The sequence below is a fragment of the Terriglobia bacterium genome (assembly GCA_020072565.1).
Taxonomy (GTDB): Bacteria; Acidobacteriota; UBA6911; order UBA6911; family UBA6911; genus JAFNAG01.
Window position 1 is genome coordinate 57,672 of the sequence record JAIQGI010000015.1, and the last position, 57,671, is coordinate 115,342.

The following is a 57,671-nucleotide window of genomic DNA, read 5'->3' on the forward strand; positions in this document are numbered from 1 at the left end:
TCGTAGCCTTCGCGCCGCATCATCTCGATCAGGATTGCAAGTTGAAGTTCGCCGCGTCCGGAAACCTTGAAACTGTCCATTACCCCCATGTCCTCCACGCGGATCGCCACGTTGCCGAGCATCTCCTTGTTGAGGCGCCCTCTGAGGTGGCGGGAGGTCACATATTTCCCGTCGCGGCCGGCAAATGGGGCGGTATTCACCTGGAAAACCATCGATATGGTGGGCTCATCGACCTGGATTGCCGGCAGCGGCGCCGGATTTTCCGCGTCCGTAACCGTCTCACCGATGAAGATCCCTTCAATGCCGGCGAGAGCGATGATCTCGCCGGCGCGCGCTTCTTCAGCCGGCTGGTGTTTCAGACCATCGAAGGTGTAAAGCATGGTAATGCGCGTCCTTTCGATGGTGCCGTCGAGCTTGCAGACGGAAACGTTGTCTCCGACTGCGACCCGGCCCGAAAAGATCCTTCCGATCGCGATCCTGCCCACGTAGTCGCTGTAGTCTAGCATCGTCACCAGGATTTGCAGCCTGTCGGCAAGCAGTGGGCGGGGAGCTGGTATAGTCTCCAGAATCTGCTCGAAGAGCGGAAGCAGATCCTGCGAGCCGTCGTTCAACTCGCGCCTCGCAATCCCATCTCTGCTTATGGCATAGAGTATGGGGAAGGTGATCTGTTCCTCATTGGCATCCAGATCGATGAAGAGGTCATAGATCTCGTTGACGACCTCCTCGGGCCTGGCGTCGGCACGGTCGATCTTGTTGACCACCACGATGGCGGGGAGTTTCTGTTCCAGCGCTTTGCGCAGCACGAAGCGCGTTTGCGGCAGCGGGCCTTCCGACGCGTCGACCAGCAGCATGACGCCGTCGACCATCTTCAGGACCCGCTCCACTTCTCCCCCGAAGTCGGCATGGCCGGGGGTGTCGACGATGTTGATCTTGACCCCGCAGAAGTGGATGGCCGTGTTCTTGGCCATGATGGTGATGCCGCGCTCGCGTTCGAGGTCGAGGCTGTCCATCACGCGCTCGACTATGCGCTCGTTTGCGCGAAACGTGCCGCTCTGCTTGAGCATCGCATCCACCAGCGTGGTCTTGCCGTGGTCGACATGGGCGATGATGGCGATGTTCCGGATGTCTTCTCTGGCTTGTGCTATTGACAAACTCATCTCCTGGCACGGTCACGCTCTTGAGAGGCGGAATCCGGGCACGCGAAAACGACGAAAGGTACTCGACCTGGAAGGCCCTGTCAAGAAGGACCGCATCCCTTTGGGATCGGACCGAGGCAGATCTTATTTATTCAGGTGGTTAGCGCGAAAGCAGCAGCGTAGACAGCGCTCAAATTCGGAGCTCATTTTTTTCGTTTCTGCTGCCTGAGTTGATCTTGCGCGAGTCCGACCCCTACCCCTCTCTTAACGCATTCTTTACAAACATTTTGTGGTACATTCGGCTCCGGTGCGCGTACGTGAGGATAGGGCACAGACGCCGCCGCGTGTCTCTGCCGGACGACTGGCCTACCGTGACTCGTGCTTGTGAAGGAGAGGAGGCATACTTATATGAAACGAATCCTGATTGTCACCGGCCTGGTGCTGGCGTTGGCCTTTGCAGCTTTCAGCCAGCGGGGCCCAAGGGGCGGCTTCCGCGGCGGATATTCGACCGACAGCCTGCCTCAGGCCAACTCAGAGCTTGAGAAGAAGGTGCTGGCGGTATTGGAGGAGGCGCAGAAGATCGGAGCCATGTATCAAAATGTTCCGGTCACCGACGGTAGAATGCTCCGGTTGCTCACCGAGGCGGCGGGCGCAAAGAACGTGGTCGAGATCGGCACATCCACGGGACTCTCCGGCCTGTGGTTATGCCTCGCCCTTCAGAAGACGGGCGGCAGGCTAACCACGTTTGAGTATGATGCGGGCCGAGCAGCCACCGCGCGCCGACACTTCAAGGAAGCCGGCGTCGATCAAATCGTGACCATTGTCGAGGGCGATGCGCACCAGACGATCGCCCGCCTCAAGGAACCGATCGATGTTCTGTTCATTGATGCCGACAAGGAGGGCTACGTCGATTATTTAAACAAACTGCTCCCCCTTCTGCGGCCGGGCGGCCTGATTCTGGCTCACAATGTGGGCATGGCTAACGACTACGACAAGCTGGTTACTGCCAACCGGGCGCTGGAAACATTGTTCTACATGGAAGGCGAGGGGCTGGCCATCACCCTGAAGAAACGCTGAACTTTCTCCGATCGGAGTGCTTCCGACGCTCACGGGGAGATCGAAGCCCTGATCTCGCTCTGCTTGAGCATCGCGTCCACCAGCGCAGTCTTTCCGTGGTCGACACGCGCAGTGATGGCGTTGTTTCTGATGTCTGCTTTAGATGGTAAGTCGGACAAACGAAACTCTCCCGGCTCGATACCGATCGCCAGCGGCGAAATCCTAGCGCATAAATGCGACGAAAGTTATCTTGAAGCAGACAACGATGTCGAGGTACGGTCGCGCCTCAGGTGCTCTGAAGTGCGGAAGCACACAGCGGAAGCACAACGCCGCTTGTGGGATCCGTTAAGGGTGTGCTATGCCTCCGCGCTCCAAAGTGGTCGTGGGCCGGATGGACCACGCCTAGAAGTACATTCTGGTAAACGCAGAACTTACAGCCAGTGAATGAATTTCCGCCGCGCTCCATTTCCTTCACTAGCGCCGCAAAATAACAAACCCTAAAGCCATCAGCCTGTTCCGACGATGAAAACGTTGTGGTGGCCGGAAATAGTGAGTGAGCCGGACAGTCGATACATTCATTGAGTAAGGTCTTTGCGAACCAAGAAGCCTCGATGCTTCTGCCTGCCCGCGCTGGGACTGTACCAACTGAAAATCTTGAAGCAGATTGCCTCGGATCCGGAAATCACGCAGATGGAACTGGCGCCGCGCTGCGTGCTGTCAGTCGCGATGGTGAACATTTATATGAAAAGACTTTGCAGCACAGGTCTTCTCGAATATCGGCAGATGAGCTCAAAGTGCGTTTCCCACCATCTGACGGCGATTCCAAAGCGGCAACCCCTTCTGGAGGCGCAGAAGCAACCTAAGGGCGGTAGGCGTTAAGCAACGCGGCCGAACTTCCCAAGGAGCGACCAGTGCACTTAGACTCGGTCATGATCAGTATCAGCTGGTTCTGCGATTTTCACGCCAACGCAGCGACCTCATGTCCATATTGCTGGGTCACCATGGCAGAGTCGAATCGATCCCGGAGCCTCGACCGGCCTGCCGAGTCCTGGCTCGAGGCCATACGGCAGCATGTTCCGGCCACAGCAGTGCTGGACTTTGTCGGTGGCGAACCGACCATATTTCCACGATTTCACTGGTTTCTCGAGCAGCTTTCCACCGTGTACCGTTGGGCGGTAACCTCAAACATGGGCGGACAACGGTGGCGCCTGTACAAGGAACAGCCGATCAGTAATTGTGTGTCCTGGACCGCCTCCTATCATCACACGAGCCACGATTCCATCGGTGAATTTGCCGGCAAATGCCTTGAGCTGGCTCCTCATTACCCGATTTCCGTCAATGTCGTGGAACATCCTTCGCACGATGCTCAGGCTGCTGTGACCCATCTGCGGGGACATGGATTGAAGGTGTATCTATCCCCCTTCGAGGATGTGCGCGATCTCAACGTTCCCGGACCTCTGCCCCTCTCCTGTAACGGCGGTCATGCTCACATCACAATCGACCCCCAGGGATTTGCGTACAAATGCCTGACCCAACAACGCCGGGCGGATCGAGAGCGGTGGCGTTTGGGAAACATCTTTGATGGTGGCATCGTCTGGCCTGAGAAACGCAGCATCTGCTTTCTTCCCTGCGACCAGTTCTACACTCTCGATCGGAAGCACGCTACGCACGACATGTGGGGATTAGATGTCCGGGAGATCGAGGTTCCCGATGCGCTTGATCTCGCGCCCTATCGCGCGAAATTCGACGCTCCTTCTTCACCCAGGAAGGATTTTATCCAACTCTCCCAATGGGCTGGACCTTTGAAGGCACCGGCGCAAGGGAGTCTGACTTCGGAACCCGGAGGCGTTCGGGATTTGAGCTCTGCGGCAGACGAGATCATGGGGGAAGCTAATGAGGCGCGCCTATGAAGATCCTTTACTTTAACTCTTTTTCGGTGGTGCACGGCGGCGCGGAGCGTCTCCTGTTCGATACCTGCACAGAAATGCTGGAACGAGGTCACCAGATCGCAATCATCATCGCGAACGACGATCGACGCTTGAGGAACCCCGAGTTCTGGCCCGCCCGAATTAATCGATACTATGTTCCGGAGTTGATTCTTCCCCTCTGCGACCGGCGCGCTTATGACAGGCACCGGCGCACGGAGAGCTATCAGGACACGCTTCGCTACCTGCAGGACATTATCAGCATCGAATCTCCGGACCTGATCCACGTTCACAATTTTCCGTCAGTGGAGATCTTCAAGGAGTTGGATGCGGACGTCCCCTTGATCAAGACCGTTCACAGCTTTGAGAACCTCTGCGAAACGCGCCTGAAGCTCCTGCCGGATGGAGCGATCTGCAGCTACCCGATGGGGAAGGTATGCAAAGCAATCTGCGGGTTCGAAGACAGCTTCCGGGCAGTGCGCGTGCGCTGCGAGAATCATTTCTCGAAGTTTCGTTTTGCACGTTTTCTGGCGATTTCGGACTACATCCGAGAAGTCCTGCTAGCCAACGGATTTCCGGAGCGGAAAATACGCATCCTGCCGAATTTCACCCGCCTGACACAGAAGTGCGTGGATGTGGCTGAAGAGAACCGAGTCTTGTATGTAGGCCGCCTGACCCCGGAAAAAGGGCTCTTGGAGCTGATCCGGGCTATCAGGCGGATGCAGAGACAACCGACACTGCATATTGTGGGCAAGGATGGAGTTCTAGGTCAGAGCAGCTTCCAGGATGCAATTCTGCGTGAGGCCGTAACTCTTGGCGTGGATTTGGATTTGCAGGGTTGGGTGATCGGCGACGAGTTGAGTCGGGCTTATGCGCGTGCCCGGCTGGTCGCGTTCAGTTCGGTGTGGCCGGAGCCGTTCGGCCTAGTAGGCATCGAGGCCATGCTGCAGGGCAAGCCGGTTGTGGCTTTCGATACCGGAGGAGTACGCGACTGGTTGAGGCACAAGGAGACGGGGTTCCTGGTTCCGCACGGGGATCTTGACCAGTATGCCGCGCGAATCGATCAGCTGCTTGCTGATGACAGCCTGCGCCGAAGAATGGGAGATACCGCTCGCCGGTATGCCTTGGAACGTTTCACTGCACGGCGCTATATGACGGACTTACTGGACATCTACATGGAGGTCATCAATGAAGGTGCTGCTGATCGATCCGGCGGGCACCCAGAGGTGCGTGACGCACAATGCTGGCCTAGCGTTCCTGTCTAGTGCTCTTCTGCAACGCGGCTATGATGTGCGGGTGCTGGACCTGAACAATTACGAATACTCCGATGAGGAGGCAGGCCGATACGCGCGCGGATATGAGCCTGACTGGATCGGAGTATCCGTCAAGACGGCCCTGGTCAGTTCGGCTGAGAAAACCATGCGCGCGATCCGGGCGGATTGGCCCGGGGCACGTACCATCATTGGAGGGCCTCACATCGGCGTGCTCGGGATGCCCTACCTGGCTCAACAGGACCTGTACGAGTTTGGTCTGGTCGGTGAGGGAGAGCGCGCCCTGCCTGATCTCATCGAAGGGAAGGCTCCACATTCCATTCCGGGCCTGATCTTCCATGAAAACGGAAGCTGGCATGCCAACCCGAGCGACTTCATTCTCGATCTGGACAATCTCCCTTATCCCACCTACCGCGCCTGGGATCGCATCGATCGATCCCTGTTTCCGTACCTGATGGTTCACAGTCGCGGTTGTCCCTATCGCTGTGCCTTTTGCAGCGTGCCTCGAATCAACGGCCGCCGGTTCCGGAAACGATCGCCAGAAGGGGTGGTTGAGGAGTTGCGTCATGCGCGAAAGGAATATGTCTTCAGGGATTTTGAATTCATCGACGATAACCTGACACTGGACATTGAGCACGCCAAGAAAGTGTGTGATGCACTCATCCAGGCGGATCTGGGTGTGGGCTGGTACGCAAACAATGGGATCCGTGCCGACCGCCTCGACCGGGAGTTGGCCGGACTTATGAAGAGATCCGGCTGCAAAGGGGTGGCCATCGGCGTTGAGTCGGCAGATGACGAGATCCTGAAGGCCATCAAGAAAGCTGAAACCATCGAGGAGATGGCTCGCGGCATTCGCCTGCTGAAAGAAGCTGGCATTGTTGTCGGCGGACATTTTATCATTGGGCTCCCCGGCGACACACTCGACAAGGTGCAGAAAAGCCTCCGGTTCAAGGACGAAGTCGGCCTCGACTACGCTTACTTCAATCAGCTGGTTCCCTATCCCGGCACCGAGGTGAGCGAGTGGGCCTTCAAGCACGGAACAATCCTGGTCAACGACATCTCCGATGCCAGCCATTTCGGCCGGAAAAATGAGGTCCTGATGGAGACGCCCGAGTTTCCAAAGGCCGACCGGGAGCGCGTTTTTCTCATGCTTGCCGTGGATGGCAACAATGGTCTGGTCAGCTGCCAGGATTTCAAAACTCTATATGCCGACATGCCGGGTTGCAGGGCACTGGTAATTCGCTCCGGGCGCATGGACCCATACAGCCACATCCGCTCGCTCCTGCCGGAGAACTCGGTGCAGGACGTGTTGGTTTCGCGAGGCGTGCGGGTCGATAATCCGGACGTTAACCGTACTTTCGAATACTCACGCCCCGGCCTCATGAGATTCAACGGATTCAGTCGTGAGTTGAAACAGCAGTTGGTGAGGGCCTACGACATCGTGATCTATGTGAACACACTTCAGACCGGACTCAGTTTCGACAACATTGTTACCATCGCCAGAAATTGCGGAAAAAGGATCTACGAGTACCAGGCCGGGCAACAGCTGCGCGAGGTCAAGGCCGACGGCTACTCGACTGCGAAGATTTATTCCCGTGCCTCTTGATGCGGGCAGGCCTCAACAAAGGGCTTCTGCCGGTTCGGCGCGATATGTCCCAAGGCCCTATGCACATGTTCGAAGATATCAGGATCAGCCGGTTACTGGCTCTTTTCGCCGCGGGCTGGATGCCTGGACGTTCAGGAAGCTGTCGTAGTCTGGTTGTCAAGATGCTGGATTGCCAATGAATCGAAGAATTCTGCACGTGATCCCATTTCTCTGGAGTGGTGCTGGTGGCGTCGTGACGCGCCTCTGCCTGTCACAGTCCCTCCGGGCGACTGTGGCAATTGTTACCAGCGGATATTCCAGGGGATTTTCGGACTGGCCTGCCTACCGCCGTCGGCTTTCCATGGCAGGTATTCGTCACTTCTCAATCGATCTGTTCGATCGGGATCCCGCAGTTTTCTGGCACAGTGTTGACGCGCTTACAGCTGCAGTTCGAAAGTTCAAGCCGCACATAGTTCATTGTCATGCCGGAGTCCCCGCCTGCGTGGCAGCCATCTCAAGGCACACCGCAGGCAGGAGGTTCTCTCTTCTCAGCCAGTTCCACAGCTGGGGGATTGCGCGGCCGGATTGGATGAACGCCATGGATCTCTGGGGTTTCGGGCAGTCAGATCACATGGTCTGTGCAGCACGTTCCTACAGGAAGATCCTGATCAACGGCGGCATCCGCCGGGAGCGCATCGATTACATACCGTGGGGGCTCCCCCTGGAAGAGATCCGGCAGGTGGGGAGGCGTCCCAGGGGCCGCGGCGCTCGCGGTCCGCGCCTGGGATTTGTGGGAAGAATCGAACCTCGCAAGGGTCAGGCCGATTTGATCCAGGCGTTTGCATGCTACCACCGGCGCAAGCCCGACTCTATGCTGGCACTGGTCGGTCCGGTTGGGGATGAGGGTTACGCACAGATAGTCAGATCGCTGATCCGCGATTTCGGTATTGAGGATAGCGTCCTGATGACGGGAAACGTTGCCAATGTCTTCCGACACATTCGAGGATGGGATTTATTTGTCTCGATGTCGCAGGACGAGGGACAGGGTATGGCCATACTCGAAGCAATGGCTCTGGGAGTGCCGGTTCTCGCCCGCAGTGTCCCTGGGGTCCAGGATTACCTGAGGCACGGGCACAACGGCCTGGCACTGGAGTCGGGTGCGCCTGCCGAGGCGGCGAAGATGATCGCCTGGGCCCTGGAGCATCCCGATCGGCTCGAGAGCATGGCATCGCGTGCTCAGCTTATGGTCGAGCGGAAATATCGCTGGGAGGATACGCTGCGCCGTTTTGACGCGCTCTATGACAGCTTGCGAGCGCTCGCACATCGGCACGGCCCATCCGGTGCCGGCGGCGGATGCGGCGATACTGTTGTCCAGGCGCCAGGCATGAAAAACCTGCGGATGTGCAGAAAATGGATGGACGTCGCTGCAGCAAGATCAGGCCGCATAGTCGGTGAATGACATCGGATAGGAAACCCGGGATATTGGATCAAATGGAGGATAAATGAAGGCAGCATACGATGCCCGCTGGGCGCCCCGATCATTCGAAGAAGCCGTGTTCCAAGTCATTGGCTCACAAAATATGGACGTCTTCCTCGGCATGGCCGCCGCGGAAGCGGATCCTTTCGCTGATTACGTGCGCGGAAAACACGTCTTGGAATATGGTTGCGGCGCAGGGCGGCTGACGAAAAAACTCGCGACCCTTGCGCACTCTTACACTGCTGTTGATGTCTCTCGCGAAATGATTGCCTTTGCCCGGGAATATGTATCTGATGTGCCGGGGCTGGAACTCAGAGTCTGTGACGGCGTCGGGAGCAATATCGGCGGTAAGTATGACTTCATCTTCTCCTGCCTTGTGCTGCAGCACATCTTTCCTGACGACGTCGCCAGCATCGTCCGAAACCTTTACAAGCTGCTGGCAAGAAATGGCACCATGATGCTCGATTTCCCCAAGTTTGGCTGCTCAATATACGGCGAGTTCAAGGAAAACCGCTATGGACCGGACACCTCACCATGGTGTTTTGCCAAGCCCACGGTTTGGTCGGGCGATCCGATGACCAGCACGCACGACGCGCACGGTGTCGTGGTTTATACGGAAGACGACGTCAGGGACATCGCACGACGAGCCCGAGTCAGGAAATTTGAGGTTATCGAGCTTCCACAGGACGGGTCTCATTATTATCTGCGAGGAGGCAAGTAATGCCTGGGATTTATTACTACATCTGGAACCAATACACCCTGGATGACGCCGATGAAATCAATCGCGACCTTGAGGACATCCGGGAACTTGGATTTGACTTCATCCTTGTGGACCTGCACGAGTCATTCCTGCGCGAAGGAGATGAAAGGCACAGAAGATATCGCATCGGTGTTCGCAGGCTCCTCCGCGAGAGTGGCAGACTCGGCCTGCGCGTGCTGCCAATCTGCAACTTCGGTGCCGGCTTGTTCACCAAGAAATGGTGGAATCAAAATCTGCAATCGGCGATGCGCACACAGGACGGTTCTGTCTTTATCAACCCGGATCATGGCATTCCTGTGACCAATTACGATGAGAGCTCGGCCGAGAAGCTTGTGGCGCATCAGCGGTACATCGTCGGCCTTGTGGGAGACGTTTTGTACGAGCACAGTGGGGTAGGCGTCGTCGAGGTTCTCGAGGACGCAGGATTTCACTACACAGAGCAAAACCTTACTTTTCCTGGGGACAGCATTACGGAACGCAAGACGAGACTGACGCTGTGCCTCCGCGCCATGAGGCAGGAGGCTACTGACCGAGGATACAAGACACTGGTGAAAACGTTTCGCTGTGCACAGCCCTTTCATGCTGACAGGGACAGGATGGGGATTGATTACGACGCCATCGTGCGCGAAGCCGATGGCATCGTCGATGGGATCGTCCATCATCCCGACGCCCCGGGAACCACTTGGAATGAGCAGATCCGTAATGGCTTTGAGTTGGTATCGTCTTGCGAATTGCTGTTCCCGGTGGTTCTCTGCGAACGCAGCCACTTCAGTCCCGGGGAGCAGGTTGAAGCAATACTGGAACATACCAATCCGGCAGATGTGATCTTCTATCAGTATAACGAAAGAATCAGCAGCGACGTGGGATTGCGCGAACATGAGCCCCACCGGCAGGTTGTTCGAGAATGGGTTCGCGAGTTGGCCGCTCGAAACGCGCAGGTTGCGGCGCTCGAGGTGCGCACCAGGATGGCTGAAGCCTAATAGGAAACTGGTGGCCGATTCAGATTCTGCGCTGCGTCGGCCGCAGGCCCAGCCCCATTTTGGAAGGAGTCGATCGGGCACATATGGACACAGATAAGACGGCCGGCGGCAGAAACCCACACGGAAATTGGAGCCCGAGGCTTGAAAGCAAATCATCAGGTGGTTACTGAATTTCCACTGCCGTGCGCCGGAGAGAGTACTCCCGGGGCGCTGTGCACGGTTGTGTGCGACGGAAATGCCAACCTATATTTTTCAGATGAATTCAATCATCAGATCGTTTCCCTGAACCCGGACGGAAAGCTTCGGTGGCGCATAGGCGGGAAGGGATCGCACCCCGGATGCTTCTGGTATCCGCGCGGACTTTCGCTCGGATGCATTGAGCATAAAGGCAGGGACCGCCGCTGCATTGCCGTCGGTGATTCGTGGAACCGGCGCGTGCAGTTCCTCGACCTCGAAGGAACACCCATATGTAGTTGGGAGGGAGAGGGCCGCTTCAACGAAGTCAACGACGTCCGCTACCTCCCTTGCTCTGCCAAGCCGGCAGGAAATCGCGGCAGTTGGTTGGTTCTGGATCGCGGCAACCACAGATTGTGCGTGTTCGACAGAACCGGCAGGTTGCTCTTTATCATCGGGAGAGCTATCAGTCCAAACCTTGAAAGCCGCTGGCGAATGCAGGACGTCCACCCAGTCGACGACTCCGCGTCTGCGCAGTCAATCTTTGCCCAGGGCGGTTTTGATCCGCTTTTTTATCCTGCACGCATCCTTGGAGAATGTGAAGGAGGTCTTTATATCTGGGAACCCTTTTCGCGCCGGCTCAAGCAAGTTCTACTGGGCAATCTCTTTCCCCTCCCGCTCGACCTTCCGCAGGGAGGTGAATGGATCTCCGCCGATTGTCACGGATTCGTCAGCTGGAGTGGCAGCAGCAGGCGCCTGTATCTTCACGACACGACAGGTGCGGTCTGGTGTCAAACTCGCCTCGAGGGAACACCGATCGCGTCCAATCTTCCTTCCAATGAAGTCTGGGTCCAATCGATCGGCTGTTTAATCCGCAAGCGCTGGCAGAAGAACCTGGCAACACCGCAAGCGGGGAAGCCCTTTGCGCTCTTGCAGCGGTTGCTGGAGCCGCAAACCATCGACTTGGGGGTTGAGCCCCATGTGCTTGTCCTTCACGAGTTGTCAGACCTTCTGGCTGCTGTCGAGAGCCTGAGCGATAATTTGATAATGTCACCGGCGGATGAAGCGCCGAATGCGGCTCTTCCAGATAAGCTAGAAGCCCGAATGGAGGAATTGAATCGGGATCTTCGGGCGATATCCTTTAAACTCCGCGAATTCATGCGCCCCTCTTTTGCTGAGGCCGCGATGATCGGCGCCTATGCGCTCGTCAGCGGGGAGATGCCGCCGCAGGCGCAACATGTCAGCCGCATCTGGAGAGAATTGGCCGATCGGCTTTCCAGTGAACTGGTGGAATTGCAGCAGCGACTGGATAACCTCATCATGGCGAGAACCAGTCAGCCGGAGGTGCCCCATGGGTTGGCCGATCCTCTGGCATCATGGAAGCTTGCGATTGCTCGACAAGAGGCTCATCTGATCGGGATTATGAAAGAGCTTCTGCCGTGTGCTGGTATATCGCTCACGGACCAGGTCTCTCGGCGAGGCGATCTGCATCCCTGGGCTGAAACTGAAACGTTGTCTGAGCATCCCGAAGGCTGCCTGCTAAAAGTGCCCACGCGTAGGCGTGGGGTAAAGCCCTCGACGTGTCTACAGGAGATTGACCGCATATCCCTGCCGGTCGGGAACAATTCCCGTCCGGCAAGGCCCTATGGATTGGCGGCGATGCAGGATGGCCACATCTTTGCCACCCTGTTCAATTTGAATGCCGTGGCGCACCTCGACGATGGCTGGCAGGTGGTTGAGGTACTGGATGAGGCGCCTGATAATGGCCTGCAGCTGCAGAGTCCGGTCGGCATCGCCACGGATGCGCATGACCGTCTCTGGATCATTGAACTGGCGGCGAACCGGGCCCGTATCTGGAACCCAAAGAGGCGTTCATTCGAAAGCATGCATAATAAGAGTCGCACCCCGCTTTCACTCAACGGGCCTCACGGAATCAGCCGTGCACCCGACGGTGCGATGCTGATTGCCGACACTGGCAACAATCGGATTGTACGCATTCCGGCGGAAGGTGACTGGGAAGCCACAGGCGCGCGCTCCGGCACAATGCCGGGTGAGTGGCGGCATCCGTTCGGTTTCTGCCTTGACGAAGCGTCCGGCTGTGTTTGGGTTGTCGATCATCGGAATCACAGGCTTCATAGGCTAGATGCCGGCGGTGAAGGCGCCACCATCATCGGCGGCTGCGGATTCGGGCGGGGAAAACTGCTCTGGCCTGAAAGCGCAGCTTTCTATTCCGACGGCGTCGTGGCGGTTGCCCAGGGCCGTTTCTTGCGCACCCTGAAGCTCTTTTCTCGGCAGGGAGAGGAACTAGATCAGCAGGCACTGGATTTCATGCCCGGCTGCATGCTTGTGTGCAAGGGTCTCCTGTTGGTCACAGAGTTTGACGGTAACTGCATCCGCATCTTCGAGCGGGTTCTGTAGATTCTCCTAAGTTCTGCGGAACGCTCTTCACTTGGCATCATCCCAGGGCAGTGGCCGACCAAGCTGGTCCATCCTTGATGGTGGTGACCCCTGAGGTCCTGCAGTCTAGTCGAATGATGTCGATGCCGTACTGGAAAAGATGCGTCAAGCTTAGATAAACGTCGTCTGATCGCTCCAGGAGAGCGATCACAACAGCTTCAGGCGCCATGTATCGGATTTGAGAAGAATTGATCCGCTCCCTGCCACACCACTCCTGACCGAGTTCGGCCGGATCATCACTGCAAATCCCGATGACCTTCACATTGGCCGATTCGAGGGCGTGAAACGCAATTTCGGCCAGAATGCCGGTGCCGTACAGCACTACCCGACGGAGTTCACCGTGCGCCTGGCTCATGATGAGCTCCCGCACCTGCTCTTTGGCATCCGCGAGCAGCTTGATCAGCTCGTGAAGCAGTTCTTTGCGGGTGGCCTCGGCAGCTTCCCTGCCGGCGGCGGTAACATAGTAGGAGATGGTTTTCGAGTTCTTGCGCCGATATTCGAGGAAACCCAGGTCACACAGTTCCTTCATGTAATTGTTGACCATGGCAACCGAGAGCGTGCATCGCCGGGCAAGCTCGGCCTGGGTTATGTCTGGATCCGCCGCAATTTCCTTGAGGATATGAAGCTGATTCAGTTTGGGCGCCGGAATGTAAAGACTATGGGAGGCTTTCGCTCGCATGGCTTTCATCCAATGAATGATTTGATGTTCGGGGCAATCAACGCACTCCTGCGACAACAATTACTTCATCGTCGGAAAAAGCTGGAGACTTTAGGTTTCGCTCTCACTGGCCATCGGGCTCGATCCGCAAGGTCCGATGGGATTCATTTAATAGCTGTAGGATTGGAGCACCGTCTTGTGGAAAAAGACTTGAAAACGGGGCACTCGAGGGTGACCGGCGCAGTTTTGGCTCATAAAAACGGCACGGGGGACGATAGGAAATATGCCGGATGCCGGCGCAATGAATCGACGGTCGTCTGGGAAAGTGGCATTGCGATACTGACAGAGGGTTGATAAGATTCAGCCCTTGGCGGATGGCAAGCTCGCTGATGCCAGTCCGCCAATCGGGTGAGAGGTGATGGTGGAATGAGCGACAGACATCGTGCGCAGGAACGTTGGCTGAAAGCCGAGTTGCATGCCCATTGCAGCCTGGATCCGATGGATTACAGGCTCAGTTCCTATTCGGCGGAAGAGCTAATCACAGAATCCGCACGCCTCGGCTATCAGGTCCTGGCGATTACGTGTCACAATCTGGACGTCTGGACTCCGGATCTTTCCGAGTATGCAGCCGGCCTGGGGATCACGTTGATCCCAGGCATGGAAGTCACGACGGACGCGGCGCGGCACATCCTGGTTTACAACTTCGGGACGAGCGCAGAGAATCTCAAGACCCTGCGGCAGATACGCGCGCTCTGCCGGCCGGACACGCTCGTTGTGGCCCCTCACCCTTACTTCCCGAGCAGGAAATGCCTCGGTGGCAGACTCGAGCACAATATCGAGGTCTTCGATGCGATCGAGATTTCGGGATTCCGCGCACCCGGACTCGATTTCAACCGGCGGGCTCGGAGGCTTGCCGCTGCTCACTCGAAGCCGCTCGTCGGCAACGGCGATGTGCATCAGCTCTGGCAACTGGGACACACCTTCACCTGGATCTATACCGAACCCGGCATAAGGTCCATCCTCAGCGCCGTCAAGCAGGGCAGGGTCCGGGTCGAATCGACGTCGCTGTCCTACGCGCGGGTTGCCTGGTTCTGGGCGAAAGTGCTCGGGTGTGTGATTTTCCCCTCCCGCACCGAGCGCGACGAACGTGACAGGCAATTCCTCCCGGCTCCGGCACCCAAAGGGTCCGAATCGGAATCCAGCGGATAAAAGCGAACTGCCAAAAGGGGGTGCATCTGCGCAATCCACTTGCTGTCTGAAGATTGGATTGCCCGGATACAGCCCCTTCTCTTCCACTGATGATTCCTGCGTTACGATGGCGTATCCTGTTGGATAGGCAAGAGAGTGTAAGGGAAGGTTTGACTTTCCTTCGTCCGGGAGGAGCAGATTCATGTCTATCAACCGACAGGTAATCCTCGCAGCGCGCCCCGCAGGCTATCCGAAAGAATCCGATTTCAACCTGGTGGAAAAACCGATTCCGACGCTGGATTCGGGGCAGATGCTCATCCGCATCATATATCTTTCGCTCGATCCCTACATGCGAGGGCTGATGAGCGCAAACGAATCCTATGCCCGGCCACTGCAGATCGGCGATGTCATGATAGGCGGGACGGTTGGAAAGGTTTTACAGTCCAACCACCCCGACTTCGTCAAGGGAACCATCGTGGAAGGAATGCTGGGATGGCAGGAGTACGCGGTTTCGGACGGCCAGGGACTGCGGAAAATCGATCCGAAAGTCGCGCCCATTTCCACCGCATTGGGGGTTCTCGGCATGCCGGGATTGACCGCCTATTTCGGTCTGCTTGAAGTCGCCGATCCGAAACCGGGCGAGACTGTGGTGATCTCAGGAGCTGCCGGCGCGGTCGGATCCGTGGTCGGGCAAATTGCCAAAATAAAAGGCTGCCGTGTCGTGGGGACCGCGGGATCTGACGCAAAGATCAACTATATGGTCGGCGAGCTTGGATTTGATGCCGCTTTCAATTACAGGAGCATCGAGAACTACTTTGAAGCCCTGCACGAGATCTGCCCCGAGGGAATCGACGTGTACTTCGACAACGTCGGCGGCGCCATCACCGACGCTGTTTTCAGGCTTCTCAAGGCTAAGGCGAGGGTTGTCGTGTGCGGCCAGATCTCACAGTACAATCTGGATCGGCCCGAACTTGGGCCTCGGTTGCTGTCGACTCTGCTTGCCAAACAGGCGCGTGCCGAAGGATTCCTGGTTTTCCAGTTCGCCGATCGCTATCCCGAGGCGCTAAAACAGCTGGCGGAATGGCTGCGGGCCGGCAAGCTGAAATACCGGGAGGATATCGTGGACGGCATCGAGAATGCACCCCGAGCCTTTCTCGGCATGCTGCACGGCCGCAACATGGGCAAGCAACTCGTCAAGCTCTCCGTCCCCTGAGCTGGTTGTTCCTTACTGACTGCGCTATCATAACCATTACAAGCTGCAATCCGGAACTTTTCGGGTCTCTGATACGTCTAAACGCGTGGAGTCCCGCCAATCCGGGAAAGGAGCAAGCATATGCTTGCCTGTCTGCTTCTGAGTTTGTCTCTGGCGCATCCGATTGGAGCTGCGCTTCAGACAGATCTGAATCCCCTTGATCTCAACCTTGAGATGAAGCAGTTTCTCGACAAGAAGGTGGACCGCGGGCTGCCGCCCATGGAGCGGCTTCAATCCCTGGTGTCGGCGGTGTTCCGCGACAGCGAGCTCAGCTTCACTTATGCCCCGGAAACCCGATCGGCGATCGAGACCTTTACCAACCGTAACGGCAACTGTCTCTCCTTCACCCTCCTGTTCATCTCCATGGCGCGCTATCTGAATCTGGACGCCAAGTTTCGCGAGGTCGAAATCGCTCCCATATGGACAAAAACAGGGGATTTCGTCAACCTGAGCCAGCATCTCAATGCGGCGATCTTCATCGGAGGACAGGCATACGCTATTGATGTGTTTCCAGGGGTGAACCCGATTGAGATCGGGGGGCAAGTGGTGTCTGATGAACGGGGACTGGCGCACTTCTGGAACAACAAGGGGGTGGACGAGTTGGGCAGGGGAAATCTCGAATCGGCGGAATCCTACCTGCAAAAAGCGCTTCAAGTCGATCCCACAACCGTGTGTGTGTGGATCAATCTCGGCGCCGCCAAGACTCGGGCAGGACAGCTGGGGAACGCGGAGAAATATTATCGCAAGGCATTAGCGCTTGACCCTCGCAACTCGGCCGCTATGAGCAACCTCGCCAATGTATGCGAACTGACCGGCAGAGCCAATGAGGCGGTTCGCTATCAAGCCAAAGTCAGGGAGTTCCGGGAAAAGAATCCCTATCATCATTACAACCTCGGGCTCCAGGCCTTTGAAGGAGGTCGGTACCAAGAGGCGATCGCGCATTACCGGAAGGCGCTCAAACTCAAGTCCACCGAGCACAACTTTTATTTCGCGATGGCCCGCGCTTACGCACAGCTTGGCCAGGACACAGAGGTCGTGAACAACCTGCGGCTGGCGGAGAAGTACGCTTCGGATCCCGCGAACAGGCTCCGCTACGCCCAGAAGCTCGAGCTGCTGAAAGGCATCCGCAGTGACCCCGCTTTCCCTGTGCGTTGAAATTCGGCGCTCAGGGCTGTCATGCCAGGCAGGGGTTGATGGCCCGCGGCCGAAGGCGCTGATCTTCTAGAACCTTTATTTCTGAGCTGAAACTTGCCGGGCCCGCCGCGCTGCCGCCATGCGCTTGGGTTCGGCTACCAGGCGCGAGCGCCAGAGGAGATTGTGGGGCGTGACCGTGGCCCCAACGAATTCCACTACCTCGGTCTCGTAACCCGCCGCTTCGAGGTTCCATGTGCGCTCGGCATCCACCAGCGCTTGTATGAAGCGCCGCCGCACGGGACCCTGCCGCGGGATTCCCAAGCGCACGGCCATTTCCTCGGCCCGATTCGCCGCGGCCACAGCGTTGCTGGTACAACATGGGACGAGGAGCAGCATCCGGGCTTTGGTTGCGATGGCCTGCTCGATGACGGCGTCGGCCGCCGGCCCGCAGGCGTGCAGCGCCGCCACAATCGACGGCCGCTCCGGCCAGGCTTCCACAGCCGAGAGGTCTGCCACGCGACACTCGATGGGGATCGTTGTCTCCAGACGTGCCGCTGCCCGGCGACTCAGTGCCGCCCTCCGCGGATCCCGCTCGATCGTTACCACGGTGGCAGACCGCCCCATGGGCTCCAGGAGAAGCTTGGCCGAGAGCAGCCCCAGATATGACTTGCCGGCCGCTGCGTCGATCAGCACCAGCGGTGATCGGCTCGAAAACCGGCGCACAGCGCGCCCCACTTCTGCAAGCATGGCGGCCACTTCAAGGGCTTTGCGCCGGTCTTCCTGCCGCAGGTCCGCGCCCGGAGCAGCTATATAGAGAAGATCCAGCCAGCGCCCGACCTCCGAAGCCGTTATCTCTACCATCGCTTTCCCCGGATGAGTTCGTTTACCTCTGAAGAGCCGTCGTGCCGGAGGGAGCCAGTTTTGGGGACACCCAATGTCGTGCCGCGCACGCGTCGGTCAGTAACCATCGGGTCAACGCGCCGAAAGCGCACGTTGCCATCCGCAGTTTAAAAATCTCCGGGCATGTTATGACAATCTCTTCCCCTCGAGTGAGCAAAACGCTATTATCGCCTGATCTGACACCACAATGACACAGAGATCTGCGGTCTTCGCGGTTCGTTGAGGAGCAGCTATGCAGAAAGGAACGAAGTATGCTCTAGGGTTCGGAGCAGTCCCGTTTGTTACTCTTGCCCTTGCGTTGCCTTTCATCAACCGGGCGGAACCGTTCATTCTGGGCCTTCCCTTTGTCCTGTTCTGGATCATCCTCTGGGTGGCGCTGACGCCGCTGGCACTGCTTGCCGCCTACCGGTGCGAAAAGAAATTCAACCTCCGTGAAAAGGAGGATGAAGAGTGAACCTGGCTCTGATCATCATCTTCGCGGTCATTCTCTTGTCTTCACTCGTGGGCATACGCGCCGGCAGGCGCAGGAAAATGGATCTGGAAATGTGGACCGTCGGGGGGAGGCGCTTCGGCGTCATCCTGATCTGGCTGCTGATGGCCGGCGAAATATACACGACCTTCACGTTTTTGGGAGCGAGCGGATGGGCATACGCCAAAGGCGCCCCTGCATTCTACATACTCATTTACGGCACCCTCGCCTACACCCTTTCGTTCTTTATCCTGCCGGCAATCTGGAGACTCGGCAAAAAGCACGGGCTTCACACCCAGCCCGACTTTTTTGTCTATCGTTACAACAACCGCTATCTGGGCGTTTTTGTGGCCGTCGTCGGCGTGATTTTCATCATCCCGTATCTGCAGTTGCAGCTGAAGGGGCTGGGGCTGATCGTCACGGAGGCCAGCAACAGGACCATAGGCTTCAACACCGCAATTCTGATCTCCTTTTTGCTGACCTGCGCATTTGTCTTCACCAGCGGCATTCGCGGCAGTGCGTGGGTTTCGATCATCAAAGACATCATGATGCTTCTTTCGGTCGCAGTAGTCGGCTTGGGGGCACCTTTCATTTACTTCGGCGGCATCGGCGGCATGTTTCGCGCCCTGCTTGCGCAACATCCAAACCATCTGACATTTCCCGGCGCCACCGCCAACATGGATGTGGTCTGGGTCATGTCGACGGTGCTGCTCACCGGCGCCGGTTTTTACATGTGGCCGAATATTTTTGCGACGGTATTCTCGGCAAAGAGCGCGGACACCATCAAGCGCAATGCCATTATCATGCCGCTCTATCAACTGCCGATCCTCTTGATCCTGTTCGTGGGATTTACTGCTCTGATGGTCATCCCCGGGCTGAAAGACGGCGACTTCGCCTTCCTGTCGCTCGTGAATAAAACCTACCCTTCGTGGTTTATGGGATTCGTGGGCGCCGCCGGCGCGGTAACCGCCATGGTGCCGGCTTCGATCCTCGTGCTGTTCGCATCCACGTTGATTGCCAAGAATGTCTATCAGACCGGTATTAATCCCCGGGCAAGTGAGGAATCGGTGGTCCGGTTGTCCCGCTTCATGGTGCTTGTGGTCATGGCTGCCGGTTTGGTATTTGCCATTTTGCTGCCCAACGCCCTGGTAGATTTGTTGTTGATCGGCTACAACGGCGTGTCGCAGTTCTGCCCCGGTGTCGTCTTGGGTTTATTTTGGAGAAGAATCAACGCCACTGCCGTGTTTTCCGGTATGATTGCCGGTCTGGCGCTGGTCCTGGTGCTGGTCCTCGACAAGCACGATCCCTTCTTCGGCATGAACGCCGGCTTTGTTGCTCTGGCGACCAATTTCGCGGTCACCATCCTCGTCAGCTGGCTGAATCCTGCGGCGAAGCGGTGCCCCCGTCAAATGGTCACTGAGTCTTGTCCTTAAAAACAGTTGGATACAGTTGGTGTGCGCATGCCGGGCACAGGCCATGGGTGAATTCTGTATCCGTATGATCCTCGATGTAGCGCTCGATTGCGACCCAGGAGTCCTGCCGGGCCCACTCCGCTCCCTCCAGGCGCACTTTCTTGCATTGCGCGCATATGGGAAGGAGTCCTTCCAGGCGTTTGATGCGGCGAATCGAACTCTGGAGAGCGGCAATCCCACTGATCAGCTTGCCGCCTGTGAGGGCAATCACGCCAAATCCAAGACCCAAGAAGAGGGCGTGCAATATCAGAATCTGCCTGCGCTCGGCTGCCATCACCTTTAGAAACGGAGCATAGCTGAACGACACGCTGACGCCGCCGAAAACGTTCTGTCGGGCTTGGCCGTCCGGGGTGTGACAGGAGGCACACGAGGGGCCCGTGCGGAGGGGGGCCATATACCTGAAGATACTCGTCTCCCCTTTGCCGACGACCGCAAATTCCTCTTTGTTTCCGTCTTCAAAGCGAGTCAGGGCGTGCCGCTCCCAGTCGTCGGGCTGGTTGTCGGGCCTGAGCGGCTCAAGGCCGGCTATGTGGAGGTGGATGCCCCTTTCGTGGCTGAGGAGCTCCGAGAGCAGCCGTGTCATCTGAGCGTGGTTGACCATCGTCAGCTTCATGCCATCGGCTGTCGACAGGTCACGCATCGGGTCCCGCAGATAGGGATTCGGCACGGCACTGTCGGACTGCCGGACATATATCCCCCCTTGCTTGAGGTTCCATTCCCGTACGGAATCAATCGCCTGATAGAAGGACCGCCCCATTTCTGCCGCAAGACTTCGATATTCGGAGTCGAGGCCGCGCATATCGAAATAGAATGATGTGAGGATCGAAAGCAAGAGAGCCAGGCTGAGAAACAGGAGGAACCTGCGAGCCTGGACCACCGTTGGTGTTTTGTTGCTCATCGATGCCAACAGGGGCAGATCGGCCATGGCCTCCCTGAGCCGGTTCCAGATCCAAGGCTTTCGGATCGGATCTTTTTGATCGGCAGAAGGATGCGGGAATCGGCCCGGTGGCGTCTGCAGAATGTTCATTGGAGTAGCTTTCTCGCAAAGCGGTAAAATTTCCCGCTTTTCAGAATAGTTTCCCTTCTCAGTTTCGTGGCCGAAACCGCGAAGTTCCCGTTTTATAAGTAGTTACTCTCAAGACCCGAAAATAAACTGCAACCATGTGAGGCAATTGTTGTGCCTTGCAGTCCGGCTCGATCGCAGGCGCATCAATAATACCGAGCTGGATGGGAAGCAGGAAAATGGGAGGGAGACACCCGGTTGAATCAGGTGACCGTCCACCGTGGCAAGCCGCATGAAAACTGACGGTTTCAGAGGGCATCGTCCTTGGCCAGCCCGAGAGCACGGATGCGTTTGTGCAGGCGGGTGCGCTCAATGCCGAGGGTGCGTGCGGCGGCGGAGACATTTCCACCGGCTTCCTCCAGTGCCTGGCGGATGAGGTCGCGCTCGGCCTGTGCCCTGGTTTCCTCGAGGCTGGAGGGGACGCCGGTGGCGCGGGGAAGCCGGATTTCCAATGGTATGGATTCAACCGTGATGGTATCGGACGTCGACAGAATGGCCATGCGCTCGATGACATTGCGCAGTTCCCGGACATTGCCGGGCCATCGATAGTTGCGCAGCGCGGCAATCACATCGTCCTCGATGCGTTTGGACTTGAAATTGTTGCGGCTGCAGAACTCGCCAAGAAAATACTCTGCCAACGGCCGAACATCCTCGGGACGCTCCCGGAGCGGAGGCACACGGATCGGCACCACGCTGAGGCGGTAGAACAGATCTTCCCTGAACTTTTTCTGCTCCACAAGCGCGGCCAGATCGCGGTTGGTGGCGGAGATGATGCGCACAGCGACGTGCAGCGTCTCCTCTCCGCCGACATGCTGAAGTTCCCCTTCCTGCAAGACGCGGAGCAATTTGGCCTGAGACGCTTCATGCAGATCGCTCACTTCATCCAGGAAAATCGTGCCTCCATCCGCCAGTTCAAACTTGCCGCGCCGGCTGGAAGTCGCTCCCGTGAACGCACCTTTTTCGTGTCCAAACAGCTCGCTTTCCAGCAATTCAATCGGGATAGCGGCGCAATTGACCTTGATGAACGGTCCTGAGGCGAAAGGACTCTGCCGATGCAGATGCGCCGCAATGAGTTCTTTGCCCGTGCCGGACTCTCCCTGCAGCAGCACCCGGGCGTCGGACCGCGCCACCTGGCCGGCTTGTTCCACGACGCGCTGGAAGACCGGACTGACGCCGATCATGCGCGGCGCTTCTCCCACGAGTTCCCGCAGCCGGGTGTTTTCCTGCTGCAGCGCTGCCTGCTCCAGGGCGTTTTTCAGCACCAGCAGCAGGCGATCACGGCCGAGCGGCTTCTCCAGGAAATCGAAGGCTCCGGCCCGAGTGGCGGCCACGGCATCGGCGATCGTACCGTGCCCGGAGATCATGATGACCGGAGCCTGGTTGTCCATCTGGCGCAGGACGTTCAGCAGGTCGATCCCGTTGCCGTCGGGCAGACGCACGTCGAGCAGGAACGCATCGACGCGCGACCGCGGCACCTGCCTCTGGAATTCCGCAGCCGTCCGGCAGATCAGCACCCCGTAGCCGGCCCCTTCAAGAACCAGCCGCAGCGAGGCACTGACATTCGCCTCGTCATCGACAATCATGATTTTTTTTGCAGACATGGTCCGGCTCTCTTGCTTCTTGGCGTCCACGCGTCCTGGCGGTTCATGGAGAAGATGCCCGCAATGACTCTAAGATTCATGCTTGCGCCCTGGGGAGCAGCAGGCGGAAGCCGGCACCTCTCAACCGGCCTTCGATCGCCTTCAGATCCCCTCCAGCCAGAAGGGCGTTTTTGCGCGAGATGGACAGCCCGAGCCCCATGCCGCGCTTCTTGAAGGAGATCGAAGGTTCAAAAAGCGATCCCCGCGCTTCCGCGCTCAATCCCGGTCCCGAGTCGTGCACTTCAACCAGAATTCTTCCTTCAGCGGCTCCGGTAGTGCACAGCACCTTGCCCCCCGGGCCCGCTGCCTCTGCCGCATTCTCAAGAAGATTGGTCAAGATTCCCTTGATCTGGTCGCCATCCGCCCAGGCAGCAGGGAGACCGGCGCCGGGCCTGATCTCGTAAGCCACCTCCGGATGCGCCACCGACAGAAATTGAATGCGCTCTTCCAGCAGCGCGTTGAGATCAAGTGCGGTGGGATTTGCGGGCGGCTCCGTGGCAAATTCGGAGAACGCCCGCACGCGCCGCTCCAGGCTCTCCACCTCGTCGACCACCACCTGGGCGGCCTGCTCCAGAAATCGGCGGTCGGCCGCCGGCTGTCGCGCCAGGATTTCCTCCACCGTCAACCGGATGGGCGTCAGGGAATTCTTCAACTCGTGTGCCATCTTGCGAGCCAGCATCTGCCAGCTGGCTACCTGTGTCAAGTAGACAAGGCGATCGCGGCTCTGTTGCAGATGCTCCGCAGTGTGATTGAATGCCTGGATGGCACGGCCGATTTCATCGTGCTGCCTGGAGTGGAGCCTGGTCTCAAAGTTCCCGCCGGCCAGCTGAAAGAGGCCGGCGGTCAATTCCTGAATCGGACTGCTGATGCGGTTGGCCAGGTAGACGACGCTCGCCAAGGCAAGGACCCAGACGATCGCGCTCAGCAGAATCAGAGTATAGGTGAAGCCGCGGGGCAGGTTACGCTGCCGGAGCCACTCCACTCGGGAACGTGTCTGGCGGATTTGCTCCCTCAACTCCTCCATGCGGACGGAGTTCAGGCTCCTGGAGTAGAGCCAGACCTCCGAGCCGCGGCGTTGCAGGTAGTTCAAACGATCGCCATAAGGAACCGACAGCACGAAACGCTCCGCGTCCGGGCTTTCCCAAAACTGCTGCAGAAACGGGGGCCAGCTTGCCCTGGCCGCGGCAGTGAATCGCTGCCCCTCGAGCCGGCCTGATGCCAGCTCCGCTTTGAGGTCCTCACGCGCCTGGCGGTAATACTCGCGCGCGATGACTTCCAGGGACTTGGAGAGCCTGTCCAGATCATCGGTTGCTACGTAACTGAGGCTTTGCTCCAGCAAGGCCGCATTCATCCAAAGGATGGCCGCCAACGGCACCAGGGTGGCGGCCAAAAAAATCAGGATGAGTTTGTGTCGAAGCCGGTTCAAGCTGTATCCCGTCACAAACCAAACCAAAGCTCCCACAGATTCCACGGGCCGCACGATGCAATTCTGTTCTGGATTATCCGCGTGATCTGTGACCAGGTCTTTTGTGCTCTTTGTTTCTTGTCTTTCAGATCCGATAGATGCAACGGTCCTGAGACCGCTTCCCAACGAAGCGGAGCCTCCTGCCCCTTGCGGCTGAAAACATCGATCAGGCCCGCGAGTGTCAAGGGGCGGCTTTCGCCGCCACTTTCGGCTCCATTTTCCGCGATCCGGCATTCCAACTTGATCGCGAAGGTCTTTCCCGGACCGAACGCCGGAACGGGTACTGCCAGGTTATCCAGGCACCAGGCTTCGGCCGCGGCCGCCGTTAAATGAGATGCGGAGTGAGCGGGAGCTCCTGCCTGAACGACGGAGAACTTCTCCTCCCACAGGTCATAACTCAAGATGAAACGCTCCTGCAGATGAATGGTCGATGCGCCGCCTGCAGTGAGTGTGAGCGCAAACGAATAGGTGACGGAAGCACCGTCGTGGAGCTGTGCGAGCGGTTTGCCCTCGAGGAAGTGCATTTGCGGCGCAGCTACACGCAGGTAATTGCCCAGGCGTTCCACCGTCAGGGACTGGGATTGCGCTTGTATCCAGGGGCAGGTGATCCCGGCAACACATATCAGCAGAATGTAGTATCTGTAGGATCTCATGTCACCCCCTAATTCCTGAATCCCAGCATGAACAACGGGGTCACATGATGGAGCCGCACCGGGAAAGCCAGGGATGCGAAGAACCCGTCTCTCGAAGCCCAACCGAATCCCAGCCCATGCCTGACCCGGGGGTTTTCTCCTTTATCCCAGACCGTTCCTACGTCGTAGAAGATTTGAAAGTCGCCGTAGCGATATTCAAGAGAGCCGTATGCAACGCGCGCTCCTCCCAGCGGCGCCACATCAAATTTGTTCCATCCCCGCAGGGCGAAACTGTTTCCCAGGGAAAAGCGCTCGAACAGCGGCGCGATTCCGGTGATGATGCCGCCCCTGAAATGCGCCCCAAAAAAGTTCCGGCGCTTGGAGAGCGTATAGTCGGCAGTCAGGAAGTGACGGGTGTACACAAAGTCGCTGTCGAGGACCCGGGTGGCCGTCCGCATGGTGTAGTCTGCGCGGAAATTCTGTCTGAAACCGTTCTGGCTGACTATCCGGTGGCGGTATTGGATGTCGGCAGTCCCGACATAAGCCGTCTGCGTGTGAGTCGCCGGATACTGAATCTGAAGGCGCTCGAAGCTGGTGCCCACGCTCAACTTCAAATCACGGTAGGGAATCAGTGACAGCGAAGGGGCAAAAGTCTGGCGTGCGCGGTACACGCCGGGAACATCGGCAGACTGCGCCAATGCCACATGAGTTGCCTGATTGAAGGTCTGATGGTACGCATCGAAATCAATCCGCAGCTGCACTACGTCCGTTCCCACCTTTCTGTTTTCGTAGCGCAGGCGCAGCCCGGCGTTGCGTTCCAGAAGCTCGTCGGCACTGTCGACCGCCCCAAAGGTAAAAACGCTGTGGTGGAAGTCGATCGGGATCTCGATGGCGCCGCTCAAACCTTCCTTGGAATGATACACGACCGGCGGAACGGGCACTTCAAACCGTTTCCAGAAGGTGCGCTCCACCGAAAAAATCACTCTTACGTGCTCCGGCTTGTCCCCGCGCCTGACCTTTACCGCGACGGAATAGTCGCGCAGTTCCTTGCGCAGTTTCTTGGCCAGCTCATTGGCGGCCTCCTGGTTGTACTTCTCTCCAACCAGTTTCTGCATGTCATCACGCAGAGCCTTGCTGACCTTGGATCCGGAAACTCCCGAGAGCTCGACGCTTTCGACGTCATATCGCGAATTGACGTTAGTCTCGGGTTTTTGCGCGCCGGCCTTCACCCCGGCGGCCCAAAACAGAATCAAGAGGATGGTGATTAAGGTTTTGTTTTTCATGCCCGCATGGTTTGCAAGGTTCGGGCCAAACCCTAAGTGATTCATATGAAAACAGATAGCTTTCGAGGTGCCGTGATTTGATTTCACAGGTGTGGTGCCGCTTTCACGCATCACCGCCCAGGCCTGAATTACTCATGAAGCAGAACCGCACGCCCGTGAAAAGCAACGAAATTGGACGCGGATAAACGGCAACAGCTCCCGCACGCCGACCCAGATCGAACGGTCGGCGTCGGTCAGCGTTTTCCCGCGTCCAAAAATGCATTTTGGTGGCACATTCGTGAACCATCCGGGCCAAGCCCCGGATGATCGCCTGCCATTTGTATCGCGAGTTCGCCCGCTGAAGCAACTTGCAAATGAAGCCCTCTCTGGGAACCGCCTCCATGAGTGCCTGCGTGCCTCAAGTCCGTTCATGGCTTGACTCAAGCGCGAAACTCTGATAATTAACTATCCGGTTAGTTAAATGGGACAGCCGGTGCCGAGCAAGCAACACAAGATCGGGTTCCGGCGCAGAAATAGCGCCGGAACCCGGGCCACGATTCTGGACGCCGCGGAGAGGATTTTTGCCGACGCAGGGTTGGCAGGAGCGCGCATGGACGCCATCGCGGCGGCTGCGGGTGTCAACAAGGCGATGCTCTATTACTACTTCAAGAGCAAGGATGGGCTCTACCGTGCCGTGCTCGAGGCGAACGTCGAGGAGTTTCATCGCGAGGCGGAAGCAGTGCTGGCAGGCGCCGGGTCGGCGGGTGCGATCGTGCTTCGCTATGTCATCCATCATTTTGACTTCATAGGCGCACGCCCATACTATGCACGTTTGTTCCAGCGCCTAATGATGGCAGGGGATCCGAGCCTGGATCGCCTCATCAAAACGCACTTTGTGCCGCTGTCCAGGCGCTTGATCGAGTTGATCGAGCACGCGGTGAAGTCGGGCGAGTTTCACCCCCTGGATGCGCGCCACACGGCGATTTCGCTGGTGGCGCTGACGGTTTTTTATTTTAATGCTGCCCCGATGGCACGCAAAATCGGCAACATCGACGTTTTCGATCCGGCGCAGCAGGCGCATCGGAAAAAAGAGGTCCTGAAGTTCGTCCGCCACGCACTGTTCAGGAATCCGGAGGCCGTGGAACCATGATCCGACGATTGCTCCTTCTGGCATTGGGTCTGCTCTTAGTGACGGGAGGCGTTTTTCTTTACAGATATTTCAATCGTCCCCAGGGTTTGATGCTTACCGGGATCGTTACGACCCACGAAGTCAACGTGAGCCCGCTGATCCAAGGCCGGCTGAGCCAGTTATTGGTAAAGGAGGGGGATGCCGTCAAGGCCGGTCAGTTGGTGGCCGTTATTGATCCACAGGAGCTGCAGGCGGACCGGTCCTATTATGCCCACACGGAACAAGGCGCGGCCGCCCAGGTGGAAGAGCAGGAGGCGGCGCTGAATTATCAGCAAGTGCTGACACGCGATCAGATCAAACAAGCCGAAGCAGCACTCGCGGCTGCCGAGGCGCAGGCCCGGGAGGTGGCGGCGGATCTTGAACTCAACCGTGTGAATTATGAACGCGCCGGGAACCTCTACCAGAAACAGGTCTATTCGGCGCAGGCATTGGATCAGGCAAGAACCGCCTATGAAGCATCTAAAGCTCATGCCGAGTCGTTACAGAAACTGGTCGAAACGCAGAGAGCGAACGTCGCGCTTGCCCGCTCCAACGAAAACCAGATCACCGTCCGACTGAAGGAACTTCAGACGGGACGGCGGCAACTGCTTGCGGCCGGCGCCCAGAAATCAAAGGCCGATGTGCGTCTGGGCTATACCGAAGTCCGGGCGCCCATCAACGGCGTAGTGGCCGTGCTGGCGGCGCGCCAGGGCGAGGTCCTCAGTGTGAGCCAGCCGATCCTGATCCTGATTGATCCGGAGGACCTGTGGGTGCGCGCCGATGTCGAGGAAACCTATATCGACCGCATTCGGCTGGGCGACCGGCTCACCGTCCGCCTGCCATCCGGAGTCGAGCGGGCGGGAACGGTTTTCTACCGCGCCGTGGTTGCCGACTTCGCAACCCAACGGGATGTCAGCCGCGCCAAGCGCGACATCAAGACCTTCGAAATCCGCCTGCGTCTGGACAACGGCGATCGGCGGCTATGGCCGGGCCTGACGGCCTACGTCATGTTGCCGCTCCAGGATGTGCAGGGCGCTCCTCAGGTTTCCAATTAAGCGGGCATGCTATGAGAACAGTGGCGCATTTCGACTCCCGACCCGCAATCCCCGGCCTCGAACTTCCGATCACCCTGCAAGAGTCGGAGGTCTTAGGTCTGATTTCGGAGGCTCGCAGTGCCGGCGATTGAGGCGACTGAGATCAGGAAGTGCTTCGGAACATTCTGTGCCGTGGACAGGCTCAGCTTCACTGTCGATGAGGGCGAGATCTTCGGCCTCCTCGGCCCGAACGGAGCGGGCAAGTCGACGCTCATCCGCATGCTGACCACCCTGCTGCCGCCGACTTCGGGTGTCGCGCTGGTCAACGGATTCGATGTGAGAAACGCAGCCAACAAAGTGCGGCGGACAATCGGCGTCATTCCGCAGGCCATGACTTCGGATCTGGATCTGACCGCAGAAGAGAACCTGGACATTTTTGCCAAACTCTATGGAGTGCCGCGGGAGAAACGGAAGCGGGCGAACCAAGAGCTGTTGGCGGCGGTCGATCTGGAGCAGTGGGGAGACAAGCCGGTAAAGAACTTCTCCGGCGGGATGCGGCGACGGCTGGAGATCGCGCGCGGCCTGGTGCACGAACCCAAGATCTTTTTCCTGGATGAGCCGACGACGGGACTCGATCCGGTCTCGCGTGTTTCGGTGTGGGAGATGTTGATGAAGTTGAAGCAGGGGCGCGAGCTGACGATTCTTCTGACCACGCATTACATGGATGAGGCCGACAGGCTGTGCAACCGCGTGGCGATCGTCGACCACGGCAAACTCGTCGCCCTGGACTCCCCGCTCAAGCTTAAAGCCGCCATCCCCGGAAAGAACATTCTGGAAGTCAGTTTCTCGAGCCTGCCGGACGGCTGGATGGAAACACTGAAGCGGCTTCCCGAGGTCCAGGAAGTCAAGGCGGATGACCACGTCTTCCGGATCAGCTCCAACAACGGGCCGAAAACGACTTCTGAATTGATCGAAACCGCCCGGCATGAGCAGGTCGAGATCACCTCGCTGTCCGTGCAAAGCACGACGCTGGATGACGTTTTCGTGCATTACACGGGCCGGCAGCTCCGCGACGCCCTGCAGGACGCGTTGAAGCTGGACCCCCGGATCATGTATCAGCGACAGCGACACTGAGGATGCCCCATGCGAGGCACGCTGGCTATGATCGAAAGAGACATCCGCAAGTTCAGGCGCAGCCCTACGCTGATCCTGACCACCATGTTTTTCCCGCTGATCCAGCTGGTGGTTCTGGGTTATGCATTTGGCGGGAAACTGGAAAATCTCCATGTGGGCATTGTCGATCAGGACAAGCAGATCGAAACGGTCAAGCTGCGCGAGTTGTGCGGCGCCATCGCAGCCAACGCCCGCACCTTCGATACCGTCATGTACGCGGACGAACATCAGGCGATGACGGACCTGCGCAACGGACGCATCAGCGCGGTCCTCCAGATCCCGCCGGATTTCTCACGCCGTGTCCTGGCAAAGGAGGCGCCGCGGGTGGCTTTGATCGAAGACAACACGGACAACTTTGCGGTCGCGGCGCTCGAAGGGGCGTTCACTCAATTGCTCGGCAGCTTCAACCAGCGGGGATCCCCGCCGCGCTTGCCGGCCCAGGCTACGCTCTCGGTGGTCGAAGTGTATCCCTACGTCCCCTATATTCAGTACCTTCTCTCCGGTACGGTTGTGCTGGCGATTTTTATCTCGGCCATGATCGGCGGCGGCATCATTTTCATAGATGACAAGGCCCGCGGTCTTCATGAAGGGTATCTCGTCACTCCCATCAGCAAGGTGGAACTCATTTTGGGATTCACCTTGTCCGGGGCGATCAAGGCCTGCCTCTCCGGCGTGGTCCTGGCCACGCTCGGGTCCATCATCGCCGGCATCCCGAATCCATTGGACCCAGTCCGCCTCGCCAAGCTGCTGATCGTCATCGTCGTTTCGGCCTTGGCCCTCATCAGCATGATGTTCATGCTGATGGTGCGCGTGAACGATCCGCTCGTGCCGCGCGCCACCATGGGGGTCTTGAATACGCTCCTCTACTTTCCCAGCGGCGCGGTCTATCCCGTCAACGGATTCCCGAACTGGATGCGGGTGATCTCATCCGTGGATCCATTCACCTATGCGGTTCACGCGTTCAAGGAACTCCTGCTCAAGAATGCAGGCCTGGGAGCCATCGCATTCGACCTGTCGTTTCTCATCATATTCGCCCTCCTGATGATGACCCTCGCCACCCTCCTCTTTAAGCGCAGCCTGTAATTCCCCGCGCCGCAGCCACTGCCAAGGCGCCGAAACCCTGCCGGCGTCCTGGTTTTAGTGAACGACGCACGTCAACAAGAATGGAACAGAGCTCTTTTCCGCGTGGTTCTGGATTCATCCTTGCGCGTGGCCTTCGTGGCTGCCATGGTCGCTCTTGTCCTTCTTATGGTTCGGGTGCGCTCCAGCGGCGTACGCCATGCGGCCTGGACCGCCGTTTTGTGTGCCATGCTGCTCATGCCGGTTCTGCCCTACTGCGTCCGGTCCATTTCGATTCCCGTTCCCGTTCCAGCTGCCGGCATCGGAGAGATGCCCGCAATTCCGGAAACCTCGTTGCCGGCCGGTTCTGCCCCGAGTTCCGAAGTTTCTACCCTGAACCCCACGCCCGCGAACCAGACGGCTCCGGTTCCCGAGACTCTCCGGGGAAGCAATTCAATCTGGCCCGTGGCCGCGATGATGACCTACGGCTTTGGAGTCTTGATCCTGTTCTCCCGGGTGGTTCTCGGCTGGCGCACCATGAGCAGGTCGCCGACAAGCCGCTGGCCGAGAAATTGCTGCTGCGCGCGCAGACTCTCGATCCCAAGGGGAAGTATTCGTACTCGCTGGGACGGCTCTACGCCCTCACTCTCCTTGGTTCTAATTCCTCGATGCCGTTGAACGTCGTTCGGTCCGTCAGCGCGTGATTGCAGACATCCAGGATGCGGCCGCCGAACCACGATGATCCATGCGCACGACGGGCAACCGGGATCCGGAGTTTTCCCGGTTGTCCTCCCGGGAAGCCGGCACGGCAGAAGTGCTAGACAATTGTCTAAATAAATGCTTGACATTTAGACAAACGTCAATATACTTTTCAGCAGACGATCCGACCGTTATCCTTGTGCGGGGGATCCGGATGGCCCACGAGAAACCGCCTGATGCCGAGCTTGAGGTTCTGGCCTGCCTGCGCCGGTTGAAGAAAGCGACGGCGCGGGAAGTCAAAGACGCCGTGAGTGAGTACCGCCCGATGGCCCACGGGTCCGTGCTCACGCTTCTGAAGCGGCTCGAGAGCCGGTCGCTGGTTACCAAGAAAAAGGGCACGACCGGGAAAGCCTTCGTTTATCGGCCCACGCGCCTTGCCGAATCCACCTACAACAAAGTCCTCACGCAGTTGCTGCACCGGGTGTTTGCCGGCGACAGCGTCGCCCTGGTTGCGTCTTTGTTCGAGAGGAAGCTTCCTGACCCGCAGGAACTCGCGGATCTGCAGCAGCTGCTCGATGAGTTGAAGGAGAAGAGCGCCGAGAAAGGCGGCAAGCCGTGAGCATGATCGACGTGATCCACCGGGCTGCCGCGTACTGGTTTCCCTATTTGGGCGGCGCCTTCTGGCAATCCACGATTCTCGCGCTGCTGGTGCTCGGGATCGTCACGCTGGGGCGGCTCTGGCCGCCGCCGCTGCGTCATGCATTTGGCTGCAGCTGCTGTTGTCGGCCGTCTGGTGGTTCAACCCCGTGTACTGGCTCCTTGCGCGCGGCATCCGCGCCGTGCGCGAGGATTGCTGCGATGATCTGGTGGTTGCGGCCGGCTTGAGCCCGCGCGCGACCTATTGCCAGACGCTGTTGAATGCCGCACAGGTCGCGGCCGGCCGGGTCATGGCGGGAGCGTCATTTGCCTGCCCGCGGGAATCGCGCCGGCTGCGCAGGAGGCTGAGAAGAATCATGAACAATAACTTCAGGCCGGTCGCCCGGCTTTCCATGAAGCACATCGCTTTGGTTGCAGTCTTCGGCCTTGTGTTATTGCCGGGAGTGGCGCCGCGGGCGTCCGGGCGATCGCTGCCGGAGTCAGGCGAGAACGAGGCTGGCTTGCCCATACCGGCGTTCTATCAGCAGGCGGGCGCATCCTCGGATTGCCTGACGCCGAGCGGCACGCCCTGCTTCACGATTCAGTACCACCGCGCCCAATGGGAGTTTTTCAGCGCCGGCATCACCGACGTGCGCCGCTACAGTTCGGACATTACCGAGGCCGTGCGCAGGGATGGAACAGGCGTGAGCAGAACCGTCGACGCTGAGAGCTATCAGTTTCTCAAGGGGAGTACGCGGACCGACCGTCCGTTGACGGTAATGTATCTTCCCTATGGAAACCAGGTGATCAGATATCAATCCTCGCCCAGCAGGATGCCGCGTCTTCCTTCTTTTCTGCTTTTACGTCAACCTCCCGTGACCTGGTTCCGACTTACGACCCGGCGCTCGAGCGAAGGAGACAGCACCTGCAGCACCGCGATTCGGCATTTCGGCGCGGATTTCAAATATGCCGGAGAGGCGACGGTCGCGGGCGTAAGCGTTTCCAAATGGACCCGGGGCAGCTGGTGGGGAAGTCAGGAGGAAGAGCTCTATCTGGCCCCGTCGCTCGATTGCGAGTGCTTGAAAAGCTACAAGGTCTACCGCAACCGCTGGCTTCTGCCCAGGCTCACCGACTCGAAGGAAGCGATCTCCGTCAAGTTGGGAGACCCCGATCCGGCGCTGTTTGCTGTCCCGCCGGGTTCCCTGCAAGTGGATCCCCGGCTGTGGCTCGTGCGGCGCTGAGAGGCAAAACCGGCGGCGCGCTTAACCGCTAAAAAGCTGTGAGAATTCGAGGTATGGCACCTGCAAAGGAGGTGCCGGACGGCGCCTCGAACCCTACCCCATCTCTGTCCCTGGCCGGTCGCCTCAGCGTGCTTTGCGTATAGAAGAAATGTAGGTCGCGGCCGCCGGACGCGACCTACTTTGCGGTGTGAACCGAAGAGTCTCGTTTGCCGATGTGTCCCCGGGCTATTTCCAGGCGATGGGGATACCTTTGCTTCTTGGGCGCGACTTTACCGAACACGATGGCCTATGGTCTCCTGGGGTTGTCATCGTCTCGGAGTCCCTGGCGCGCCTGCTCTGGCCGGCGGAAAACCCGATCGGGGAACGGCCGGCATTTCATGATCCCGGATTCGTGGTTTCATCATTTGACCTTGTAGTAGCGGATCCTGTGGGCCGGGGTGGTATAGAGAAGCGAGTGAGCGAGATCGAGGTGCCGGTCCAGCCAGGTCCGCCCGCCGGAAGCTGCAGCCACGGCATCGTAAGCGGTGCCTTCCAGCCAGAGCGGCCGATTTTTCTGTGCGGCCTCCACGCGGCGGCTCTCGACTTCGGCCACGCCTGGAGCGGGCAGGTCGATCCATGCGGCTTGCGGATTGAAATAGCTGATGAGCCAGAGATCGGAGTGGGAATTGCTGTAAAGGATTTCGGCGTCCTGCTGCCAGTCCTGATTGTGCTGCAGCGCAAAAGAAAGCACCTCGTTGGCTTCTGTCCTGGAGTGCGGATAGATGGAGACGGTGAAGTTCCAGGCACACACCATTGCCGCGAGCAGCGCCGGCAATCGGACCCCATGTGCACGCCAGACCTGCGAGGTCGCCAGCAGGAATATCAACGGCGGGAGGTAGAAGAGCCGGTAAAACGTGTTTTGCGGTTGCCAGAAGAAAAGAAACACTACGTAGGTCACTATCCAGACGAGGGCCGGCCGGTTCGCCCCGAGCCAGGCACGGAGTCCTTCTGATGAAGGTCCGGGAGGATCTTTCGCTATCGGTTGCAATGCGCGCACCACATGAATCGCGAGCAGCACTGCGAGGGCCCCGAATGCCAGCGCGCCGGCCACCGTCACAGGATCGAGAGGCATCTGGTTGACCCTGCCGCCGAAAAACAGCCGCATGGTGCCGCGCACCGTATATCGTGTACTGCGCAACATGCCGACCGCCAGAAAGGTGACGTCCTGCGAGCGCACCGTGATCCATTCCCAGAACTGCCTAGGGCCTGCATGCGGGTGTACGAGGGAAAACGCCGATATGTAAGCTGCTGCCGTGATTGAGAATGCCGTAGCGCCGTATTGCGCAGCCCGGACCATTTTTTGCCGCTTCCGGCCTCCGCTAACCTCCTGCCCTGCCGGCACCAGGAACCCGACGACGGCCACGGGAAAGAAAAACAGCGCGAGCTGGTGGAACAGCATGGCTGCGCCGTGGGCCAGCCCGGCAGCCCAGGGCCGCGGAGGCCGTGTGGGAAGCAAGAACCGGAAGCTCACCAGGAGAAAGAAGATGGATGGGATGTACGCATCCGCGTCGGCTGCAAACCTCCACCACTGGGCAGAAAACGCAAACAGGAGCGCGCACCAGGTGCCGCGGCGGGCGGATCCGGTCAACTCCGCCACGATGTGCCAGACCAGATACACGCTTGCGGCCGCAAAGAGCGCGCTGAGAGCCTGAAGCACAAAGAGCACGCGCAAGTCGATACCGGCTGCGGCCGCGCTCTTCCACACTGCGTATCCCATCAGGTTGTACAGCAGGTGATTGGGATGCAGGAGTGCATCGGGATAGGCATTCGAAGTTTCAATGGTCCGAGCGAAACCGACACCGTCCCAGTAAAATTCCCGGGCAGGCAGCAGCAGGTAGATCCCGAGGCTGACGAAGGCGATCAGCGCGCCCTGGCGTCGTTGGAGTAAAACCGGTGATCCGCATGCCATAATGATCGATGGAAGACTCCTGCAATCGATCTCAATCCAAGGAGCGCCCTCGTTTGCCTCAGGCCCCAGGGCGCGCCATCTCGACTCGGGATCCGCATGCACTGCGTTCCTGGTGGCAGGGAAAGCGGATCCAATATAGTGCAGTTCCCGCCCGATTTCGACTGGTTTCAAAACCGCAGCAGCCACGAAAGACACAAAAAGATCGATGAAATGGTATGATCTGCTGCTTCCGTTGAATAATTTGATGCAGGAAAGGGGTTGTGGAGTATGGCGGAAGGGACAATGGTTCCGCAGAAACTGATTCTTGAGATTCTATGTGCGATCCAGGGCTCCTTAGGAAAAGAAAATCAAAGGGTGTTCGCAAGAGCCGGTAGGAGCCTTGGGGCGGAATGGGCAGCGACGATATCGCGGGCCGGGAGTGTCGATGAGCTGATGGGGAAAATGGCAGCCTATCTACAAGAAGGTCTTCAGCTTGCCGAAACAGTCACGTTTGAGAAGGAGGGGATGGACTACGTCTTAAAAGTAAGAAGATGCGCTATCTGTCATGGCAAGCTTGTCAAGGAAAAGCATGGGATCAGCGCGGCCTGTGCGATCTCAATGTTTCCAATCGGAGCGCTGGTCAGGAATTTGGGCATCAAAAACGCCCGTTTGAAGGAGATTCGCAAGTCGGGCCCGATTGGCGACTGCCACCTGGTATACGAGATCGGGCGTTGAGCCTAAGATATCGTGCCTGCCAGGGCGATAATCGCCCTCATCAGCTTGAATCCTTCCAGATAATCATTCGCCGTAAACGTCACGGCGCGCGGATTTGACTTCTTGACACCCGGCAGCAGCGCCGCGGGTTCGGCCTGCGCGCTGTTGAGGAACTCGACCTCGAACGTGTAGGGGGGATTCAGGCGAAACGCTGGAATCTTGTCCCTTTTCCCAAGAGCTTCCATTACGGCATTTTTCAGGCGTGCCCGGGCTTCCTGGGCGGGAAGGAGTCGTGCCGCCTGCCGGCCGATGGCTTCCTTGACCGCTGCCGTGACCAACTCCTGGCCAAGGATGGTCTTGGCCTGAACGCACGTCTCGGTATCGCCGCTGATCATGATGACCGGAACCTTATAGTAACCGGCGATCGCGCCATTGATCCCGAGCTCCGGCAATTCCTGGCCGTTGATGCGAATGGCCCGGACGGTTGCGCTCGAGATGGTGTGGTCCAGAATGGCCGGCGTGGATCCGGCACGCGCGTGGTAGCCGACAAAGATACAGGCATCGAAGGACGCATCGATTCCCTGCATCATCGACAGCGGCTTGGGAGATCCGGTGATCAGCGCAGCTCGGGGATTCAAGCTGTCGGCTACGATGTTCCGCATGCTGCCATGGGAGTCGTTCACGACGATTTCCGCGGCCCCGGCCTGAAGCAGCCCTTCGATGACCGCATTCACATCTTCGGCCATCCAGCGCCGCGCCGCGCCGTAATCCGCAGATCCGGATGAGACCTGTTCGCTGTGCACGACGCCCCAGATCCCCTCCATGTCGACAGAGATGAAAACCTTTGGGCCCCGCTTCTGGGGCGTCTGGCTGACGAGCGCAGAGGCAAAGAGAAGAATGACGGCAAGGCAAAGTCCTGGTTTCATGGTTTCCTCCTTTAGGACTGCTTTCCGATCGACCACTCCACGGCTGCTGCGGCATGGAGTGCAGTGGTATCGAACAGAGGCATGGGATAATCCTCAGGCCGGATCAGGAGCGGAATCTCCGTGCAGCCCAGGATTACACCCTCGGCGCCGCGAGCCTGGAGATTGCGAATTACGGACTTGTAGGCATCGCGTGAGGCTTCGGAAATGATGCCGCGGCTCAGCTCCCGAAAAATGATGTCATGGACGACCTTTCTTTCCTCTTCGCCGGGGATCAGAGTGCTGAGGCCGTGCTGTTTTTCCAGTCGATTGCGATAGAAATCCTGCTCCATGGTGTAGCGGGTTCCCAGGAGGCCGACGGTCTGCAGGCCCTGCCTCCGGATCTCGCCCGCCGCGGCATCGGCGATGTGAAGCAGCGGGATGGACAGCGCAGCCTCAATGGTTCCGGCCATTTGATGCATCGTATTGGCACAGATCACGAGGAACTCGGCTCCGGCCCGCTCGACGCGCCGGGCGGCCTCGACCATGAGACGCGCCAAAGCGTCCCACTCCCCCGCGTTCTGCCGCGCTTCGACTTCGGCGAACTCCAGGGAATAAAGAATGCACTGCGCCGAGTGGCTTCCCCCCAGCCGCGCCTGTATTCCGGCGTTAATCAAACGGTAGTAGTCGACTGTGGAATGCCAGGTCATCCCTCCCAGCAGTCCGATCGTTTTCATCGTTGCTGCTCCTATGGAGTGCGGCAGCGCTTGCCAAGCAGGCGCTTGTTGCGCCGGTCTGTTTGCATGGGGCAAGCTACCCGAAGTCAACGCGCAAGCAAGCTTGCGCATTCCAAGGACTCCGTCGTGAGTAGTGTCCGAGAAGGGGACACTCCGTTATGGGCTATCCCCTTATCGCAGATTGACGCGTTACTTCTTCGCGGCCGCCCGGACCGGAAGGAGGTCTGCCACGAAGCAGCCGCGGCCATGGGTGCCGATCACAACGACATTCTCCGCCGTCTGGATAGCCAGGTCGAAAACGTAGGCGGTCGGCAGGCCCGTGCCGAGCACTTCCCATTTCTTGCCGCCGTCGATTGTCACGTAAACGGCCAGGTCGGTTCCCAGGTAGAGGATATTCTTGTTGGTTGGATCTTCCTTCACTACGTTCAAGATGCCGCCGGGCACTGAAGTGGCAATGTTGGTCCAGGTCTTCCCGTAATTTGTGGACTTGTACAGGTATGGGTTGAAATCGTTGTGCCGTTTGCCATTGACGACGACATACACCGTTCCCTCGTCGAAGCGGGAGGCCTCGATGCTCGCGATGAAGCGTTCCGGGGGAAGGCCGCTGTTGATCTTCTCCCAGCTTCCACCTTCATCCCTGGTGATCTGGATGTTGCCGTCGTCGGTCCCTGCGTAAATCAGGCCTTTCTTCAGCGGGGATTCGGAGATGGACCAGATCGTGGAATAGAAGATATTCCCTTGTTTTGTCGGATCGAAGTTCGTCAGATCGGGACTGATCTTTCTCCAGATCTTGCCCTGATCGTCGGTGAGGAACAGGAACTGGGCGCCGAAGAGCACCCGATTCGGATCGTGGGGAGATACGATGATGGGAGATACCCACTGGGCGCGTTTCCTGTCGGTGCCGAAGTTAGGAGCAATCGTCGTGTTGCCCAGGCGGCTTCCTCGTCCTTGTCCTCGTGCGGCTCCTTGCGCCTGGCCTCGTGCTTGTCCCTGTGCCTGCACTTGTGCCTGCCCTCGCGCCTGTCCCTGCGCCTGCGCTTGAGCTTGCGCTTGTGCTTGTGCCTGCGCTTGCGCTTGAGCCTGCGCCTCGGCGGCCGCTTTGGTGTAATCCATCAGCGATGGGCCGCCGCCATAACGTATTACATAATAGACAATGTTCGGGTCGACCGGATTTACGGCATGGCGCCCGGCTTCGTCGCCGATGGCACTTTCCCATTCTTTCCAGGTGATTTTGTCGCGGCCGGCGGTCATGTCGATTTCGCCCCGATACCCGCCTGAATCCTGAACGTTAGTGTAAGCCCAGAATTTGCCTTTGGTCTGGCTCACCGCCACGCTGAACATGTGGGCGATGGGGATATTGGTCGGGTGTTTGGCGGTGGCGAGCCCATCATGGCTGATCATGATGCCGCCGTCGTTTACAACCAGGACATGGGACGAATCCGTCGGATCGATCCACATCCCGTGAAAGTCGGGATGGCCCCTAGCCGGGGGGCTTTCCCAAGTCTTTCCCCCGTCCTTCGACCGCTGGTAATTAATCCCCATGACATAGACAATGTCCGCGTTCGCAGGGTCAACCCTGACCTGGCCAAACACCCAGCCATAGCCGGGATAGATACCCTTGATCTTGTCGTTGCCTTCGACCAGCTGCCAGGTTTCCCCTTTGTTATTGCTGCGATAGAGGTAGGCCCCGTCGATTTCCTTTCCGCTGCTGTCCTTGACTAACTTGTCGATGAGGGCGTAAACGACGTTGGGATTGGTCCTGCAGATGTCCATCCCGATCCGCTCGTACTCTCCCGTGGAGAAATCCGGCAGCCCGTTGGTCAGCGGCTTCCAGGTCTTGCCGCCGTCGACGGTCTTGTAAAGGCCGCTCTGGGGAGTCGGCTTGGGATCGTTCCAGCGGTAACGCATCCTTTCGGCCGTGCTCGCATAGAGGATCTCAGAGTTTTCCGGGTCCATGGCCAGATCGATGATGCCGGTTTTTTCGTCCTTGTAGAAGATCTTCTGCCAGGTTTTGCCGCCGTTGATGGTTTTGTAGACACCTCGTTCCGGATTGTAAGTGTATTCATGGCCGGGAGCAGCGACGTAGACGATGTCAGGATTCTTGGGGTGCACGATAATTCGGGCGATATGTTGCGTGTCTCCCAGTCCCATGTAAGTAAAGTGCTGGCCCGCGTCGATGGATTTGTAAATTCCGATTCCAGCCTGCGAGCTCCGGAAAATGTTGGCTTCTCCGGTGCCGACCCAGACGATATTGGGATTTGACGGCGCAAGGGCGAGGTCTCCGATGGATTCGACAGGATAGTCCTCGAAGATGGCAGTCCAGTTCACCCCATCGTCTGTGGATTTCCAAACGCCCCCTTGTGCGGCGGCTGCGTAAATCACTCCGGGCTGTGAAACATGAGCCTCCACGTCCACCATTCGTCCGCTCATGGTCATCGGGCCGACGGCAGTCCACTTGACGTCTTTGAATGGCGAACTGGCGCGCATGGCCTGGTGTTTCTGGAAATTGCGCAGGCGCGTCTTGGCTTCGGAAGAATCCTTGGCTGCCTGCGGAGCACCGGCGGGAACGCTCAGCCCCAGTGCGGAGAAGAGCAATAGAACAGTCACTAAAAGGAACGACCGCGTACGATTGCTTGATGACATAGGATATCCCTCACATCAGTCTTCATTTTCATGCGCGTGGGTATGCCGGCGCATGAGTGGCTGCTTCGTCCGATTCAAAGGTGGCAGACGGCTCACCTGGATACGCGGCGATCGGCCGTCCACTTCGCCTCGGGACCGGTGCCGGATTTGAAGGTGCCTGCGATCGTGTTGCCGTTGACATTCCCGGAATAGGTCTGCGTCTCGCCGGCTGCAAAGCTTATTTTGGCACCCTCGAGCTTCGCGTTTTTCAGCGGCTGATCCTTGCCGCTTATTCTCAGGATGCCTTCTATCTTCTGGAAACTCTGCCTCAGAATGAGTTCCCCCGGGCCCGCTGCAGTCTGCAAGGTCCAGGTGCCCGCCACCCGGGCAGGGACGATCCACAAATAGCCTGTGCGGCCTTCGACGCTCGTTGTCTGGTCCGGTTCCCAGTCCTCCATGTTGAACGCATGCGAAATCACGCGGGTGCCCGGTTTCATTTCGAGAATCTTGGGCCGCAGCTTCATGTTCAGGTCAGGCAACAGGTACATCGTGACCACGGTAGCCTGGCTGAAATCGGTCTCGAAAATGTCGCCTTGCACGAAGTTCGCCTTGCCGGACACACCCTCCTTCTGGGCATTGCTTTTAGAGAGCTCCACCATGTCGGGATTGTACTCGACGCCGAGGGCGCGCGCCCCGCGCTTGGCAGCCGCAATCACCCAGGGACCGTCGCCCGAGCCGAGGTCGATTACATAGTCATTGGGCGACACCTTGGCCAGATCGAACATGGCTTCAATGAGTTCCTTGGGTGTCGGTACCCAGATGACGTCCTTGCCTGCCTGCCCGACGCTCGGTTGGAATTGTTGCTGCTGCTGTGCGCTCGCGATCGTCGGGGCGCCGAGGGTCAGCAGCACTAAGGTCAGGGTAAAGATAACGGCTGTGGTTCTGTTGCGCATCATTGCCTGAATCTCCTTTGAAAGTGCTGGTTGTCGAGGGGCATTCTAATCGTGATCACTTTTGCGCGGCAAGCCAAATCAGCCGCGGCTGCTGCTCCGAGGCCGACTACCTTGCCGGTTGCTGATCCGACGGCTGTCGGACAAAAGCATATTCTGCGCATTTGTCGGCTGCATAGGGATTGAATTCCTTCCGGAACAGCAGGAATCCTTGACTCTTGAGCGCACCCACGATGCGGATGAAATCCGCGAATGCCTCGTCGTTCCACAAATGGAATTCGACCAACAATTGTTGTACGCCCAGGGAAAGCAGACTCTGCGACGAAAGCATCTGCTTCAGGGCTGCAAACTCTCCTCCTTCGACATCGATCTTCAGGATGTCGACGTGAGTGTGGTTCAGGGAGCCGGCAATGGCGGCAAGGCTCTTGACGGCGCACTTTTGCCCTTCAATGACCAGATTCCACTGATTCTTTCCTTCGCCCGACACCGGGCCCAGGCCCACAGGCTGAAAATAGATGCGGCCGCGGCCGCATAGCTGGCCTGATTTGAAGTTGGCGAAGTTTGCTGCTACAGACGGTGAAGGATCAAACATATGAACGTCGCAGCCAAACAGGCCCGCCATGTCGATATCAAAGGAAATGTCATCGCCGACGCCGAAAGAATACACTATGGACGCGTTCGGCAATGACTGTGGATTACAGATCCATTTCCCGCCGTCAAAGGCAGTCCCGACCCGCATCGTGGTGTCGCAGTCCGTGACGGCATCAAACAGGTAATTCCGTTGGGTTCCGACAACCTTCCTCACGATGCACTCCGGACACCTGGCGAACTCCTGCAACACCCGATCCTGCATCTGTAGCTTTTTCTCGAATATCCCCTTTTTCGTGTTGGCCAGGGGGCTTGCGAGGAATTCCTTGTTTTTCTGCAGAACCGCTTCGTTGAAATTGATGGGTTGTCTTGCCGGTGTCATTTCCTTTTTCCGGCATGAGAACAGGCCGGCACTGCAGGTTGCCAGAATCACCAGCATCAAACTCCGCACTCTAAAATCCATATCTTTAGCTCTTGTCTTTCCCGCCATTTTCCGCCACCCCTGAGAATTTGATAGCAATCATAGCCTGGATAGTTTATCAATCAACCCGTTATGTGGAACCCTGGCGGTCAAAGGATCGCTTTCAGGATTTTCATGCCGATCGAAGCTGGGGGGAGAGCGTTGATTTCGAGACCCGGATCTGCGAATTCCGGCAGGTTCGTATCTGCAAAATGGTATGAGAAAAACCAAAATTGTATGCACCATCGGTCCTGCCAGCCGAAGCGAGGAGAGGCTGGAGGCGCTGATCCGCGCCGGCATGGATGCCGCCCGCCTGAACTTCTCCCACGGCACCCGGGAAGAGCACGGCGAGGTGATTCGCGCCGTGCGTTCGATCAGCGCGCGCCTCGGACATGCGGTGGCGCTGATGCAGGACTTGAGCGGTCCCAAGATCCGCACCGGCGCACTCCAGGGCGGATCCGAGGTGAGTCTGGCGGAGGGGGCTGAGATCACCGTTACCACCCGGCCCGTGCTGGGAAACGCCTCGCTCATTGCTACCACCTACCCCCACCTGCCGGGCGACGTCCACACCGGCGACCGCATCCTCCTGGCCGACGGGCTTATGGAACTGGAGGTGCTCTCCACCGATGCGACCTCGGTTCGCTGCCGCGTCGTGCACGGCGGTCTGCTGGGCGAACATAAGGGCATGAACCTGCCGGGAGTGAAGCTCAGCGCGCCGGCTGTCACTGAAAAGGACCGGGCCGACCTGGACTTCGGCGTTGCCCAGGGCGTGGATTACATCGCCGTGAGCTTCGTGCGCCGGGCGGAGGATCTGCTCCAGGTGCGCCGCCTGATCAAAGAGCGCCAGGCAGATATACCGGTGATCGCCAAAATCGAGAAGCCGGAGGCGGTGCAGAACCTGGACGCTATTCTGCAGGCCTGCGATGGGGTTATGGTCGCCCGGGGCGACCTGGGCGTGGAGATGAGTCCGGAGAAGGTGCCGATCCTGCAGAAGCAGATCATCGAGGCGGCCAACTGTCGTGGTGCGCTGGTGATTACCGCCACCCAGATGCTGGAGTCCATGGTCAACAATCCATATCCCACCCGGGCCGAGGCCAGCGACGTGGCCAATGCCATCCTGGACGGCACCGACGCGGTTATGCTCTCTGGCGAAACGTCGGTAGGGCGCTTCCCCCTGGAGGCGGTGCGGATGATGGGGCGCATCGCCCAGGAGGCCGAGGCGAGCGGGCGGGGCTGCACGGCGGCCGATCACGTGCGCCGCGCGTATCCCCAGGCAATCGCTCATGCGGCTTGTACCATCGCCGGCGACTTGGAACTCAAAGCCATTTGCGCTTTCACGCAATCGGGCTACACGGCGCGATTGGTGTCCAAGGAACGACCCAAGGTGCCCATACTGGCTTTCACCCATGATCCCCGTGTCTATAACCTGGCCGCGCTCTATTGGGGTGTGTCCCCCCTGCTGGTGGACTTTGTAGGCGATAGCGATGCCCTGTTGCGGTGCGTAGAGAACGAACTCCTGGCCCGCCACCTGGCAACGGACGGCGATTCCGTGGCTGTTCTGGGCGGCATGCCGATAGCCGTCAAGGGAGCAACGAACTTCCTGAAGATCCAGAGAATCACTCAATAGATATGGGCTCAAATCTGCAACAATCGACATTCTGTGCGAAATCTTGATTTTTGCAGATCCGACCCCCTGAACAATGGAGGTGCGTAGTTGGGCAAGATCGACAAAGCTCTCGTCCGGATCTTACAGAATCTGGCGGGGCCGGCCGCGGGGGAAGTGACCGACATGATCGGCGATGAATCGCGCCCCCTCAGGGCCGAGCGTCAGTTGAAGCTGATCAGGAAGACTGCTCGGATGATCGAAGAGGGGGGCTATGAAGCCTGCACCATACCTGAAAATATCCTGCTGGCGGTGCTCGACCATGCCTCTGGCGAGGATAACGAAAAGCTGCACACGGTCTGGGCGGCCCTCCTGGCGAACGCTGCCAGACTGGATGATCGGCCAAAAATCACCCCGCTCTTCGTCGAGATTCTCAGGCAACTCTCGCCGTCTGAAACGACATTTCTGATCAGTCTGCATGACTTCGTCGAGCGGGAATACGGAATCGATAAAGACATCCTGGAGTTGCCGGCGGCCCAGAGTATCGCTCTTGGAACTGACGTGGACCTGCTGATCAAATACCTGCGACTCGGCCTCGGACGACCCAAGGAGACGCGGGAGCAGGCGCTCATCAATATTCCGGGTGACTTGAGGGATTTCATGGTCATCCTCGACAACCTGGAGAGACTGAATCTCCTTTCATATCGCCTCGACATGGAAGCCCCCGGGTGGGGACTGCCTACGGATGTAAAAGGCATCGATCCGGTTCGGATATACCATCTCACCATGCTTGGCTATCAGTTCATTCGCGCTTGCCGATTGCCCTCATGAGGCGCCGCTCACATCCGGAAAAACACACCGAATCCACAACTCAAGTCGCTACAGCTAAATAGAACATCCGGAAGCTCTTCTCCGGCGCCTGGGCTGCCCTCTGCCTGTGCGGAGGTGGAATGTTAACCTGAGGTAAAGTGGTTTTTACCTGGATTTAACTGCCTTGCCGGGATCCACGGCGTAGATTTAAGTGGAGATGAGAGATGAAGGTGTAGGCAAATGAGACAGACCCATAGGAGATGGCAATGAGGAAACGCATGTTTGGTATGGCAAGTCTGTTTCTTCTGCTGGGAGCGGCTGTAGTGCTCGCTGCAGGGGGGATTGACCTGAGTGGATCCTGGACGCTGGACAAGAGCAAAAGCGATCCACCAGCACAGATGGGACGGGGAGGCGCCCGAGGGGCAGGGGGGATTTATGGTGGAACTCTACCGGGCAGAGGCAGGGCGGGTGGAGGGCGTCGCGGCGGCGGGCAAGACGGCGACACGGCCCTTGCCATAGAGCAGACCGCCGATGCACTGGTTATTACCCGCAAAATGGGGAGCGGCGACCCGAATCGCAGTCTCGAGCAGCATTTCAGGATGGACGGCGCGGAAACCACGAATCCTGCTCCCATGGGGAGAGGCAACATCACTTCTACTGTGCAGCTGACAGGTGATGCCCTGGTGATCCAGAATAAGCAGACGGTTTCCGGCCCTAACGGCGAAATGGTGATCAGCTCCAAAGAAGAGTTCTCTCTGGCCGACAATGGCCAGACTCTGATCATCAAGACGACTCGTTTCACTCCCAGGGGTGAACTGACCCATAAACAGGTTTTCACGAAGCAGTGAAGATATTCATGAACGAATAGCAGGAATGGATCTCGGGACGCCGACGTGTGTCTCAAACGGATGCCCCGAATCCACTGCTACGCGACGCGGGCGATCGCGGTCACAAGCGACATGGCCGGCATATCCAGCATCAGCCGGGATCCGTATTCATGATGACTTTCCTGTTTGATTTGAAGAATCTGCACCTCTTCGAGTGTTTCGACCGGTCCGGCGACTACCGGCCCATCGTCAGCTCACGATAGGTTCTGAATCTTCCCTTTGCATATCCCTGCAACAGATCGTCCACCGGTTGCACGATGGAGGAACTCGCGTAGCCCGGCGCCAGTTGCGATGGGGATGCGCCGGCAAAAACCGCGCGAATGATGAGGCTCCGATTTGAGTGCGGCAGGAGCGACAGATTGTCGACAAACTTAGGGAAGGTGCCGTCACGAAACAGGTAGAACTCGACGTTCGATGCGTAGAAGACCGACAACTGGTCGCCCCGCTCTGCCATCACCCGTCCGATGGCGACGAGCGCCGACGGACCGTTCAAATTGCCGACAACCGGAATGATGAGATCGCGCTGCTCGAGCGAGCGGACGAATTGGTAGTCGTCATCTGAATCCAGGAAATTCCAACGATGTCCCTGGCGATCGGTTTCGAGAAGCAGTTCGCGATAAGTGGGATAGTAGCTGAGCGGTCCACGCCCGGTGGTCTCGAACTTCAAAAGCAGGCCGCGGGCGATGAAAGTCCTGTGGTATCGGTCGATCGTCGCGAGATCGTCTTTGGACAGCGGGATCCCGAATCCCTTGATGAGAGCGTCGACCTTGGCCCGCAGGTCGGTGGTGGCTTGCGATGAAGACCCGGCGCCGTCGATGTAAGCGAGCAGGCGATCGATCCCGGCGCGTCCCCATTCATCCGGAGCTTCAGGCACCGTTCTTCCGAAGAGCAGGCTCAGGTATTCGACCCGCGAGCGCGACAGCTGAAACAGCGCCTTGAACAGCAAATGCAACAGGAGGTTGTCCCGGCGAACGTCGATGATGAACGCCATCGACGGACGCACCTGCGCGATGTACGAAAAATTCTGATCAGGACCGACGCCGATGTAGGCGCCGCCGGCGATTCCGGCCTGCCGCAGCGCGGGGACAACGTGCAGGTACGACCTTTCGTTCGAAATCAGGTTGTCGGTGTCGAAATAGCCGCCGGGTTCGGATAACTGCGCGCACCGCGAGGCAAAACTGGCGGGAGCCTGAACTTGGCGGGCGCCGGCAGTAAGAGCAATCAGGAGTCCTGCAGCCGCAATGCCGGCAAGCAAACGATGCGCAGCACGGCCGGATGGAAAGCGCACGGAGCTTCGACTCCAGACTAGGCATTTCTGGTCCGAGGTCCGGCCACACTGCTGTGCGTCAGCCAACCGGTTCCCGGCTCCAGGTTCTTGCTGATCATACACCCAAAGCATGTGCTGGGGTCTCAGCGCCGGAAATCTGAACCCTGTTCCGAAAACAGACAAATCGGTATCGGGATCGCAATCGGAACTCTTAACCGGCAAAAGCCGATAGCGACCGCGATGGCGATTGCGATACCGATCCCGATACCGACGTTCCCCAACTGTAGAGTTTGAGCTTTTTATGCATCGAGGGGGGGCCGCAGTGTATGAGGGACTTGACAGAAATGAGCCGGAAGGTTTAAGGTGTAATTATATTAATAATCATTATCAATAGAGCCTCGTTCAGATGAAGGGGAAAAAAGCAGGGCAGCACCGAAAGAAAATCAGAGAGCACTGCGAGCGATGGACCATGCCCAGGGAAGAGATCTTTGGCCTCCTCATGCAGAGCCAGCAGCATTTGAGTGCAAAGGAGGTTTACGCACTGCTTCAGCCCTCGAACCGCGACATCGGAATCGCGACGGTCTATCGGACGCTCGACCTTTTGGATAAGGCCGGGCTGCTTCGCAAACTCCAATGCCGGGACGGCCAGCTGCGGTACGAGTACAAAAGAGGCGACCAGTCCGATCACCACCACCATCTTATCTGCACGGATTGCGGGAAAATCCTGAACTATCGGGATTTTGAGAAAGAGGAGCTCGATCTGGTTAGAAAAACCGAGGAAATCATGGAGAGGAAGTATGGATTCCTCGTCAGGGACCACAATATCGAATTTCTTGGGCTCTGCAGGGAATGCCGGCCGGGAGGGGCAAGATTCCTGGCCAAGCAAGCCATGCAGTGATCCCGGGTCGAAGAGATGATCTCCGTCAATTGAGGAAAAGATAATGCCTTGGAAGGAAATCACATGAGAATCGCCATCGCTACGGATCAGGATTTCGTATCATCAGATTTCTGCTGTTGTCCGGCCTGCACGATCGTGGACATCGAGAACGGGAAAATCAAGGAGACATTCATCATTCCGAATCCCGGCTGCAAGCACGAATATTGGGCTGAACTCTTTTGCCGGAACTCGATCAAGCACCTGATTGTCGGAAATATCGGAACGCCCGCGAAGTCCGTGCTGAGCTGGTGGGGGATCGAGGTCATGGCCGGCGTCGAGGGCCCCATCGACGATGTCGTCCGTCGATTCGTGCTGGGAGAACTGCAGTCCAGGACGAAATCCGCCCGTAAAAACTGCGAATCCGTTACGGCTATGGCCTGACCCGATTGCGAGAGGATTCGAGTCAATACTCTTCCTTTGATCCCGCTAGCAGGCAAGTTTCATTGAACCGAGGTCTTATCATGGAAAAACTGATCTTCCTGGACAATGCCGCGACTTCCTATCCGAAACCGGAGTCTGTTTATCTTTTTATGGACCAGTTCTATCGCCGTGCCGGCGTCAATCCGGGACGCTCCGGCTATGACTTGTGCATGGAGGCGGGAGAGTTGCTGGATAACACAAGAAGGCTGCTGACCCGGTTCTTCAGCGGCGGCGACTATAACAGGCTCTGCTTTACCTATAACGCTACCGATGCGCTCAACCTCATCATCTTCGGCATGCTGGCCGAGGGCAGCCACGCCATCACGACGACGCTCGAACACAATTCCGTGCTGCGTCCGCTGTATCACCTGTGGAAATATGGTGGTGTCGAGGTGGACTACGTTCCCTTCGACGGCTCCGGATTCGTCGACCCCTGCGAGATCCGTCGCCGCTTCCGTCCCGAAACTCGTCTGGTGATCGTCAACCACGGATCCAATGTCATCGGGACGGTCCAGCCGATCCGGGAGATTGGACGTCATTGCCGCGAACACGGCATACCCTTCGCCGTCGATGCCTCTCAGACTGCTGGCCATCTGGCAATCGACGTGCGCAATGACAACGTGGATGTGCTTGCCTTTACCGGCCACAAATCCTTGCTCGGGCCCACAGGAATCGGAGGGGTGTACATCGGGGAAGGAATCAATATCCGGCAGACACGCGCCGGCGGGACAGGGGTACGCTCGGCGGAGCGTCTGCACCTTGAAGACTATCCCTTTCGTCTCGAGTACGGCACCCCGAACATATTGGGAGCGGCCGGACTTCATGCAGGCGTGAGTTGGATTCAGGAGAAGGGAATTGGAACGCTACACAAGCAGGAAATGGCACTGGCCGCGCGTTTGAGGGAAGGCCTGGCAGAGATCGAAGGAGTCACCCTTTACTGCCAGGACAGCCTCACGAACCATCTATCCGTCATGAGCTTCAATATCGAAGGGCTGGAAGCAGGAGATGCAGGAACCATGCTCGATGTTGATTACGACATCGCCTGCCGCACGGGCCTTCACTGTGCTCCTCTGGTGCATGAGCAGCTGGGTACGGCCAAAATCAAGGGATCGGTGCGTTTCGGCATTGGCCCCTTCAACACCGAAGACCATATTCTGACGGCCGTGAACGCCGTATCAGAAATCGCCTCCATGAGACTCGGCAAGCGGAGATCCCGCACGGCAGTGCCAGGGGCATTTCAGCCGGCCGGAAGTACACTCGCCTGAAACGAATCGGCACTCCGCTATTGCCCACCACGCACCGGCCACACGAGGAACGTGTTGATCTTGCCGGTGTAGTCGACATAACCCCAATAGAGGGTCGCGAACCAGGCGGCGCCGAAAACGTCCGCGTAGGCAGCAGACGACCAGTAGATGTTCACCTGCACACCATCGGCCCACGGGTCTGCTACGGATGTATCGAAGCAGCCGACTCCGGTCCTTTCGGGAATCGTCGCGATTCCAGGTCCATAGCAGGTCGCTTTCAGAATCGCCGCCCACTCGTTCTGTGTCGGCAAGCGCCAACTACCCGCTGCCGAACCATCCGTCAGGCCGCACTGGCCGCTGTGCAGACTCGCCGCCGCGTTGTTTGCTGCTGCAAAGTCCATGGCGGGGAAGCACCCCGGGTTCTTCAACCAGATCAATCCCGTCTGCGTGTCGGTCACCGTACCGTTGCCGCAGTCCACGAATCGATTGGTGTTGTCGTAACATCGACCGGCGGCTGGCGAACTTCCTGATCCCGCCGGGCCCTGCGGTCCAGCAGGTCCTGCCGGTCCAGCGGGTCCTGCCGGTCCCTGCGAACCTGTGGTTCCCGTGTCTCCCTTTGGACCTTGAGGCCCCGCCGGTCCAGCCGACCCAGCTGGCCCCGCCGATCCCTGGGGACCTGTGGCTCCTGTATCTCCCTTCGCCCCTTGAGGCCCAGCTGGCCCCGCCGATCCCTGGGGACCTGTGGCTCCTGTATCTCCCTTCGCCCCTTGAGGCCCAGCTGGCCCTGCCAGTCCCTGGGGACCTGTGGCTCCCGTATCTCCCTTCGCCCCTTGAGGCCCAGCAGGCCCTGCCAGTCCCTGGGGACCTGTGGCTCCCGTATCTCCCTTTGCTCCCTGAGGCCCAGCAGGCCCTGCCAGTCCCTGGGGACCCGTGGCTCCGGTATCTCCTTTCGCCCCTTGAGGCCCAGCAGGCCCTGCCAGTCCCTGGGGACCTGTGGCACCCGTATCTCCCTTTGCTCCCTGAGGCCCAGCAGGCCCTGCCAGTCCCTGGGGACCCGTGGCTCCCGTATCTCCCTTTACCCCTTGAGGTCCTGCCGGTCCAGCGGGTCCAGCGGGTCCTGCCGGTCCAGCCGGTCCTTGCGGACCTGTGGCTCCAACTGGCCCACCGGTACCCACAGGCCCCTGCGGCACGACAGCCCCGATGGTCACATCAAACACATCGGAACTGCCATTCTCCTCCGCGGCCTTTCCCTGCCTGTTGGTGCGCGTCACCTGGAGCAGGTAGCTGCCCGGCGCCGGATTTGTTCCTGCCGGCTTGTAGGTGGGAAGCAGTACGGTGATGACCTGCCAATCGTCCGGTAATGTTTTAAATTCAGCGACGGTGACCGGCACTGAAGCCCACGTCACAATTGGCTTGTAAGTGCCAAAATATCGACCCCTGATCTGCAGCGCATAGGGGGTGTGGCCATAATCCAGGACTTCGGCCGAGATGATGATCAACTGCTTGTCGTTGTAACGATCCCTCTGATCGGCGAACATCATCGTCGAGACCGTCAAACCCAATAGCAGAAATAACACCGTTGTCTTATTCATTCTCAAACCCCTCCCTGATCTTGCCGGCCTTGTTGATTCCCATATTCCTCCGGGGATTGGAGGAATTGCACCCGTCCTGGGGTGAGATGGACACAATCACCCGCGGGAGCGTAGAGGGGATCACTCACCCTGAATCGCATCTGCCGCTGGGGGAGTAGGAGGGCGCAATACGCCATGCCCAATTCAAGCAATGACTATGCCAAATGGCGCTCATTCTGCTGAAAGGATGTCGGCAAACCCATAAATATTCGTATTTTCAATATTTATGCGCATACCGCGTTGGCAGAGAAAGTTCCTGCCGCGCCCATTCCATGTGAATTGGCCGGCATTACTGAGGTTTTGCGTCACCTGGGGGTGACCAATCTCATCACTTTACAGGGGACCGGGCGTGGGAAAAAGGGGGGACGCCAACCTATTTTGAATAGTGGGGAGCGCTTGAGATTTGTGATGCCGAAATAGGCAGGTGTCTCCTCTTTCCCCGAGTGCCGGTATCGAGAGCAATCCGAGAGCCAGCAGTCAGTGACCCGCGGCCTGGGCACGCCTCGCCATTTCTTCGGGCGTTACGTGTTCGATGTGGGTCGCGATCCACCACTGGTTTCCGGACTCGTCCTGGACTCCTCCGCTGCGGTCTCCGTAGAACTGGTTGGCCGGTTCTCGCAGGGAGGTGGCACCAGCCTGGAGCGCGCGCCGGTAAACCGCATCCACGTCGTCGACATAGACATAGAGCGTGGCCGGCTTGGGCTTCCACTCCCCCTGAGCCTCCCCCATCATGATGATCGAGTCGCCGATTTTGGCTTCTGCGTGTTGCACCGTGTGGCTTGATTCGCTTTCTACGGAATCCTGGGAAAGCCTCCGGCGAGTCGCCCGAGAATCCTTCGTTTTCAGACGAAACTCATCCATGGCATGATGGCTCGGTCACGATCTTCCGCATGTCGACTGACCGGCGGATGGAACGAAAGTGTTATCTACATGGAGTCCTTGTCATGAAACTGATCCGCAGAGCATTTCTGAAATCATGCCTTGCCGGTATCTGCACGGTCCTGGCAATTTCGGGCTGGAGCACCTCCCAGGAGAAATCATCGGGATCGTGCGCCGTGCGCGTCCTGTTCATAGGCAACAGTTACACCTATTTCAATAACGTGCCCGAAATCCTGACGAGGATGGCAGAATCCGGCCGGCAACAAACTGTGGAAACCCGGATGGTGGCTCCTGGTGGATGGCGGCTGAAAGACCATTGGGAAAAGGGAGAAGCCCTCAAGGCACTCCACGAAAGTAAATGGGACTACGTGGTATTGCAGGAACAAAGTACGCTCGGCGTCAATTACTTCGTGGAAGGGAGACCGCGGATTGCCGGCGATGAAATCTTCAGGCCCTATGCGAAAAAATGGGCAGCGGAGGTCCGCAAGACGGGTGCGATCCCGCTTTTCTATCTTACCTGGGCACGGAAGGCAACCCCTGAAGATCAAGGTGCGCTGAACTATGCCTATATGCGTGCGGCCCGGGAGAACAGGGCCCAAGTGGCTCCCGTGGGGATCGCCTGGGCAAGTGTGCGGCGCCGGCAGCCTTCGCTGGAACTCTTTTATGTGGATGGGTCGCATCCCTCGCCGGCCGGGAGTTACCTGGCCGGGTGCGTATTGTACTCAGCAATCTTTCGCCGAAGCCCAGCCGGATTACCGGGGAAAATCAGTGGTGTTCCGGTAAACCTCCAAACCGCACTGGCAGAGCCTCAGAAGATCGCCGTTTTGGCTGATTTGCCGCCCGAACAGGCGCAGTTGCTCCAGGCCGCCGCCTGGGAGGTATGGCAACAGGTCGAAAAGAATGGGGGCTATTTCGACGTTTCGCCAGCACCGGTTCCCGGTATCGCACCTGTTCCCAGGGATGTCCCGCTGGCGATAACCAGTCTCGAGGGCATGTGGGCGGGCAACCTGCTGCTGTATCCGCCTCCGTTGTCACCTGCGGAAATGACGCTTCAGTTTCATCTTGAGGGCAAGACTTGGAAAGGACGCCTCGATCTAAAATTTCACTCCAAGGACCAGAGGGACACGCCACTCGGGTTGGCCGATCTCCGGATAACGAAGACCGGCATTTCTTTCAGCTGCACCAACGCTCCCCAGAACCTGAAAATCCGGTTTATGGGTGTAAGCGGCGAACCGGGCGAGTTGCGGGGAACCGCGGAAGCATCCCCGGACAACCCGAATTCTGCAGTTCGCCTGGTGGGCAGCTGGCTGCTGCATAAGGAGAGTGGGCCGCGAAATCGATCGGGCATTTTTCCGCAACGCCCCGCAATTGTGCCGTGTGCAGACCGTTTGTGGTCGTGGATTTGGAGCTTGACCGGGGTCGACTTTTTCGAGAGGATGAGGACTCCTCCAGGTCAATATGCCCGCGTTTGAACACGCCGAGTTGGAGGCCGAACTTTATGGGGAGGCTACCTCCGCCCTGGGGTACCGGATGGTGCGGATCGCCGAATCCACCCCCGACTTCAGCACGGTGATCTCATCCACGGGCCGCTATGTCACGCACGGCATCTGCTTCGCTGCCTCCATTTCAGGGTGGGCTCCCCAGCTTCTCTGACCCAGGGCTACGCTGTTTCTCCTGATAGTTGATCTTAACGATAGCGCGCGTTGTACACTTGGCTAAAGTTGAGCCACGAGGAGGGAACGAATGCGCAGCTTCGACAGTCTATCCGAACGTGAGATTCTGGCACTCGCCATTTCCCTGGAGGAAGAGGATGAGCGGGTCTACGCCGATTTCGCCGAAGGGTTGCGGCAGGATTTCCCGGCTTCGGCTGCGGTCTTTGACGGCATGCGGGCCGAGGAATCGGGCCACCGCCAACGATTGCTCGAGCTGTTCCGAAACAAGTTCGGCGAGCACATTCCCCTTATCCGGCGTCAGGACATCAGAGGATTTATCCGCCGCAAACCGGTGTGGCTGGTGCGGCCGCTTGGACTGGATGCCGTTCGCAACCAGGCAATTGCAATTGAAGTAGAGACGCGCCGCTTTTACGAGCGCGCCGCGGCGCAGGCTCGAGATGTTCACATACGGGAACTCCTCGACGATTTATCCGAGGAAGAAAGGTCGCACGAAGCGCGCGCCGGAGAGCTCGAAAGAAAAAAGCTCCCTGCCGATGTGAAAGGGCGGGAGGACGAAGCCAATCGGCGCCTCTTCGTTCTCCAGATCGTTCAGCCGGGATTGGCAGGTCTGATGGATGGGTCGGTTTCCACGCTGGCGCCTGTTTTCGCTGCCGCCTTCGCCACGCGCAGCAGCTGGGATGCCTTTGCTGTCGGCCTGGCAGCCTCGCTCGGCGCCGGCATCAGCATGGGTTTCGCTGAAGCGCTTTCTGATGACGGGAGCCTCACGGGGCGGGGGCATCCCTGGGTGCGTGGTGTCATCTGCGGGCTGATGACGGCGCTCGGCGGCATTGGCCACACGCTGCCGTTCCTGATTGAGAAATTCCTGATCGCGCTGGTGATTGCTGCTTTGGTGGTGGTAGTCGAACTCGGGGTGATCTCCTGGATCCGGCACCGCTACATGGAGACGCCCGCCATCTCCGCTGCCCTGCAGGTCGGACTGGGCGGTGTCCTCGTCTTCATTACAGGTGTGCTCATCGGGAGCGCCTAAAAGGAACCCGGATTTTTAAAACAGCGATTTGGGGAATGAGACTTCGCCTGGCCAGACCACGCGCATCACGGTATAGGGCGGCACTGGCAACGGACCTGTGGCCGGGACATTGCTTATCTGAACCGCGTGGCGCTCGGAATCGTTCAGATCCGACGTGCTGATCATCTCGACGCTCTTGGGTGCCGGCAGCCGGCCGCCGCCGGCTGGGTCAAAGGTGCGCGCTCGAGCGCCTGCATTCTGAAGAATGAGCGTTGTCTGGCCAGCCGACAGAAAGACCGCACCCTCGACTTCCCTGTAGGCGTCGCCGAAGGAGACTCCGGGCGAAACCGGAGCCGCGCCTTGCTCGACGACTCGCTGGAAGCGTGCTCCGGAGTTTGCGGCGCGATCGATCCATCCAAGGATCTGCGCCACCGGCTCAGGACGGTACTTGCCGTCGGCTCCACGAATGAAATGCGAATGGCCTTGCGCGTCGAAATTCAAAGTGAAGAACAGCTCGCGCGTCACTTCGGGATGGCGCAGAATTGAGAGCAGCATGCGGGTGGCGGCCTGAGTAAACATCGCCGTAGTGACCGGATCGGCGCCACTCCTGGCCCAGTTCCCGGCGCCGTGCGCACTCCACTCCGTAATCCAGATTTCCTTGTCATCATGATTGCGGCCGCGAACACAGTGCCGCAACAGGCGCACCAACCGCACCCAGTTCGTTTTCTCATGTCGGCTCCTGTCAGAACGGCCATGCAAGGCAACCCTGTTTCGACAGTTCGCTTGTGAATTCAGCCCCTATGCCGAATGCCTCCGATTTTATCCGGAACCCGTCCTCGCGCACGCCTTCCACTTATAGGACCTCGCCACCAGCGGCGCAAGGGCAAATCAAATTGCTGGGGCGCCGCCAGCGCACAAGGCAGGTAAGCGGCCGGCTGGAATTCAGAGCTGGCTGCGATTTCTCGGCAACTCCACGGAGATGGATATATGTTAAGAGGTGAGCACAATGGTATATCATGAGCGTTATTTGAATGGCGTGCTGATCGTAGCAGTGCGCTCGCGGCTTGTTCTCGAAAAGGGCAAAACCATAAGCGCGACGATGGATTTGTTAAGACATGCATGGGGGGACGGCGGCAGTTCCCTTTGGCCGGAAAATGAATTCGATGCCGTGGTCCCCAAGGGAAAATACATATTGCGGCTGGAGATTCCTGGTGCGGGAGAGTTGATTCGCTCCAACGAAATCGAAGTGATCATTGAAACACAGTAAGACTCGAAACTAAGGGTGGAGGTGATTCATGATTGCCCGTGCAGGCCTCACGATCGGGCTGGCCGTGTGGTTGTCGATGGCTGGGGCTCCGAACCCGGGGCCGTCCTCCCCGGCCATTCCGATCAACCACTTCATCTACATCATTCAAGAGAACCGCACCTTCGACAATTACTTTGGCACTTTCCCCGGCGCCAATGGCATTCCCCCGGAAACCAAACTGCCCTATCGTCCCGGGGGGCCGCCGGAGGTTGCCCCATTTCATCTTCATACCTTCACGATCCCGCAAGACCTGTCGCACAGCTGGCAAGCGGCCAAGACCGCCTACGACAACGGGAAAATGGATGGATTCCTCTGGGCGGAGTGGCCGCGGGCATTGCAGTACTACTGGAAGGGAGAAGTCCCCCAGCCGGATCCCGAACTGGTTCACCCCAAGCCGGTCGGCGCTCAAGCGGCAAGAGGGCGGGGACGCCAGGGTCTGGCAGCACGGGGCGGACAGTTTGGCGGAAAGTCGGCATCAACGCCCCCCCCAGGCCCGCCTCCGGATTGGGTGCTCAATACCCTTTCCTATTATGATTATCACGAGATTCCCAACTATTGGGAATACGCGCGTCGATTCACGCTCTGTGACAATTTCTTCTCATCTTTGATGGGTCCCAGCGAGCCCAATCACCTGTACACGGTAGCGGCTCAATCCGGCGGCCTGGTGAACAATCCGCCTCCGGGGATCGCAAGGGAAGATGGAGTCTATACCTTTCCAACGATGGCGGAGTTGCTGCAGGCCTCGAATGTGTCCTGGAAATATTACGATGAGAAGCCGAACCCGAAAGCACATAGCTTGTGGAACCCGCTGCCGGGATTCAGATCGTTTCAAGAAAACCCCAAGCTGATGGAACACCTGGTATCGCTCTCCACATTATTTGAGGATCTGCAGTCCAATCACCTTCCCGAAGTGGCTTGGATTGTTCCTACAGCTCCGGACAGCGAGCATCCTCCGGCGGATGTGCAACGCGGCATGTGGCATGTGACGGAGTTGGTCAATGCCGTGATGCGGAGCAGGTATTGGAACGACACCGTGATCATTGTGACATGGGATGATTACGGCGGCTTCTACGATCATGTGCCTCCTCCGGAGGTCGACAAGTACGGCTTTGGTCCACGGGTGCCCGCGATCGTCATTTCCCCTTATGCGAAATCCGGATTTATCTGCCACACGCATTTTGACTTTACGTCGCCTCTGAAGCTGATCGAGACCCGCTTCGGCCTCAAGCCGCTGACCGAGCGGGATCGCAGGTCCAACGACATGCTCGATTGTTTTGATATCAAGCGGAGACGGCTGCCGCCGGCGGTCATCACGCGGGACTCAAAGCTCAATTTCAGTGATCTCGAGGCCAAAATGAAAAATGCCAAACACTAATCCGACGTGGGTCGCGGCCGCCGGGATTTCTGTGACAGTTCAGCTGACGGTCCCCATTTTCTACTGCTCTCTCAGCATCACCATAGGATTCATCCTCATCTGCCTGTCTTTACCCGTAAACGAGTTGAACGATCAAGCACGAGAAATCCGGGGACGGGCAAATTTTTCAGAAGAGTTCAAGCTGAGTTTCACCGCCGCTGACGCGCTTGAAGTCCAGATCGAGCAGCGCAAGGATCGGCTCGACAACTGCGCGAACCTGCTTTTGAACATAGTGCTCATAATCGATGGCTGATCTCCGTTCCGTAACGGGTTCGGGACCGCTCGTGGTGATGACATAGGCGACCACAGCGCCAGGCTTGGCGGTCGCCTTTCGCGCCGCAGCCACATGGGGCGGTGTTGATGCCACATAGGAATCAAGATCTTTTCGCACAGCTTTGCGGTAAACCAGCATGTGATCCAGGCGCCCGGCGCGCAGGTCTTTCACGGTCTCGCGCAAATAATCCTCCACGGGCAGATCGCTGAACAGGCGCAGGTAGATTTCGCGCTGAACTCGTTTGGCCAGATCGGTCCAATCCCGCCGCACAGCCTCCATTCCTGTGAAAACCACCTCTGAGCGGCCACCTTCCTCTATGAGCCCGGCATATCGCTTGCGGGCGCCTGCGGTGCCGTGCCTGACGGGAGGGAGGAAAAAGCGCAGATAGAGTTTCTCGAAGCGCAGCTCCAGCCTGCTCTCGACCTGCCACATGCGCCTTATATGGGCAGACAAA

51 protein-coding genes (2 of these 51 cut by a window edge) are annotated in these 57,671 nt (G+C 58.3%); 32 read left to right on the forward strand and 19 right to left on the reverse strand.

Going from position 1 to position 57,671, the window contains the following annotated elements; translation table 11 throughout:
• Positions 1-1,157, reverse strand: the 5' portion of a protein-coding gene (gene typA / locus LAP85_11025; GenBank protein MBZ5496923.1) for a translational GTPase TypA. The gene continues 655 nt to the left of window position 1, outside the view; only the first 1,157 of its 1,812 coding nucleotides appear in the window; its start codon is at positions 1,155-1,157; its stop codon lies beyond the left edge, outside the window.
• A gap of 387 nt (positions 1,158-1,544) precedes the next feature.
• Here typA and LAP85_11030 point away from each other — a divergent pair, with 387 nt between their 5' ends.
• The 9 genes from LAP85_11030 (at position 1,545) to LAP85_11070 (ending at position 12,782) form a co-directional block, all read left to right on the forward strand.
• Entirely contained in the window at positions 1,545-2,213 is a 669-nt protein-coding gene (locus LAP85_11030; GenBank protein ID MBZ5496924.1) for a class I SAM-dependent methyltransferase, read from the forward strand.
• Between the two features lie 633 nt (positions 2,214-2,846).
• Positions 2,847-3,071, forward strand: a complete 225-nt coding sequence (locus LAP85_11035; protein MBZ5496925.1) for a winged helix-turn-helix domain-containing protein — start codon at positions 2,847-2,849, stop codon at positions 3,069-3,071.
• 32 nt (positions 3,072-3,103) lie between these two features.
• A complete protein-coding gene (locus tag LAP85_11040; protein ID MBZ5496926.1) occupies positions 3,104-4,102 on the forward strand; it encodes a hypothetical protein in 999 nt (332 codons plus the stop codon).
• Entirely contained in the window at positions 4,099-5,382 is a 1,284-nt protein-coding gene (locus LAP85_11045; protein ID MBZ5496927.1) for a glycosyltransferase family 4 protein, read from the forward strand. Before LAP85_11040 ends, LAP85_11045 begins: the two co-directional genes overlap by 4 nt.
• Entirely contained in the window at positions 5,306-6,994 is a 1,689-nt protein-coding gene (locus LAP85_11050; protein ID MBZ5496928.1) for a B12-binding domain-containing radical SAM protein, read from the forward strand. The genes LAP85_11045 and LAP85_11050 overlap by 77 nt, the downstream gene beginning before the upstream one ends.
• A gap of 175 nt (positions 6,995-7,169) precedes the next feature.
• On the forward strand, positions 7,170-8,432 hold the full coding sequence (locus LAP85_11055; protein MBZ5496929.1) for a glycosyltransferase family 4 protein: 1,263 nt from the start codon (positions 7,170-7,172) through the stop codon (positions 8,430-8,432).
• A 43-nt stretch (positions 8,433-8,475) separates the two neighbouring features.
• On the forward strand, positions 8,476-9,171 hold the full coding sequence (locus tag LAP85_11060) for a class I SAM-dependent methyltransferase (protein ID MBZ5496930.1): 696 nt from the start codon (positions 8,476-8,478) through the stop codon (positions 9,169-9,171).
• On the forward strand, positions 9,171-10,190 hold the full coding sequence (locus tag LAP85_11065; GenBank protein ID MBZ5496931.1) for a hypothetical protein: 1,020 nt from the start codon (positions 9,171-9,173) through the stop codon (positions 10,188-10,190). Before LAP85_11060 ends, LAP85_11065 begins: the two co-directional genes overlap by 1 nt.
• 141 nt (positions 10,191-10,331) lie before the next feature.
• On the forward strand, positions 10,332-12,782 hold the full coding sequence (locus tag LAP85_11070; protein ID MBZ5496932.1) for a hypothetical protein: 2,451 nt from the start codon (positions 10,332-10,334) through the stop codon (positions 12,780-12,782).
• A 37-nt stretch (positions 12,783-12,819) separates the two neighbouring features.
• Here the strand turns inward: LAP85_11070 and LAP85_11075 are convergent, their stop codons facing one another.
• The gene (locus tag LAP85_11075; GenBank protein MBZ5496933.1) at positions 12,820-13,500 is read right to left on the reverse strand and encodes a winged helix-turn-helix domain-containing protein; all 681 of its coding nucleotides are present in this window, start codon (positions 13,498-13,500) and stop codon (positions 12,820-12,822) included.
• A 405-nt stretch (positions 13,501-13,905) separates the two neighbouring features.
• On the opposite strand from LAP85_11075, the gene LAP85_11080 reads away from it, so the two are divergent.
• From LAP85_11080 to LAP85_11090, 3 genes are all read left to right on the forward strand, one after another.
• The gene (locus tag LAP85_11080; protein MBZ5496934.1) at positions 13,906-14,688 is read left to right on the forward strand and encodes a PHP domain-containing protein; all 783 of its coding nucleotides are present in this window, start codon (positions 13,906-13,908) and stop codon (positions 14,686-14,688) included.
• Between the two features lie 181 nt (positions 14,689-14,869).
• Positions 14,870-15,880, forward strand: a complete 1,011-nt coding sequence (locus LAP85_11085) for an NADP-dependent oxidoreductase (GenBank protein ID MBZ5496935.1) — start codon at positions 14,870-14,872, stop codon at positions 15,878-15,880.
• A gap of 120 nt (positions 15,881-16,000) precedes the next feature.
• Positions 16,001-17,074, forward strand: a complete 1,074-nt coding sequence (locus LAP85_11090) for a tetratricopeptide repeat protein (GenBank protein MBZ5496936.1) — start codon at positions 16,001-16,003, stop codon at positions 17,072-17,074.
• Between the two features lie 75 nt (positions 17,075-17,149).
• Here the strand turns inward: LAP85_11090 and LAP85_11095 are convergent, their stop codons facing one another.
• A complete protein-coding gene (locus tag LAP85_11095; GenBank protein MBZ5496937.1) occupies positions 17,150-17,914 on the reverse strand; it encodes an SAM-dependent methyltransferase in 765 nt (254 codons plus the stop codon).
• Between the two features lie 271 nt (positions 17,915-18,185).
• Between LAP85_11095 and LAP85_11100 the strand changes: the two genes are divergently transcribed.
• Positions 18,186-18,407: a DUF3311 domain-containing protein gene (locus LAP85_11100; GenBank protein MBZ5496938.1), complete on the forward strand. Its 222-nt coding sequence runs from the start codon at positions 18,186-18,188 to the stop codon at positions 18,405-18,407.
• The gene (locus LAP85_11105) at positions 18,404-19,855 is read left to right on the forward strand and encodes a sodium:solute symporter family protein (GenBank protein ID MBZ5496939.1); all 1,452 of its coding nucleotides are present in this window, start codon (positions 18,404-18,406) and stop codon (positions 19,853-19,855) included. Before LAP85_11100 ends, LAP85_11105 begins: the two co-directional genes overlap by 4 nt.
• Here LAP85_11105 and LAP85_11110 read toward each other — a convergent pair.
• The 5 genes from LAP85_11110 to LAP85_11130 form a co-directional block, all read right to left on the reverse strand.
• Positions 19,836-20,819, reverse strand: a complete 984-nt coding sequence (locus tag LAP85_11110; GenBank protein ID MBZ5496940.1) for a DUF3365 domain-containing protein — start codon at positions 20,817-20,819, stop codon at positions 19,836-19,838. The two genes, LAP85_11105 and LAP85_11110, sit on opposite strands and share 20 nt — an antisense overlap.
• Before the next feature lie 386 nt (positions 20,820-21,205).
• On the reverse strand, positions 21,206-22,558 hold the full coding sequence (locus LAP85_11115) for a sigma-54 dependent transcriptional regulator (protein MBZ5496941.1): 1,353 nt from the start codon (positions 22,556-22,558) through the stop codon (positions 21,206-21,208).
• A gap of 76 nt (positions 22,559-22,634) precedes the next feature.
• On the reverse strand, positions 22,635-24,023 hold the full coding sequence (locus LAP85_11120; protein MBZ5496942.1) for a HAMP domain-containing protein: 1,389 nt from the start codon (positions 24,021-24,023) through the stop codon (positions 22,635-22,637).
• Between the two features lie 11 nt (positions 24,024-24,034).
• On the reverse strand, positions 24,035-24,715 hold the full coding sequence (locus tag LAP85_11125) for a hypothetical protein (protein ID MBZ5496943.1): 681 nt from the start codon (positions 24,713-24,715) through the stop codon (positions 24,035-24,037).
• Positions 24,716-24,723: 8 nt separating this feature from the next.
• Positions 24,724-25,977, reverse strand: coding sequence for an outer membrane protein assembly factor (locus LAP85_11130; GenBank protein ID MBZ5496944.1), 1,254 nt, complete (start codon positions 25,975-25,977; stop codon positions 24,724-24,726).
• A 460-nt stretch (positions 25,978-26,437) separates the two neighbouring features.
• Here LAP85_11130 and LAP85_11135 point away from each other — a divergent pair, with 460 nt between their 5' ends.
• The 6 genes from LAP85_11135 to LAP85_11160 all read left to right on the forward strand — a co-directional run bounded on the left by LAP85_11135 (position 26,438) and on the right by LAP85_11160 (position 32,966).
• Entirely contained in the window at positions 26,438-27,106 is a 669-nt protein-coding gene (locus LAP85_11135; protein MBZ5496945.1) for a CerR family C-terminal domain-containing protein, read from the forward strand.
• A complete protein-coding gene (locus tag LAP85_11140) occupies positions 27,103-28,179 on the forward strand; it encodes an efflux RND transporter periplasmic adaptor subunit (GenBank protein ID MBZ5496946.1) in 1,077 nt (358 codons plus the stop codon). Before LAP85_11135 ends, LAP85_11140 begins: the two co-directional genes overlap by 4 nt.
• Positions 28,180-28,296: 117 nt before the next feature.
• Positions 28,297-29,292 carry an ATP-binding cassette domain-containing protein gene (locus tag LAP85_11145; GenBank protein MBZ5496947.1) on the forward strand — a complete coding sequence of 332 codons (996 nt, stop codon included), beginning with the start codon at positions 28,297-28,299 and terminating at the stop codon, positions 29,290-29,292.
• A gap of 9 nt (positions 29,293-29,301) precedes the next feature.
• Positions 29,302-30,414: an ABC transporter permease gene (locus LAP85_11150; protein ID MBZ5496948.1), complete on the forward strand. Its 1,113-nt coding sequence runs from the start codon at positions 29,302-29,304 to the stop codon at positions 30,412-30,414.
• An 889-nt stretch (positions 30,415-31,303) separates the two neighbouring features.
• On the forward strand, positions 31,304-31,708 hold the full coding sequence (locus LAP85_11155; protein MBZ5496949.1) for a BlaI/MecI/CopY family transcriptional regulator: 405 nt from the start codon (positions 31,304-31,306) through the stop codon (positions 31,706-31,708).
• A gap of 160 nt (positions 31,709-31,868) precedes the next feature.
• Complete coding sequence (locus LAP85_11160; GenBank protein ID MBZ5496950.1) at positions 31,869-32,966, forward strand: hypothetical protein; 1,098 nt, start codon at positions 31,869-31,871, stop codon at positions 32,964-32,966.
• 400 nt (positions 32,967-33,366) lie between these two features.
• Here the strand turns inward: LAP85_11160 and LAP85_11165 are convergent, their stop codons facing one another.
• A complete protein-coding gene (locus LAP85_11165; protein ID MBZ5496951.1) occupies positions 33,367-35,085 on the reverse strand; it encodes a hypothetical protein in 1,719 nt (572 codons plus the stop codon).
• 261 nt (positions 35,086-35,346) lie between these two features.
• Here LAP85_11165 and LAP85_11170 point away from each other — a divergent pair, with 261 nt between their 5' ends.
• Positions 35,347-35,628: a hypothetical protein gene (locus tag LAP85_11170; GenBank protein MBZ5496952.1), complete on the forward strand. Its 282-nt coding sequence runs from the start codon at positions 35,347-35,349 to the stop codon at positions 35,626-35,628.
• A gap of 2 nt (positions 35,629-35,630) precedes the next feature.
• Here the strand turns inward: LAP85_11170 and LAP85_11175 are convergent, their stop codons facing one another.
• The 5 genes from LAP85_11175 to LAP85_11195 form a co-directional block, all read right to left on the reverse strand.
• Positions 35,631-36,533: a M55 family metallopeptidase gene (locus LAP85_11175; protein MBZ5496953.1), complete on the reverse strand. Its 903-nt coding sequence runs from the start codon at positions 36,531-36,533 to the stop codon at positions 35,631-35,633.
• A gap of 11 nt (positions 36,534-36,544) precedes the next feature.
• Positions 36,545-37,246, reverse strand: a complete 702-nt coding sequence (locus LAP85_11180; protein ID MBZ5496954.1) for an aspartate/glutamate racemase family protein — start codon at positions 37,244-37,246, stop codon at positions 36,545-36,547.
• Between the two features lie 189 nt (positions 37,247-37,435).
• Positions 37,436-39,889 (reverse strand): hypothetical protein, encoded by a 2,454-nt coding sequence (locus LAP85_11185; GenBank protein ID MBZ5496955.1) that lies wholly within the window; start codon positions 39,887-39,889, stop codon positions 37,436-37,438.
• Positions 39,890-39,981: 92 nt separating this feature from the next.
• Positions 39,982-40,824, reverse strand: coding sequence for a class I SAM-dependent methyltransferase (locus LAP85_11190; protein ID MBZ5496956.1), 843 nt, complete (start codon positions 40,822-40,824; stop codon positions 39,982-39,984).
• A gap of 103 nt (positions 40,825-40,927) precedes the next feature.
• Positions 40,928-41,869, reverse strand: a complete 942-nt coding sequence (locus tag LAP85_11195; protein ID MBZ5496957.1) for an FkbM family methyltransferase — start codon at positions 41,867-41,869, stop codon at positions 40,928-40,930.
• Positions 41,870-42,083: 214 nt separating this feature from the next.
• Between LAP85_11195 and pyk the strand changes: the two genes are divergently transcribed.
• The 3 genes from pyk to LAP85_11210 all read left to right on the forward strand — a co-directional run bounded on the left by pyk (position 42,084) and on the right by LAP85_11210 (position 45,127).
• Positions 42,084-43,493: a pyruvate kinase gene (gene pyk / locus LAP85_11200; protein MBZ5496958.1), complete on the forward strand. Its 1,410-nt coding sequence runs from the start codon at positions 42,084-42,086 to the stop codon at positions 43,491-43,493.
• Between the two features lie 87 nt (positions 43,494-43,580).
• Positions 43,581-44,300: a DUF4393 domain-containing protein gene (locus LAP85_11205; GenBank protein ID MBZ5496959.1), complete on the forward strand. Its 720-nt coding sequence runs from the start codon at positions 43,581-43,583 to the stop codon at positions 44,298-44,300.
• Positions 44,301-44,545: 245 nt separating this feature from the next.
• On the forward strand, positions 44,546-45,127 hold the full coding sequence (locus LAP85_11210) for a hypothetical protein (GenBank protein ID MBZ5496960.1): 582 nt from the start codon (positions 44,546-44,548) through the stop codon (positions 45,125-45,127).
• 214 nt (positions 45,128-45,341) lie between these two features.
• Here LAP85_11210 and LAP85_11215 read toward each other — a convergent pair whose 3' ends face one another.
• On the reverse strand, positions 45,342-46,454 hold the full coding sequence (locus tag LAP85_11215) for a hypothetical protein (GenBank protein ID MBZ5496961.1): 1,113 nt from the start codon (positions 46,452-46,454) through the stop codon (positions 45,342-45,344).
• Between the two features lie 448 nt (positions 46,455-46,902).
• Between LAP85_11215 and LAP85_11220 the strand changes: the two genes are divergently transcribed.
• From LAP85_11220 to LAP85_11230, 3 genes are all read left to right on the forward strand, one after another.
• A complete protein-coding gene (locus LAP85_11220; protein MBZ5496962.1) occupies positions 46,903-47,331 on the forward strand; it encodes a transcriptional repressor in 429 nt (142 codons plus the stop codon).
• A gap of 63 nt (positions 47,332-47,394) precedes the next feature.
• On the forward strand, positions 47,395-47,751 hold the full coding sequence (locus tag LAP85_11225; GenBank protein MBZ5496963.1) for a dinitrogenase iron-molybdenum cofactor: 357 nt from the start codon (positions 47,395-47,397) through the stop codon (positions 47,749-47,751).
• 80 nt (positions 47,752-47,831) lie between these two features.
• Complete coding sequence (locus tag LAP85_11230) at positions 47,832-49,055, forward strand: aminotransferase class V-fold PLP-dependent enzyme (GenBank protein ID MBZ5496964.1); 1,224 nt, start codon at positions 47,832-47,834, stop codon at positions 49,053-49,055.
• Positions 49,056-49,072: 17 nt separating this feature from the next.
• Here LAP85_11230 and LAP85_11235 read toward each other — a convergent pair whose 3' ends face one another.
• The gene (locus LAP85_11235; GenBank protein MBZ5496965.1) at positions 49,073-50,626 is read right to left on the reverse strand and encodes a DUF1566 domain-containing protein; all 1,554 of its coding nucleotides are present in this window, start codon (positions 50,624-50,626) and stop codon (positions 49,073-49,075) included.
• A gap of 516 nt (positions 50,627-51,142) precedes the next feature.
• Entirely contained in the window at positions 51,143-51,526 is a 384-nt protein-coding gene (locus tag LAP85_11240) for a VOC family protein (GenBank protein MBZ5496966.1), read from the reverse strand.
• Positions 51,527-51,609: 83 nt separating this feature from the next.
• Here LAP85_11240 and LAP85_11245 point away from each other — a divergent pair, with 83 nt between their 5' ends.
• The 3 genes from LAP85_11245 to LAP85_11255 all read left to right on the forward strand — a co-directional run bounded on the left by LAP85_11245 (position 51,610) and on the right by LAP85_11255 (position 54,244).
• Positions 51,610-53,016 carry an SGNH/GDSL hydrolase family protein gene (locus tag LAP85_11245; protein ID MBZ5496967.1) on the forward strand — a complete coding sequence of 469 codons (1,407 nt, stop codon included), beginning with the start codon at positions 51,610-51,612 and terminating at the stop codon, positions 53,014-53,016.
• Positions 53,003-53,197 (forward strand): hypothetical protein, encoded by a 195-nt coding sequence (locus tag LAP85_11250; protein MBZ5496968.1) that lies wholly within the window; start codon positions 53,003-53,005, stop codon positions 53,195-53,197. The genes LAP85_11245 and LAP85_11250 overlap by 14 nt, the downstream gene beginning before the upstream one ends.
• Positions 53,198-53,287: 90 nt before the next feature.
• Positions 53,288-54,244 carry a rubrerythrin gene (locus tag LAP85_11255; GenBank protein ID MBZ5496969.1) on the forward strand — a complete coding sequence of 319 codons (957 nt, stop codon included), beginning with the start codon at positions 53,288-53,290 and terminating at the stop codon, positions 54,242-54,244.
• A 15-nt stretch (positions 54,245-54,259) separates the two neighbouring features.
• Here LAP85_11255 and LAP85_11260 read toward each other — a convergent pair whose 3' ends face one another.
• The gene (locus LAP85_11260; GenBank protein MBZ5496970.1) at positions 54,260-54,937 is read right to left on the reverse strand and encodes a hypothetical protein; all 678 of its coding nucleotides are present in this window, start codon (positions 54,935-54,937) and stop codon (positions 54,260-54,262) included.
• Between the two features lie 313 nt (positions 54,938-55,250).
• Here LAP85_11260 and LAP85_11265 point away from each other — a divergent pair, with 313 nt between their 5' ends.
• Positions 55,251-55,490 carry a hypothetical protein gene (locus tag LAP85_11265; protein ID MBZ5496971.1) on the forward strand — a complete coding sequence of 80 codons (240 nt, stop codon included), beginning with the start codon at positions 55,251-55,253 and terminating at the stop codon, positions 55,488-55,490.
• Between the two features lie 28 nt (positions 55,491-55,518).
• The gene (locus LAP85_11270; protein MBZ5496972.1) at positions 55,519-56,904 is read left to right on the forward strand and encodes an alkaline phosphatase family protein; all 1,386 of its coding nucleotides are present in this window, start codon (positions 55,519-55,521) and stop codon (positions 56,902-56,904) included.
• A 166-nt stretch (positions 56,905-57,070) separates the two neighbouring features.
• On the opposite strand, the gene LAP85_11275 is transcribed toward LAP85_11270, so the two are convergent.
• Positions 57,071-57,671, reverse strand: partial view of a DNA polymerase II gene (locus LAP85_11275; protein ID MBZ5496973.1) — the 3' end only. Its footprint extends 1,718 nt past the window's final position; the window shows 601 of its 2,319 coding nt (coding positions 1,719-2,319); its start codon lies off the right edge, out of view; it ends in the stop codon at positions 57,071-57,073.

Coding starts and splice junctions, on each gene's coding strand:
- LAP85_11030 (MBZ5496924.1), top strand. CDS start 1,545: ATGAAACGAATCCTGATTGTCACCGGCCTGGTGCTGGCGTTGGCCTTT.
- LAP85_11045 (MBZ5496927.1), top strand. CDS start 4,099: ATGAAGATCCTTTACTTTAACTCTTTTTCGGTGGTGCACGGCGGCGCG.
- LAP85_11050 (MBZ5496928.1), top strand. CDS start 5,306: ATGAAGGTGCTGCTGATCGATCCGGCGGGCACCCAGAGGTGCGTGACG.
- LAP85_11055 (MBZ5496929.1), top strand. CDS start 7,170: ATGAATCGAAGAATTCTGCACGTGATCCCATTTCTCTGGAGTGGTGCT.
- LAP85_11060 (MBZ5496930.1), top strand. CDS start 8,476: ATGAAGGCAGCATACGATGCCCGCTGGGCGCCCCGATCATTCGAAGAA.
- LAP85_11065 (MBZ5496931.1), top strand. CDS start 9,171: ATGCCTGGGATTTATTACTACATCTGGAACCAATACACCCTGGATGAC.
- LAP85_11075 (MBZ5496933.1), bottom strand. CDS start 13,500: ATGCGAGCGAAAGCCTCCCATAGTCTTTACATTCCGGCGCCCAAACTG.
- LAP85_11080 (MBZ5496934.1), top strand. CDS start 13,906: ATGAGCGACAGACATCGTGCGCAGGAACGTTGGCTGAAAGCCGAGTTG.
- LAP85_11085 (MBZ5496935.1), top strand. CDS start 14,870: ATGTCTATCAACCGACAGGTAATCCTCGCAGCGCGCCCCGCAGGCTAT.
- LAP85_11090 (MBZ5496936.1), top strand. CDS start 16,001: ATGCTTGCCTGTCTGCTTCTGAGTTTGTCTCTGGCGCATCCGATTGGA.
- LAP85_11095 (MBZ5496937.1), bottom strand. CDS start 17,914: ATGGTAGAGATAACGGCTTCGGAGGTCGGGCGCTGGCTGGATCTTCTC.
- LAP85_11100 (MBZ5496938.1), top strand. CDS start 18,186: ATGCAGAAAGGAACGAAGTATGCTCTAGGGTTCGGAGCAGTCCCGTTT.
- LAP85_11110 (MBZ5496940.1), bottom strand. CDS start 20,819: ATGGCCGATCTGCCCCTGTTGGCATCGATGAGCAACAAAACACCAACG.
- LAP85_11115 (MBZ5496941.1), bottom strand. CDS start 22,558: ATGTCTGCAAAAAAAATCATGATTGTCGATGACGAGGCGAATGTCAGT.
- LAP85_11125 (MBZ5496943.1), bottom strand. CDS start 24,715: ATGAGATCCTACAGATACTACATTCTGCTGATATGTGTTGCCGGGATC.
- LAP85_11130 (MBZ5496944.1), bottom strand. CDS start 25,977: ATGAAAAACAAAACCTTAATCACCATCCTCTTGATTCTGTTTTGGGCC.
- LAP85_11135 (MBZ5496945.1), top strand. CDS start 26,438: ATGGGACAGCCGGTGCCGAGCAAGCAACACAAGATCGGGTTCCGGCGC.
- LAP85_11140 (MBZ5496946.1), top strand. CDS start 27,103: ATGATCCGACGATTGCTCCTTCTGGCATTGGGTCTGCTCTTAGTGACG.
- LAP85_11150 (MBZ5496948.1), top strand. CDS start 29,302: ATGCGAGGCACGCTGGCTATGATCGAAAGAGACATCCGCAAGTTCAGG.
- LAP85_11155 (MBZ5496949.1), top strand. CDS start 31,304: ATGGCCCACGAGAAACCGCCTGATGCCGAGCTTGAGGTTCTGGCCTGC.
- LAP85_11170 (MBZ5496952.1), top strand. CDS start 35,347: ATGGGGAAAATGGCAGCCTATCTACAAGAAGGTCTTCAGCTTGCCGAA.
- LAP85_11175 (MBZ5496953.1), bottom strand. CDS start 36,533: ATGAAACCAGGACTTTGCCTTGCCGTCATTCTTCTCTTTGCCTCTGCG.
- LAP85_11180 (MBZ5496954.1), bottom strand. CDS start 37,246: ATGAAAACGATCGGACTGCTGGGAGGGATGACCTGGCATTCCACAGTC.
- LAP85_11185 (MBZ5496955.1), bottom strand. CDS start 39,889: ATGTCATCAAGCAATCGTACGCGGTCGTTCCTTTTAGTGACTGTTCTA.
- LAP85_11190 (MBZ5496956.1), bottom strand. CDS start 40,824: ATGATGCGCAACAGAACCACAGCCGTTATCTTTACCCTGACCTTAGTG.
- LAP85_11195 (MBZ5496957.1), bottom strand. CDS start 41,869: ATGGATTTTAGAGTGCGGAGTTTGATGCTGGTGATTCTGGCAACCTGC.
- pyk (MBZ5496958.1), top strand. CDS start 42,084: ATGAGAAAAACCAAAATTGTATGCACCATCGGTCCTGCCAGCCGAAGC.
- LAP85_11210 (MBZ5496960.1), top strand. CDS start 44,546: ATGAGGAAACGCATGTTTGGTATGGCAAGTCTGTTTCTTCTGCTGGGA.
- LAP85_11220 (MBZ5496962.1), top strand. CDS start 46,903: ATGCCCAGGGAAGAGATCTTTGGCCTCCTCATGCAGAGCCAGCAGCAT.
- LAP85_11225 (MBZ5496963.1), top strand. CDS start 47,395: ATGAGAATCGCCATCGCTACGGATCAGGATTTCGTATCATCAGATTTC.
- LAP85_11230 (MBZ5496964.1), top strand. CDS start 47,832: ATGGAAAAACTGATCTTCCTGGACAATGCCGCGACTTCCTATCCGAAA.
- LAP85_11235 (MBZ5496965.1), bottom strand. CDS start 50,626: ATGAATAAGACAACGGTGTTATTTCTGCTATTGGGTTTGACGGTCTCG.
- LAP85_11240 (MBZ5496966.1), bottom strand. CDS start 51,526: ATGGATGAGTTTCGTCTGAAAACGAAGGATTCTCGGGCGACTCGCCGG.
- LAP85_11245 (MBZ5496967.1), top strand. CDS start 51,610: ATGAAACTGATCCGCAGAGCATTTCTGAAATCATGCCTTGCCGGTATC.
- LAP85_11250 (MBZ5496968.1), top strand. CDS start 53,003: ATGCCCGCGTTTGAACACGCCGAGTTGGAGGCCGAACTTTATGGGGAG.
- LAP85_11255 (MBZ5496969.1), top strand. CDS start 53,288: ATGCGCAGCTTCGACAGTCTATCCGAACGTGAGATTCTGGCACTCGCC.
- LAP85_11270 (MBZ5496972.1), top strand. CDS start 55,519: ATGATTGCCCGTGCAGGCCTCACGATCGGGCTGGCCGTGTGGTTGTCG.